Origin of the sequence: Amycolatopsis methanolica 239, assembly GCF_000739085.1 — a bacterium.
Lineage (GTDB): Bacteria > Actinomycetota > Actinomycetes > Mycobacteriales > Pseudonocardiaceae > Amycolatopsis_E > Amycolatopsis_E methanolica.
Genome location: NZ_CP009110.1, coordinates 54,277 through 108,714, shown reverse-complemented (window position 1 = coordinate 108,714; position 54,438 = coordinate 54,277). Strand labels below are relative to the sequence as shown.

59 protein-coding genes, 1 tRNA gene and 2 pseudogenes (2 of these 62 cut by a window edge) are annotated in these 54,438 nt (G+C 71.7%); 25 read left to right on the top strand and 37 right to left on the bottom strand.

Going from position 1 to position 54,438, the window contains the following annotated elements:
* A protein-coding gene (locus AMETH_RS00580) for a UDP-glucose dehydrogenase family protein (RefSeq protein ID WP_081617641.1) crosses the window boundary here: on the bottom strand, positions 1 to 617 show its start. Its footprint begins 706 nt before the window's first position; 617 of the gene's 1,323 nt are visible here — the first part of the coding sequence; the start codon lies at positions 615 to 617; its stop codon lies beyond the left edge, outside the window.
* Positions 618 to 775: 158 nt separating this feature from the next.
* On the opposite strand from AMETH_RS00580, the gene AMETH_RS00575 reads away from it, so the two are divergent.
* Positions 776 to 1,534 (top strand): SDR family NAD(P)-dependent oxidoreductase, encoded by a 759-nt coding sequence (locus tag AMETH_RS00575; RefSeq protein WP_017986072.1) that lies wholly within the window; start codon positions 776 to 778, stop codon positions 1,532 to 1,534.
* On the opposite strand, the gene AMETH_RS00570 is transcribed toward AMETH_RS00575, so the two are convergent.
* Complete coding sequence (locus tag AMETH_RS00570; RefSeq protein WP_017986071.1) at positions 1,531 to 2,670, bottom strand: erythromycin esterase family protein; 1,140 nt, start codon at positions 2,668 to 2,670, stop codon at positions 1,531 to 1,533. The genes AMETH_RS00575 and AMETH_RS00570 overlap by 4 nt on opposite strands.
* Before the next feature lie 82 nt (positions 2,671 to 2,752).
* Between AMETH_RS00570 and AMETH_RS00565 the strand changes: the two genes are divergently transcribed.
* On the top strand, positions 2,753 to 3,454 hold the full coding sequence (locus AMETH_RS00565; RefSeq protein ID WP_017986070.1) for a TioE family transcriptional regulator: 702 nt from the start codon (positions 2,753 to 2,755) through the stop codon (positions 3,452 to 3,454).
* A 518-nt stretch (positions 3,455 to 3,972) separates the two neighbouring features.
* On the opposite strand, the gene AMETH_RS00560 is transcribed toward AMETH_RS00565, so the two are convergent.
* Positions 3,973 to 5,607, bottom strand: a complete 1,635-nt coding sequence (locus AMETH_RS00560; RefSeq protein WP_017986068.1) for a TM0106 family RecB-like putative nuclease — start codon at positions 5,605 to 5,607, stop codon at positions 3,973 to 3,975.
* A 103-nt stretch (positions 5,608 to 5,710) separates the two neighbouring features.
* Here AMETH_RS00560 and AMETH_RS00555 point away from each other — a divergent pair, with 103 nt between their 5' ends.
* A complete protein-coding gene (locus AMETH_RS00555; protein WP_017986067.1) occupies positions 5,711 to 6,175 on the top strand; it encodes a DUF6474 family protein in 465 nt (154 codons plus the stop codon).
* On the opposite strand, the gene AMETH_RS00550 is transcribed toward AMETH_RS00555, so the two are convergent.
* Genes AMETH_RS00550 through AMETH_RS00535 form a run of 4 tightly spaced genes read right to left on the bottom strand, consistent with a single transcriptional unit; the run spans position 6,176 to position 9,738 of the window.
* Positions 6,176 to 7,138, bottom strand: coding sequence for a glycine betaine ABC transporter substrate-binding protein (locus AMETH_RS00550; protein ID WP_017986066.1), 963 nt, complete (start codon positions 7,136 to 7,138; stop codon positions 6,176 to 6,178).
* Positions 7,135 to 7,911 carry an ABC transporter permease gene (locus AMETH_RS00545; RefSeq protein WP_017986065.1) on the bottom strand — a complete coding sequence of 259 codons (777 nt, stop codon included), beginning with the start codon at positions 7,909 to 7,911 and terminating at the stop codon, positions 7,135 to 7,137. The genes AMETH_RS00550 and AMETH_RS00545 overlap by 4 nt, the downstream gene beginning before the upstream one ends.
* Positions 7,908 to 9,053 carry a betaine/proline/choline family ABC transporter ATP-binding protein gene (locus tag AMETH_RS00540; RefSeq protein ID WP_017986064.1) on the bottom strand — a complete coding sequence of 382 codons (1,146 nt, stop codon included), beginning with the start codon at positions 9,051 to 9,053 and terminating at the stop codon, positions 7,908 to 7,910. Before AMETH_RS00540 ends, AMETH_RS00545 begins: the two co-directional genes overlap by 4 nt.
* 37 nt (positions 9,054 to 9,090) lie before the next feature.
* Positions 9,091 to 9,738, bottom strand: coding sequence for an ABC transporter permease (locus tag AMETH_RS00535; RefSeq protein WP_017986063.1), 648 nt, complete (start codon positions 9,736 to 9,738; stop codon positions 9,091 to 9,093).
* Between the two features lie 189 nt (positions 9,739 to 9,927).
* Between AMETH_RS00535 and AMETH_RS00530 the strand changes: the two genes are divergently transcribed.
* The 4 genes from AMETH_RS00530 to AMETH_RS00515 are packed head-to-tail and all read left to right on the top strand — an operon-like array spanning position 9,928 to position 12,797.
* Entirely contained in the window at positions 9,928 to 10,482 is a 555-nt protein-coding gene (locus AMETH_RS00530; RefSeq protein WP_400983402.1) for a hypothetical protein, read from the top strand.
* 25 nt (positions 10,483 to 10,507) lie between these two features.
* A complete protein-coding gene (locus tag AMETH_RS00525) occupies positions 10,508 to 11,242 on the top strand; it encodes a YcnI family copper-binding membrane protein (protein WP_017986061.1) in 735 nt (244 codons plus the stop codon).
* On the top strand, positions 11,242 to 11,775 hold the full coding sequence (locus AMETH_RS00520) for a copper resistance CopC family protein (protein WP_017986060.1): 534 nt from the start codon (positions 11,242 to 11,244) through the stop codon (positions 11,773 to 11,775). Before AMETH_RS00525 ends, AMETH_RS00520 begins: the two co-directional genes overlap by 1 nt.
* On the top strand, positions 11,772 to 12,797 hold the full coding sequence (locus AMETH_RS00515) for a copper resistance D family protein (RefSeq protein ID WP_017986059.1): 1,026 nt from the start codon (positions 11,772 to 11,774) through the stop codon (positions 12,795 to 12,797). The genes AMETH_RS00520 and AMETH_RS00515 overlap by 4 nt, the downstream gene beginning before the upstream one ends.
* Positions 12,798 to 12,951: 154 nt before the next feature.
* On the opposite strand, the gene AMETH_RS00510 is transcribed toward AMETH_RS00515, so the two are convergent.
* Complete coding sequence (locus tag AMETH_RS00510; RefSeq protein WP_017986058.1) at positions 12,952 to 13,860, bottom strand: phosphotransferase family protein; 909 nt, start codon at positions 13,858 to 13,860, stop codon at positions 12,952 to 12,954.
* A gap of 4 nt (positions 13,861 to 13,864) precedes the next feature.
* Positions 13,865 to 15,247, bottom strand: a complete 1,383-nt coding sequence (locus tag AMETH_RS00505) for a helix-turn-helix domain-containing protein (RefSeq protein WP_017986057.1) — start codon at positions 15,245 to 15,247, stop codon at positions 13,865 to 13,867.
* Positions 15,248 to 15,542: 295 nt separating this feature from the next.
* Between AMETH_RS00505 and AMETH_RS00500 the strand changes: the two genes are divergently transcribed.
* Together AMETH_RS00500 and AMETH_RS00495 are read left to right on the top strand one after the other, a co-directional pair.
* A complete protein-coding gene (locus tag AMETH_RS00500; protein WP_410468222.1) occupies positions 15,543 to 15,848 on the top strand; it encodes a hypothetical protein in 306 nt (101 codons plus the stop codon).
* A gap of 13 nt (positions 15,849 to 15,861) precedes the next feature.
* Entirely contained in the window at positions 15,862 to 16,260 is a 399-nt protein-coding gene (locus AMETH_RS00495; protein WP_017986055.1) for a hypothetical protein, read from the top strand.
* Positions 16,261 to 16,510: 250 nt separating this feature from the next.
* Here AMETH_RS00495 and AMETH_RS00490 read toward each other — a convergent pair whose 3' ends face one another.
* Both AMETH_RS00490 and AMETH_RS00485 read right to left on the bottom strand, forming a co-directional pair.
* The gene (locus AMETH_RS00490) at positions 16,511 to 17,758 is read right to left on the bottom strand and encodes an MFS transporter (RefSeq protein WP_017986054.1); all 1,248 of its coding nucleotides are present in this window, start codon (positions 17,756 to 17,758) and stop codon (positions 16,511 to 16,513) included.
* Entirely contained in the window at positions 17,755 to 19,029 is a 1,275-nt protein-coding gene (locus AMETH_RS00485) for a GH1 family beta-glucosidase (protein ID WP_017986053.1), read from the bottom strand. The genes AMETH_RS00490 and AMETH_RS00485 overlap by 4 nt, the downstream gene beginning before the upstream one ends.
* 121 nt (positions 19,030 to 19,150) lie before the next feature.
* Between AMETH_RS00485 and AMETH_RS00480 the strand changes: the two genes are divergently transcribed.
* Positions 19,151 to 19,777 carry a TetR/AcrR family transcriptional regulator gene (locus AMETH_RS00480; protein ID WP_017986052.1) on the top strand — a complete coding sequence of 209 codons (627 nt, stop codon included), beginning with the start codon at positions 19,151 to 19,153 and terminating at the stop codon, positions 19,775 to 19,777.
* A 318-nt stretch (positions 19,778 to 20,095) separates the two neighbouring features.
* Here AMETH_RS00480 and AMETH_RS42860 read toward each other — a convergent pair.
* Both AMETH_RS42860 and AMETH_RS38925 read right to left on the bottom strand, forming a co-directional pair.
* Positions 20,096 to 20,626 (bottom strand): annotated as a pseudogene (locus AMETH_RS42860) (NAD-dependent epimerase/dehydratase family protein); the annotation flags it as partial.
* A 75-nt stretch (positions 20,627 to 20,701) separates the two neighbouring features.
* Complete coding sequence (locus tag AMETH_RS38925) at positions 20,702 to 20,932, bottom strand: hypothetical protein (protein ID WP_209436838.1); 231 nt, start codon at positions 20,930 to 20,932, stop codon at positions 20,702 to 20,704.
* A gap of 40 nt (positions 20,933 to 20,972) precedes the next feature.
* On the opposite strand from AMETH_RS38925, the gene AMETH_RS38920 reads away from it, so the two are divergent.
* Positions 20,973 to 21,131, top strand: coding sequence for a hypothetical protein (locus tag AMETH_RS38920; protein WP_017986047.1), 159 nt, complete (start codon positions 20,973 to 20,975; stop codon positions 21,129 to 21,131).
* 32 nt (positions 21,132 to 21,163) lie between these two features.
* On the opposite strand, the gene AMETH_RS00465 is transcribed toward AMETH_RS38920, so the two are convergent.
* The gene (locus tag AMETH_RS00465) at positions 21,164 to 22,351 is read right to left on the bottom strand and encodes an amino acid deaminase/aldolase (protein WP_017986046.1); all 1,188 of its coding nucleotides are present in this window, start codon (positions 22,349 to 22,351) and stop codon (positions 21,164 to 21,166) included.
* A gap of 85 nt (positions 22,352 to 22,436) precedes the next feature.
* Here AMETH_RS00465 and AMETH_RS00460 point away from each other — a divergent pair, with 85 nt between their 5' ends.
* A complete protein-coding gene (locus AMETH_RS00460) occupies positions 22,437 to 23,744 on the top strand; it encodes a D-arabinono-1,4-lactone oxidase (protein ID WP_017986045.1) in 1,308 nt (435 codons plus the stop codon).
* Here the strand turns inward: AMETH_RS00460 and AMETH_RS37635 are convergent.
* From AMETH_RS37635 to AMETH_RS38915, 5 genes are all read right to left on the bottom strand, one after another.
* On the bottom strand, positions 23,741 to 23,908 hold the full coding sequence (locus tag AMETH_RS37635) for a hypothetical protein (RefSeq protein WP_017986044.1): 168 nt from the start codon (positions 23,906 to 23,908) through the stop codon (positions 23,741 to 23,743). The two genes, AMETH_RS00460 and AMETH_RS37635, sit on opposite strands and share 4 nt — an antisense overlap.
* Before the next feature lie 20 nt (positions 23,909 to 23,928).
* On the bottom strand, positions 23,929 to 24,183 hold the full coding sequence (locus tag AMETH_RS00455) for a hypothetical protein (RefSeq protein ID WP_017986043.1): 255 nt from the start codon (positions 24,181 to 24,183) through the stop codon (positions 23,929 to 23,931).
* Between the two features lie 166 nt (positions 24,184 to 24,349).
* Complete coding sequence (locus tag AMETH_RS00450) at positions 24,350 to 25,000, bottom strand: SDR family oxidoreductase (protein ID WP_017986042.1); 651 nt, start codon at positions 24,998 to 25,000, stop codon at positions 24,350 to 24,352.
* A 21-nt stretch (positions 25,001 to 25,021) separates the two neighbouring features.
* Positions 25,022 to 25,657: a hypothetical protein gene (locus AMETH_RS00445; protein ID WP_026153672.1), complete on the bottom strand. Its 636-nt coding sequence runs from the start codon at positions 25,655 to 25,657 to the stop codon at positions 25,022 to 25,024.
* Between the two features lie 277 nt (positions 25,658 to 25,934).
* A complete protein-coding gene (locus tag AMETH_RS38915) occupies positions 25,935 to 27,680 on the bottom strand; it encodes a serine/threonine-protein kinase (RefSeq protein ID WP_051079478.1) in 1,746 nt (581 codons plus the stop codon).
* Between the two features lie 98 nt (positions 27,681 to 27,778).
* On the opposite strand from AMETH_RS38915, the gene AMETH_RS00435 reads away from it, so the two are divergent.
* Positions 27,779 to 28,849 (top strand): HpcH/HpaI aldolase/citrate lyase family protein, encoded by a 1,071-nt coding sequence (locus AMETH_RS00435; protein ID WP_017986040.1) that lies wholly within the window; start codon positions 27,779 to 27,781, stop codon positions 28,847 to 28,849.
* Positions 28,846 to 29,715 (top strand): HpcH/HpaI aldolase/citrate lyase family protein, encoded by an 870-nt coding sequence (locus tag AMETH_RS00430; RefSeq protein ID WP_038531777.1) that lies wholly within the window; start codon positions 28,846 to 28,848, stop codon positions 29,713 to 29,715. Before AMETH_RS00435 ends, AMETH_RS00430 begins: the two co-directional genes overlap by 4 nt.
* A 179-nt stretch (positions 29,716 to 29,894) precedes the next feature.
* On the opposite strand, the gene AMETH_RS00425 is transcribed toward AMETH_RS00430, so the two are convergent.
* The 9 genes from AMETH_RS00425 to AMETH_RS00385 are packed head-to-tail and all read right to left on the bottom strand — an operon-like array spanning position 29,895 to position 39,999.
* The gene (locus AMETH_RS00425) at positions 29,895 to 31,610 is read right to left on the bottom strand and encodes a hypothetical protein (RefSeq protein ID WP_038531775.1); all 1,716 of its coding nucleotides are present in this window, start codon (positions 31,608 to 31,610) and stop codon (positions 29,895 to 29,897) included.
* Between the two features lie 30 nt (positions 31,611 to 31,640).
* A complete protein-coding gene (locus AMETH_RS00420) occupies positions 31,641 to 33,017 on the bottom strand; it encodes an amidase (RefSeq protein ID WP_017986037.1) in 1,377 nt (458 codons plus the stop codon).
* Positions 33,018 to 33,027: 10 nt separating this feature from the next.
* Complete coding sequence (locus AMETH_RS00415; protein WP_017986036.1) at positions 33,028 to 33,792, bottom strand: SDR family NAD(P)-dependent oxidoreductase; 765 nt, start codon at positions 33,790 to 33,792, stop codon at positions 33,028 to 33,030.
* Positions 33,789 to 35,228: an aldehyde dehydrogenase family protein gene (locus tag AMETH_RS00410; RefSeq protein WP_017986035.1), complete on the bottom strand. Its 1,440-nt coding sequence runs from the start codon at positions 35,226 to 35,228 to the stop codon at positions 33,789 to 33,791. The genes AMETH_RS00415 and AMETH_RS00410 overlap by 4 nt, the downstream gene beginning before the upstream one ends.
* Positions 35,228 to 35,992, bottom strand: coding sequence for an ABC transporter ATP-binding protein (locus AMETH_RS00405; RefSeq protein WP_017986034.1), 765 nt, complete (start codon positions 35,990 to 35,992; stop codon positions 35,228 to 35,230). Before AMETH_RS00405 ends, AMETH_RS00410 begins: the two co-directional genes overlap by 1 nt.
* Entirely contained in the window at positions 35,989 to 36,759 is a 771-nt protein-coding gene (locus AMETH_RS00400; RefSeq protein ID WP_017986033.1) for an ATP-binding cassette domain-containing protein, read from the bottom strand. Before AMETH_RS00400 ends, AMETH_RS00405 begins: the two co-directional genes overlap by 4 nt.
* Positions 36,756 to 37,574: an ABC transporter permease gene (locus tag AMETH_RS00395; protein ID WP_017986032.1), complete on the bottom strand. Its 819-nt coding sequence runs from the start codon at positions 37,572 to 37,574 to the stop codon at positions 36,756 to 36,758. The genes AMETH_RS00400 and AMETH_RS00395 overlap by 4 nt, the downstream gene beginning before the upstream one ends.
* Positions 37,571 to 38,518, bottom strand: coding sequence for an ABC transporter permease (locus AMETH_RS00390; protein ID WP_017986031.1), 948 nt, complete (start codon positions 38,516 to 38,518; stop codon positions 37,571 to 37,573). The genes AMETH_RS00395 and AMETH_RS00390 overlap by 4 nt, the downstream gene beginning before the upstream one ends.
* Positions 38,518 to 39,999 carry an ABC transporter substrate-binding protein gene (locus tag AMETH_RS00385; protein WP_026153671.1) on the bottom strand — a complete coding sequence of 494 codons (1,482 nt, stop codon included), beginning with the start codon at positions 39,997 to 39,999 and terminating at the stop codon, positions 38,518 to 38,520. Before AMETH_RS00385 ends, AMETH_RS00390 begins: the two co-directional genes overlap by 1 nt.
* 75 nt (positions 40,000 to 40,074) lie before the next feature.
* Between AMETH_RS00385 and AMETH_RS00380 the strand changes: the two genes are divergently transcribed.
* The gene (locus AMETH_RS00380) at positions 40,075 to 40,815 is read left to right on the top strand and encodes a FadR/GntR family transcriptional regulator (protein WP_026153670.1); all 741 of its coding nucleotides are present in this window, start codon (positions 40,075 to 40,077) and stop codon (positions 40,813 to 40,815) included.
* Between the two features lie 44 nt (positions 40,816 to 40,859).
* The gene (locus AMETH_RS00375) at positions 40,860 to 41,711 is read left to right on the top strand and encodes a class I SAM-dependent methyltransferase (RefSeq protein WP_017986028.1); all 852 of its coding nucleotides are present in this window, start codon (positions 40,860 to 40,862) and stop codon (positions 41,709 to 41,711) included.
* On the opposite strand, the gene AMETH_RS00370 is transcribed toward AMETH_RS00375, so the two are convergent.
* Together AMETH_RS00370 and AMETH_RS00365 are read right to left on the bottom strand one after the other, a co-directional pair.
* On the bottom strand, positions 41,708 to 42,196 hold the full coding sequence (locus AMETH_RS00370; RefSeq protein WP_017986027.1) for an SRPBCC family protein: 489 nt from the start codon (positions 42,194 to 42,196) through the stop codon (positions 41,708 to 41,710). The genes AMETH_RS00375 and AMETH_RS00370 overlap by 4 nt on opposite strands.
* Positions 42,193 to 42,543: an ArsR/SmtB family transcription factor gene (locus AMETH_RS00365; RefSeq protein WP_017986026.1), complete on the bottom strand. Its 351-nt coding sequence runs from the start codon at positions 42,541 to 42,543 to the stop codon at positions 42,193 to 42,195. Before AMETH_RS00365 ends, AMETH_RS00370 begins: the two co-directional genes overlap by 4 nt.
* Before the next feature lie 73 nt (positions 42,544 to 42,616).
* Between AMETH_RS00365 and AMETH_RS00360 the strand changes: the two genes are divergently transcribed.
* Positions 42,617 to 43,639, top strand: coding sequence for a patatin-like phospholipase family protein (locus tag AMETH_RS00360; protein ID WP_017986025.1), 1,023 nt, complete (start codon positions 42,617 to 42,619; stop codon positions 43,637 to 43,639).
* Here AMETH_RS00360 and AMETH_RS00355 read toward each other — a convergent pair.
* Positions 43,636 to 44,859: a macrolide family glycosyltransferase gene (locus tag AMETH_RS00355; protein ID WP_410468244.1), complete on the bottom strand. Its 1,224-nt coding sequence runs from the start codon at positions 44,857 to 44,859 to the stop codon at positions 43,636 to 43,638. The genes AMETH_RS00360 and AMETH_RS00355 overlap by 4 nt on opposite strands.
* A 27-nt stretch (positions 44,860 to 44,886) precedes the next feature.
* Between AMETH_RS00355 and AMETH_RS00350 the strand changes: the two genes are divergently transcribed.
* Complete coding sequence (locus tag AMETH_RS00350) at positions 44,887 to 45,309, top strand: PPOX class F420-dependent oxidoreductase (protein ID WP_017986023.1); 423 nt, start codon at positions 44,887 to 44,889, stop codon at positions 45,307 to 45,309.
* Here the strand turns inward: AMETH_RS00350 and AMETH_RS00345 are convergent.
* On the bottom strand, positions 45,294 to 46,343 hold the full coding sequence (locus AMETH_RS00345; RefSeq protein ID WP_017986022.1) for a trans-sulfuration enzyme family protein: 1,050 nt from the start codon (positions 46,341 to 46,343) through the stop codon (positions 45,294 to 45,296). The genes AMETH_RS00350 and AMETH_RS00345 overlap by 16 nt on opposite strands.
* 85 nt (positions 46,344 to 46,428) lie before the next feature.
* On the opposite strand from AMETH_RS00345, the gene AMETH_RS00340 reads away from it, so the two are divergent.
* Positions 46,429 to 46,803 (top strand): FKBP-type peptidyl-prolyl cis-trans isomerase, encoded by a 375-nt coding sequence (locus AMETH_RS00340; protein WP_017986021.1) that lies wholly within the window; start codon positions 46,429 to 46,431, stop codon positions 46,801 to 46,803.
* On the opposite strand, the gene AMETH_RS39530 is transcribed toward AMETH_RS00340, so the two are convergent.
* Both AMETH_RS39530 and AMETH_RS39525 read right to left on the bottom strand, forming a co-directional pair.
* Complete coding sequence (locus AMETH_RS39530; RefSeq protein ID WP_017986020.1) at positions 46,796 to 47,302, bottom strand: LysR substrate-binding domain-containing protein; 507 nt, start codon at positions 47,300 to 47,302, stop codon at positions 46,796 to 46,798. The genes AMETH_RS00340 and AMETH_RS39530 overlap by 8 nt on opposite strands.
* A 247-nt stretch (positions 47,303 to 47,549) precedes the next feature.
* Positions 47,550 to 47,678 (bottom strand): annotated as a pseudogene (locus AMETH_RS39525) (helix-turn-helix domain-containing protein); the annotation flags it as partial.
* A gap of 73 nt (positions 47,679 to 47,751) precedes the next feature.
* Between AMETH_RS39525 and AMETH_RS00330 the strand changes: the two are divergent.
* The 3 genes from AMETH_RS00330 to AMETH_RS35420 all read left to right on the top strand — a co-directional run bounded on the left by AMETH_RS00330 (position 47,752) and on the right by AMETH_RS35420 (position 50,020).
* Complete coding sequence (locus tag AMETH_RS00330) at positions 47,752 to 48,651, top strand: serine/threonine dehydratase (RefSeq protein ID WP_017986018.1); 900 nt, start codon at positions 47,752 to 47,754, stop codon at positions 48,649 to 48,651.
* 232 nt (positions 48,652 to 48,883) lie between these two features.
* A complete protein-coding gene (locus AMETH_RS35430) occupies positions 48,884 to 49,177 on the top strand; it encodes a hypothetical protein (protein ID WP_017986017.1) in 294 nt (97 codons plus the stop codon).
* A 519-nt stretch (positions 49,178 to 49,696) separates the two neighbouring features.
* Complete coding sequence (locus AMETH_RS35420; RefSeq protein WP_017986015.1) at positions 49,697 to 50,020, top strand: hypothetical protein; 324 nt, start codon at positions 49,697 to 49,699, stop codon at positions 50,018 to 50,020.
* A gap of 300 nt (positions 50,021 to 50,320) precedes the next feature.
* Here the strand turns inward: AMETH_RS35420 and AMETH_RS00320 are convergent, their stop codons facing one another.
* The 3 genes from AMETH_RS00320 to AMETH_RS00305 all read right to left on the bottom strand — a co-directional run bounded on the left by AMETH_RS00320 (position 50,321) and on the right by AMETH_RS00305 (position 52,310).
* Positions 50,321 to 51,163: a hypothetical protein gene (locus AMETH_RS00320; RefSeq protein WP_017986014.1), complete on the bottom strand. Its 843-nt coding sequence runs from the start codon at positions 51,161 to 51,163 to the stop codon at positions 50,321 to 50,323.
* Between the two features lie 23 nt (positions 51,164 to 51,186).
* Positions 51,187 to 51,783, bottom strand: a complete 597-nt coding sequence (locus AMETH_RS00315) for a hypothetical protein (RefSeq protein ID WP_156131582.1) — start codon at positions 51,781 to 51,783, stop codon at positions 51,187 to 51,189.
* Between the two features lie 444 nt (positions 51,784 to 52,227).
* Positions 52,228 to 52,310: transfer RNA gene (locus AMETH_RS00305), tRNA-Leu, on the bottom strand.
* Positions 52,311 to 52,441: 131 nt separating this feature from the next.
* Here AMETH_RS00305 and AMETH_RS00300 point away from each other — a divergent pair.
* From AMETH_RS00300 to AMETH_RS00290, 3 genes are all read left to right on the top strand, one after another.
* Positions 52,442 to 53,659: a DUF3662 and FHA domain-containing protein gene (locus AMETH_RS00300; RefSeq protein WP_026153667.1), complete on the top strand. Its 1,218-nt coding sequence runs from the start codon at positions 52,442 to 52,444 to the stop codon at positions 53,657 to 53,659.
* Between the two features lie 124 nt (positions 53,660 to 53,783).
* Positions 53,784 to 54,251, top strand: coding sequence for an FHA domain-containing protein FhaB/FipA (locus tag AMETH_RS00295; protein WP_026153666.1), 468 nt, complete (start codon positions 53,784 to 53,786; stop codon positions 54,249 to 54,251).
* Positions 54,248 to 54,438: the 5' end (the start) of a PP2C family protein-serine/threonine phosphatase gene (locus tag AMETH_RS00290; protein WP_017986008.1), read on the top strand. The gene runs 1,135 nt beyond the window's last position; the window shows 191 of its 1,326 coding nt (coding positions 1–191); its start codon is at positions 54,248 to 54,250; its stop codon lies beyond the right edge, outside the window. Before AMETH_RS00295 ends, AMETH_RS00290 begins: the two co-directional genes overlap by 4 nt.

The following is a 54,438-nucleotide window of genomic DNA, read 5'->3' as shown; positions in this document are numbered from 1 at the left end:
TTGGCCGCGTACTTGACCAGTTCCGCGCTGGCGGCGTCGGTGATCACGTTCGGCGCGGACAGGTCGCGGTAGAGGTCGGCGATGCGGCGCGCGGCGGCGTCGTCGTCGGAGCCGACGACGATCCGGTCCGGGTGCATGAAGTCGGCGACCGCGGTGCCCTCGCGCAGGAACTCGGGGTTCGCGACCACCGGCACATCGTCGCGGCCGAGCAGGGCGCGGATGCGCTGCGCGGTGCCGACCGGGACGGTCGACTTGGTGACCACCGCGCAGCCGGCGGGCAGGACGTCGGCGATCTCGGCGATCACCGCTTCGACGGCGCGGAGGTCGGCGGCGCCGCCCGCGCCCATCGGCGTCGGCACGCACAGGTAGACGGCGTCCGCGCCGGCCACCGCGGCGCGGGCCCCGACGACGAACCGCAGCCTTCTCGCGGCGAGCCCGCGCGTGACCAGTTCCTCCAGGCCGGGCTCCAGGATGTCCACCCGTCCCGCGGCGAGCCGGGCCACCTTGACGTCGTCCACGTCCACGCAGGTCACCTGGTGTCCGAGGGCGGCGAGGCAGGCCCCTGTGGTCAGTCCGACGTATCCGGTGCCGATCACGACGATGCGAGCTCCGCTCATGCTGCCGACGGTGACAGCCGCAGTTGACCGCAGTCCTAACGGAAGTCGTCCGCGCCGGATACGTCGCGCGACGGGTGAGGAGGGCCACGCCGGGCGCGGGCAAACGAGCGTTAACCTCGTGTGCAGAGCAGAGTGGCCGGCCACGGAAGGAACCGTTCATGCAGATCAAGGACACCGCCGCGATCGTCACAGGTGGTGCGTCGGGGCTCGGTGGCGCGACGGCGAAGGCGCTCGCCGAGCGGGGCGCGCACGTGTTCGCGCTGGACCTCGCCGCCGGGATCGAGAAGGCGGAGAAGGTCGAGGGCATCACCTACGTCGAGGCCGATGTGACCGACGGTGACCAGGTCGCGGCCGCGGTGGAGCAGGCCGCCGGCGGATCGGTGCCGCTGCGGGTCGTGGTGAACTGCGCCGGAATCGGGCCGTCCGCGCGGATCCTGTCCAAGAAGGGCAGGCACGACCTCAACCTGTTCCGCAAGGTCGTCGAGGTCAACCTGATCGGCACCTTCAACGTGACGACCCTGGCCGCCGAGGCGATCGCCAAGACCGACCCCATCGAGGACGGCGCCCGGGGTGTCGTCATCAACACCGCGTCGGTCGCCGCCTTCGACGGGCAGATCGGGCAGGTCGCCTACTCGGCGTCGAAGGGCGGTGTCGCCGGGATGACCCTGCCCGCGGCGCGTGACCTGGCCTCGCACGGCATCCGGGTCATGACGATCGCGCCGGGCATCATCGACACCCCGATGCTGGCCACGGTCTCCGACGAGTTCCGGGCCGGTCTGGCGGCGGGAGTGCCGTTCCCGAAGCGCCTCGGCCGGCCCGACGAGTACGCGCAGCTCGCGGTGGACATCGTGGAGCACGACTACCTCAACGGCGAGGTCATCCGCATGGACGGCTCGCTGCGGATGGCGCCGCGCTAAGCACGCAGCACCAGGGCCTGGGTGTCGGTGCCGGCGGTGACGTGCAGGATCGCGTCGGCGCCGTCGACCGTGGCCTGGTCCAGCGGGAAGTAGCCCTGCATCGGGTTGGTGTCGGTGCGCGTCTCCGCGGCAGCGAGTTCGCGCGCCGGCACCAGACCCCACGTGTCGCCGCGGCTCTGCAACCGGCCCTCGAACGTCTCCGGCCCGGGTTCGCCGAGGTCGATCGCCTTGCTGCTGCCCAGGCTGCCGACGATCAGCCGGTACCGCTCGCCCACCAGCGACGAGACGATGGCGCCCGCGCTGGACCAGTTCATGTCCATCGGGCCCAGCCGCATGTGGCTCTCGTTGCGCTGCAGGTGCCGGTTCTGACCAAACACCAGGACCGGGCCGCGCTCGGCGTCCCGGATGTCGAGCAGGTTCTGGGCCATCATCGCGTCGCGGAACGCGCTCATCCGGGTCCAGCGTGCGCTGTCGTCAACCGGCTCCGCGGCCTGGCGATGGTACCGCAGCAGGCCGAGGCCCGCGGTGAGGTGGATCCGCGCCCGGTCCCACTCGGCGCGTGAGGTCGCCGCGATCAGCATCGGCGCGCCGGCGTGGAGGGTGACCAGCATGTCGTCGGCGATCACGCGGAGCCGGTCCGCCTCGGGCGTCGCGCCGGGCGATTCAGCCGCCTTCAGGACCGCCTCCGTGCGGTTCCACCGTTCCTCGTCGCCGGCGAGAGCCGCGATGTCGTGGTCGAGACCCAGGTAGTCCCGTGCGTACTCGAGGTAGGTGCGTGGGCTGGGCGCGTTCATCATCTCGGTGGAGACGTCGAAGCCGTGGAAGGCGAGCGGGCGCTCGGCGGTCTCGTTGTACTCGCGCATCCAGGCCACCAGCCGCCGGTTGTTGTCGAGCTCGCCGAAGCGGTGCGAGAAGCCCTCACGCATCACCGTGTCCAGGTCGCCGACGCCGTGCTGGACGTAGTCGTTCACCGCGAGCGCGGCGACGCGGTCGGTCTCCAGTGCGATCGCGGTGACCGCACCGGCCAGCTCGGCGAACAGTTCGTTGCGGATGCGGGCGAAGGCCGATTCCAGGTGGGCGGGCTCGCCGAAGGCCAGGAAGTCGACCTCGGGGGTGAGGAGTTCTCGAATGTCCATGAGCCTCAATCGTATCGTTGAAAGAACGGTTGAGACTTTCGCTGGGATTTCTCTGGTGGAGGTGCGCTAAAGTCTCCAACCGGTGGTCACGTTGAAACCGGCCGACCTCGCGCGCGAGCACGGCATCTCGCCCCAGGCGGTGCGCAACTACGAGCGCGACGGCTTCCTCCCGCGCGCCGACCGAACGCCCAGCGGCTACCGGGTCTACACGGAGGTGCACGCCGCGGCGCTGCGGGCGTTCCTGGCGCTGGTGCGGGCTCACGGGCACACGATCGCCGGGCAGATCATGAACGCGCTCCACGAGGGCAGGCTCGACCACGCGCTGACGCTCGTCGACCGCGGGCACGCCCAGCTGTTGCGTGACCGCGAGACGCTGGACTCGGTGCGCAAGGCGGTCGGGCACCTGACCGAAGCCCCGTCCGTTGCGGACGGGCCGGCGCGGACGATCGGCGAACTCGCGCGGAGGCTCCGCGTCACGCCCGCGACGCTGCGCAAGTGGGAGGAGGCGGGCATCATCTCGCCCACCCGCGATCCGGTCACCGGGTATCGCCTCTACCACGCCGCGGACGTGCGGGACGCGGAACTGGCGCACCTCCTCCGGCGCGGCGGCTACCTGCTGGAACACGTCGCGGAGGTGGTGCGGCAGATCCGCACGGCAGGCGGAACTGAGGCGCTGGCCGACGCGCTGTCGGCGTGGCAGGGGAAGCTGACCGCGCAGGGGGTGGCGATGCTGGACGCCGCCACGCACCTGAGCGCCTACGTCCGGGCGGTCGAGGCCGGCTGACCGGGGTGGCGCAGCGGGGATGGCGCGGCGCGGGCAGGTGGGCACGCAAGCTGCGGTGGGTGCGGCGCAGCCGCAGGCAGGCCCGCAAAGCGAGGCCGGGACGACCCCCGGCCCAGGCAGGCAAGCCCACAAGCCGAGACCGGCATGGCGCAACCCAGGCCGACAGGCCAACGAGCTCAGGCCGGGATGGCACAACCCGGCCAGGTAAGCCCACAAACCGAGGCCGGAACGGCGCAACTCCAGCAAGGCAGGCCACAAGCCGAGACCGCGACGGCGCAGCCCAGGCAGACCCCGCGAGTCAAGATCCGGTTCGCACGGCGGAGATGGCGCAGCCCAGGCCTGCAAACCGAGGCCGGATAACGCCGGCCCAGGCAGACATGCCCACGCGCCACGTCAACCGCCTCCCGCGCAGGTGCGCGGTCAGCGGCGCCGCAGCGACCCGCTGGCGGATCACCGCCAAGAGAAGCGCCAGGGGAAGCACCACCACCAGGCGGTGGCGCCTACAGGTCGCCCATCACCTACAGGTCGCCCATGAAGGGGATGCCGTTCGCCGTCGTGGTCATCCACTCGCGCAGGGCGCGTGTGGCTCGCACGTCGTCCTCGTTGTAGCGCAGCAGTCGTTCGCGCTGGGTGAGGTCCGGCTCGCCGCCGTCCATGCCGACCGCCTGGCGGTACCAGCGCATCGACGCCTCGCCGCCAGCTTCCGGGTCGCGCCAGGTGAAGCCGGCCACCGGGGCGACCACCTTCAGCCCCTTGCCGCGGGAGCACAGGAACTGGTCGGACACGCTGCGGAACAGGTCCACCCACTCGTCGGAGTCCACAAAGGACTGGACTTCCGTTTTGGCAGGCATGCCGGGGTAGTCGCCGAACCGCTCGACCGAGCCGAAGAGCCAGCGATTCTCGGCCATCGCGTTGTAGCAGTAGGCCCGGAACGTGAGGCCGGCCGCGCGGGTGCGCTCGCGGACGTCACGCAGCCAGGTCCAGAACTCCGTGAACGACCGCGCCTCGTCCCCGGTGGGCAGCGGCTGCCACGTCACGAACGCTCGGTAGCCCTGCTCGACCCCGATGTCCGCGCCGCTGAGCAGACAGCCCCACAGGTAGGCGCCGGACTCGCCGAAGGACTCCATGTCGATGTCGACCTCGACGTCCGCGCGCGCCACCTCGACCTCGCGGACGCGGCGCACCATCGTGAGGTCCGCGAGCCACGCCCTGGCCAGCGCGACGGCGTCGGCGAACGGCCCGGACGTCCAGATGATCGGCGGCTCGTCGTCCGGGTCGAGCGCGGCGAGCTTGTCCACTGTGGAGACCCCGGCGCGGCGCAGCTCCATCGCGTCCTCACCGCGGACGACCAGGCTCACGTCCCGCATCGCGGTCAGCTCGACCTCGCACGTCGGCCACCACGGGCAGGTGCGGCACTCCAGCACGCGGGACGGCTCGGCCAGCGCGGGGCCACCGGAGCGCGCGGCCTCGGCGATCGCCAGCCGGTCGGCGAAGCGCGTGTCGTACTCGGTCAGCGCCGTGCGGCCGTTCGGCCAGGTGGCGGCGGACAGGTCGTGCCACAACACCACGTCGGCGTCCAGACCGATGACACCGCCGACCAGCCGGTCCGCCGCCATGCCGTGCGCCTCCAGCATGCGACGCAGGTGGGCCAGCCGCATCTGGTCGCGCGGGTGCGAGCGGACCCGGCGCGCCGGGTCGGGGATCGCGTGACGCGGGTCGAGGTCGTGCGGCGGCGTGGTGACCGCGCCCGCGCCCGGGTCGGTGATGCGGTGGCGCACCACCAGCACCGGCAGGTACCCGCCCTCGGCGCGGACCAGCAGCTCGGACCCGCCGCGGCGGTGGCCCGCGCGGTCGGCGGGCAGCAGCGCGCCCCAGATGTAGTCGGCGCCCTGCGCCATCGCCTGCTGCGTCGCGGCGGCCCGCTCCGGCGGCGGCAGCTCCCGGTCGACGACCACCCAGCTCGCGCCCGGGGTGGCCGCGATCAGCCGGTCGCGGATCTCGGCGCGGTGCGCGGCCGCGTCGGCGATCCGCTGCTCGGCCGACGGGTCCGGCGGGGCCAGCGGCACCTCGCGCATCGCCGGGTCGTGTTCGAGGTGCACACGACGACGGCAACGGCTCACCGCGCCGGCCTCGAGCAGCACCTCAGGTTCCATGACACCCACTTTAGAGAGGACCACCGACAGTTCCGCGCCGAGTGTGACCGGCGCATTACGTGTCGGACATGCTCCGGCTTGTGCGTGCCGCTACATTCAGCCCATGGCTCGCAAGAAGACCAAGACGCCGGCCGAGACGGGCATCACGCCGAAGAAGGCCAAGAACGCGGTCGCCGTGGCGAAGATCGTGGTGCCCGCGGTGGCGCCCGCGCTGGCACCGCTCGCGGTCAAGGCGGCGAGTGCGGTCCGCGACGCCTACGACCACTACCAGGCGCGGCGCCTCGGCGTGCCGATCGACCAGCTGTCGGAGTTCACCGGCCGCGGCGCGCACCTGCTGGCCCGCATCGCCGGCACGTCCGAGGCGCTGGCCGAGGTGCGCAAGGCCGAACGCGCGAGCGACGACGACGTCCGCTTCGCGAAGGACTCGCAGGCGACGCTCGAACAGCTGACGGCCGCGGTCCGGGCCGCCGAGCGCATGCCCGGCACGCGCCGCAAGGCCGCGCACCAGGCGGTGGCAGCCGAGCTGGAGCGGATCGAAGGCCAGCTGCTCAAGCGCCTCGGCGTATAGCTACTGGATGAAGCCCTTCGCGACCATCCAGTCGCGGGCGACCTCACCGGCGTCGCGGCCGTCGACGTCGACCTGCTTGCACAGCTCGATCATCTGCTGGTTGTCCAGCGCCTTCGCGACGGGTTCCAGCACCCCGCGCACCGCCGGGTGCGCGTCCAGGAACTCCTGCTTCATCGTGACCGCCGCGTTGTACTGCGGGAAGAACCGCTTGTCGTCGGTCAGGACGCGGAGGTTCAGGCCCGCGATGCGGCCGTCCGTGGTGAAGATCTCGCCGAAGTTGCAGGTGCCGCTGGCCACCGCGGAGTAGATCGCGCCCGTGCCGAAGGTCTTCACTTCCGTGGTCGGGAAGCCGTAGGTCTTCTGCACGCCCGGCATCCCGTCCTGGCGGCTCGCGAACTCCGTCTCCACGCAGAAGATGGCCTGTTCCGGGTGCTGCTTCAGGAACTCCGTCATGTCCGAATTGGACCGCAGGTTGTGCTGCTGGGCGTAGGCCTCCGTGGTGGCGAACGCGTACGTGTCGTTCACCGGCGAGTAGTCCAGCCAGGTGATGCCGAACTGCGCCTCGTCGGCCGCCTTCGCCGCGTCGAACTGGGCCTTCTCGTCCGGGATCGGCTCGGTGTTGCCCTGGTAGGAGATCCACGCGGTGCCGGTGTACTCCCACGAGATGTCGATCTGCCCGTTGATCAGCGCCTGCCGCGCGGAGTTCGACCCGCTGATGTTCGTCAGGTCGGTGATGTGCGCCCCGGCGGCCGACAACGCCAGCTCGGCCATGTAGCCCAGGATGATGTTCTCGGTGAAGTCCTTCGACCCCACCGCGATGTCCACGCCCTCCAGGCTCGGCACCGGCCGGATCGTCCCGGGCTTCACCTCGTACGGCAGCGCCGCGTTGACGTCCAGGCCACACGCGGTGAGCGAGGTCGTCAGCAGCGCGGCTCCGAAAATCGCCTTCCAGCGGTGCTTCACGCCAGCCCCCTCGGTCCGAAGACGCGTTCCATGACCGCGCCCAGCCAGTCGATCAGCAGTGCCAGGCCGACCGCCAGGATCGCGCCGGTGACCAGCACCGGGACGCGGTTGAGCTTGTACCCGGTGTCGATCAGTTCGCCGAGCCCGCCGCCGTTGACGAAGAACGCCAGCGTCGCCGTGCCGACCGCCAGCACCAGCGACGTCCGCAGCCCGGCCAGGATCAGCGGCACGGCCAGCGGCAGCTCGATCCGGAACAGCACCGCGCGGCCGGACATGCCGATGCCGCGGCCCGCGTCGATCAGCGCCGGGTCGACCGAGTTGATGCCGACGATCGTGTTCCGCAGCACCGGGAGCAGCGAGTAGAACGCGATCGGCAGCACCGCGACCCAGAACCCGTCCCACTGCGTCCACAGGAAGAACAACACGATCACGCCGAGCGCGGGCGCGGCCTGCCCGATGTTCGCGATCGTCAGGAACACGGGCGCGACCGGCCGCGCCCAGGAGCGGGTGAGCACCGCGCCGAGCGGCACCGCGACGCCGACCACGATGACCGCGACGGCGACCGTGATCAGCAGGTGCTGCCACGTCGCCTCCAGCAGCCGGGCGGCGTTCAGGTTCTGCGCCTCGATGGCGTCGTTGTCCCGCAGCAGCGCCCACGCCACGACCGCGGCGACGACCACCACGACCACCGCGGGCTGCACCAGCAGCCGCGCCCGTTCCGCGCGGCGGGAGCCGGATTCGGTGGTGAACCCCTTGTCGACGGTCGTGGTCACGCCGGTCCCCCGTCGTCGGAGTGCTCCTCGCGCAACCGCTGGATGGTGCCCATCACCGTGTCCAGCTCGATCATCCCGGCGTACTCGCCGCGCGCCCCGGTGACCGGCACGCCGCCGCCCTCGACGAGCATCGCCTCCAGCGCGTCCTGCAGCGTCGACTGCAGGCTCACGTAGTCGCCGATCGGCTTGCCGACCCCCTCCAGCGAGGTCGCGCTGCCCAGGTCGCGGACGTGCACCCAGCGGACCGGGCGGCGGCGGCGGTCGAGCACCAGCGCGTACGTGCGGCGCTGCTCGGTCATCTGCCGCCGCAGCTCGGCGGGCGAATCGCCGATCGTCGCGGTCACCGTGTCCTGCTTCAGCTCGACGTCGCGCACGCGCAGCAGGGTGAGCTGCTTGAGCGAGGCGCCCGCGCCGACGAACCCGGCGACCGTGTCGTCGGCCGGGTTGGCCAGGATTGCGTCCGGGGTGTCGTACTGCAGGATCTTCGACTGGTTGCCGAGCACCGCGATCTTGTCGCCGAGCTTCACGGCCTCGTCGAAGTCGTGGGTCACGAACACGATCGTCTTGCCCAGTTCGGACTGCAGCCGCAGCAGCTCGTCCTGCAGGTTGCCGCGGGTGATGGGGTCGACCGCGCCGAACGGCTCGTCCATCAGCAGCACCGGCGGGTCGGCGGCGAGCGCGCGGGCCACGCCGACACGCTGCTGCTGGCCGCCGGAGAGCTGGCGCGGGAACCGGTCGTGGAACTGGGCCGGGTCGAGCCCGACCAGGTCGAGCATCTCGTCGACGCGGTCGGCGATCTTCTTCTTGTCCCAGCCGAGCAGTCCGGGCACGACCGCCACGTTCTGCGCGACCGTGAAGTGCGGGAACAGCCCGGCCTGCTGGATCGCGTAGCCCACCTTGCGGCGCAGGCGGTCCGGGTTGAGGCTCAGCGCGTCCTCACCGCCGATGGTGATCCGGCCGGACGTCGGCTCGATCAGCCGGTTGATCATCCGCATCGTGGTCGTCTTGCCGCAGCCGGACGGGCCGACCAGGATCACGATCTTGCCCGCCGGGATCGTCATGGTGACGTCGTCGACCGCGGGCTGGCGCGAGCCGGGGTAGCGCTTGGTGACGTGCTCCAGCTGGATCTCGACGCCGGACACCGCGCCGGATTCCGCCTGTGCGGGAGATTCGATGGTTTCAGACACGGACACCCCTGGGAACGGTGAAGCGGGAGATCAGGACGTAGATGCCGTCGAGGATCAGCGCGAGGACGACCACGCCGATCGTGCCGGTGAGGGCCTGGTTCATGGAGTTGGTGCTGCCCGCGTTGGTCAGCCCGGCGAACACCTCCGACCCCAGCCCGGGCCCCTTGGCGTAGGCGGCGATCACCGCGATGCCCATCAGCATCTGGGTCGCGACGCGCATGCCGGCCAGGATCGCGGGCCAGGCCAGGCGCAGCTCGACGCGCGTGAGCACACCGAACCGGCTCATCCCGATGCCCTTGGCGGCGTCGGTGACGGCGGGGTCGACCCCGCTCAGCCCGACGATGGTGTTCCGCACGATCGGCAGCAGCGCGTACAGCACGAGCGGGATCACGCTGGGCGCGACGCCGAGCCCGACGACCGGGATCAGCAGGCCGATCAGCGCGAACGACGGGATGGTGAGGACCGTGCTGGCCAGCGCTGTGGCCAGGGCCGATCCGATGGGGCTGCGGTAGACCGCGACGCCGATCAGCACACCTATGACGGCGGCGATGATCGTGCACTGCACCACGGCGCTCACATGGAGCCAGGCCTGCAGCCCGAGCCTGCTCCACCGATCGGCCACGTACTCGAACAGGTTCATCCCCGGTGGCCGCCTCCTCCCGGTTCGGTCGTTCACTCGTCCGGCCTACCCACCGTTGCCGAAAAACATGAAAGTCTCAACTACCGACACTGGGTTACGGTCGGATGAGCCCCGGTTTCCGGATCTCTCCCAGCGTTCACCACCCGGGATGGCGTCGCATGATCATCACCGGTCTCATACCCTGGATCGGTGAGCAAGCGACCCCAGCGACACGGAGCGTCCCGCACCGTGCGCGGCGTCCTGCTCGCGCTCACCTCCGGCGGACTTGCCGTCAGCGCGCACGCGCTCGCCCACGGCGGCCTGCCGGACACCGCGCTGACGCTGCTGCTCGTCCTGCTCGTCGGCTGGACCGGCACCGCGCTGGCCGACCGCACCCGCGGCCCGGCCGGTGTGCTCACCGTCCTCGGCGCGGCCCAGCTGCTGATGCACGTCGTGCTCGACGAGCTGATGCCGCACGCCACGGCCATGCCCGGCGCGATGTTCGCCGCCCACGCGGGCGCGACCGTCGTGACCGGACTGCTGCTGGCGCACGCCGAAGCGCTGCTGGACGTCGCCGCCGCGCGGTTGTCGCTGCTGCTCCCGGTCCTCTTCGGACCGCTCCCGCCACCGGTCCCGCTGCCCGCCGCGCCCGCTCCGGCGCCCGGCGTGCCGCAGGTGCAGGTGTTGTTGAGCCGGATGCACGCGCGGCGCGGCCCGCCCGCGCGCCCGGCGCACCACACCCTTCACCTCAGCGCAGCGCGCTGACCCACTTCACTTCTTCAGGAGCATCATGACGAACAACGCCGTCATCCGGCGCGGGCTCGTGCTGGCCGGCACCGTCGGGATCGCGGGTCTGCTGGGCGCGGGCGTCGCGTCCGCGCACGTCACGGCCAACGTCCTCGGCTCGGAGCCGCAGCAGGGCGGGTACGGGGCGATCACCTTCCGCGTGCCGAACGAGGAGGAGAACGCCGCCACCGTCAAAGTGGAGATCGACTTCAAGCCGGAGTACGCGATCAGCTCGGTGCGGTACCAGCCGATCCCGGGCTGGACCGCGGAGGTCACCAAGACCCCGCTGCCGGCGCCGGTCAAGAACGGCAAGGGCCTCGACGTCACCGAGGCGGTCACGAAGATCGTCTTCACCGCTCAGCCGGGCACCAAGATCGGCCCCGGCGAGACCCAGTACCAGGACTTCGGCATCACCGCGGGCTCGCTGCCCGCGGTCGACGAACTGGTCCTGCCCGCGATCCAGACCTACGACAACGGCGCGGTCGTGGCGTGGGACCAGGTCCAGGCGGCCGGCGCGGCGGAGCCGGAGCACCCGGCGCCCACCGTGTCGCTGGCCGCGGCTTCGACCTCGGGTGACTCGCACCACGCGAAGACCGCCGCCGCGCAGGCCGCGGCGGAAGAGTCCGCCTCGACCGACGACACGGCCCGCTGGCTCGGCGGCGCCGGACTGGTCGTCGGCGCGCTCGGACTCGGTGTCGGCGCCGGGGCGGTCCTGCGCTCCCGGCAGGCGTCGAAGTAGTGCGCCGCCTGCTCGTCACGGTCGCCACCGCACTGGTCGCACTGGTCGTCACCGCCACCCCGGCGCTGGCGCACAACGTGCTCGTTTCGTCCGACCCGGCCAAGGACGCCGTGCTCGCGACCGGGCCGTCGAAGATCACGCTGACCTTCGACGCGCCGGTGCAGGGCGGCAACGTCAACCAGGTCTCGGTCACCGGCCCCGGCGGCACCCAGTGGGCGGAGGGCGACGTGCAGATCAGCAGCAACGTCGTCACCGTCGGCGTGCGGCCGCTCGGCCCGGCCGGGCAGTACACCGTCGGGTTCCGGATCCTGTCCGCCGACGGGCACCCGGTGACCGGCGAGGTGCCGTTCACCCTCACCACGGCGGGCAACGGCACCCCGGCCACGGCCAGCGCCGCGACCGGGGCCGACACGGCCGCGCCCGCCGCGCAGTCCGGCGGCGGGGTTCCGGTGTGGGTGTGGATCCTCGGCGCGGTGGTCCTGCTGGCCATCGGGCTGACGCTGGCTCTGCGGATGGGCAGGGAAAAGGCATGACCACGGCGGCCGGGGCCACCTCGCAAGTCCGTTACCAGGCGATCGTCGCGATCGTCACCGCGGCGCTGGCCGGCGCGCTGATCGGCGTCGCGCTGACGGCCACCGCGCCGGTGCCCGGGGTGGCGGAGGTCAGCGAGGTGGTCTCGGCCGCCATCCCGATCGTCCGTGTGCTGCTCGACCTGGCCGCGGTGACGACGATCGGGCTCGCCCTGCTGTCCGTGCTGGTCGGGTACGACCGGCCGAAGCTGACCGAGCCGATCATGCGCCGCGCCCGTCCGATCGCGCTGGCCGCGTCGCTGGTGTGGACGACGACCGCGCTGGTCACGCTCGTCCTGCAGACCGCCGAGTACCGGCCGCAGGTGCCGACCGTGAGCTTCGCCGACATCTGGGACTACGTGGTGCAGGTCGGCGCGGGCAAGGCGCTGCTCGTCGTCGCCGTGCTCGCGCTGGTCCAGGTCGGGCTCGGGGTGCTGACGCTGCGGCACGGCGAGAAGGTGCCTGCCGAGGTGCGCGTCGGGCTCGGCCTGTTCGCCCTGCTGCCGCTGCCGGTGACCGGGCACGCGGCGAACTGGGACTATCACGACTACACGATGATCTCGATGGAGCTGCACGTCATGGGCGCGGTCGCGTGGACCGGCGGCCTCGGCGCGATGGTCGTGCTGCTCGCGGCGAACCGGACGCTGCTCGCGCACGCGCTGCCGCGGTTCTCCAAGCTGGCCACGCTGTGCCTGGTCCTGGTGTCGGCGACCGGGCTGTTCAACGCGGTCGTGGAGATCCTGCTCAACCCGACGATCAGCCTGTTCACCGCGTTGTTCACCACGCCGTACGGGCAGCTCGTGGTGCTCAAGATGATGTGCGCGGCGGGGATCGCCGTGCTCGGGGCGATGGTCCGGTGGAAGCTGATGCCGCGGATCGTCCGGCACGAGCGGACCGCGCTCGCGACGTGGGCGACCCTCGAGCTGACCGCCATGGGGCTCGCGTTCGGCTTCGCGGTGGTGCTCACCCGCGCCCCGGTCAGCTAACCGTCAGTAGCTGCAAGTTGCACGCGTGGGGAAGGATTAATCCACCCGGGGTGACTAGCCGGGCCGAAATTCCCACCGCCCGCACAGGGAACCGGACATACGACGAGCGGTCTTCTGCGGTCGGTAAATGTCCCCGATTTTCCCACGATGTGGACTAGCGGTAGCGGGCCCACTCCGTGCCGGCACGGCCCGCGCGCAGGTCGCCCAGCCGCCGCCGCAGCTCGCCGCGCACGTGCGGGTGGCTGCGCAAAATCGGGAGCACGCTCGTCACGAGCTTGAGCTCGCGGGCGGCCCGCAGCACCGCGAACCCGTCCCAGGCGGTGACGTCGAAGCCGTAGACGTCGGCGAGCATGCGGTACCGGCCCGCAGGGTCCCCGAACCGCTCGCGACCGACGGCCAGCGGCGTGAGGTCCCATTCCGGCGGGCCGAAGCACGCGGAGTCGAAGTCGCACAGCACCGGTCCGTCCGGGCCGACGATCACGTTGCCCGGGTGCGCGTCGCCGTGGATCAGGCTCCGTTCCAGCGGGAACTCCAGCTCGCCGAGCGCGGCTTCGACCTCGGCGCTCCGGCGCAGCAGGAACCGGCGGTCGTCCGGGTCGAGCTCCTCGGCGTCGGCCACGCGGGCCCGCACGTCCGCCAGCGGCGCCCACTCGCCGACACCGTCCGGCGCGGGCAGGGCGTGCACCCGGCGCAGCAGTCTGCCCAGGTCGGCGGCGTTCGCGCGGCGCTCGCCCGGCGGCACCCGGACCCACGCGGTGACGACGTGCTCGCCGACGTGGATCGGCTGGCCGACGCCGGGCAGCAGGCGGATCGCAGGCACGTCGTTGGCCTCGAAGTGCCGTGCGACCTCGACGACCTTGGCGACCCGGTGCCGCAGCGCACGCGACCCGACGATGCGCATCACGACCGGCGCGCCGGCCAGCTCGTAGACCGCGTTGTTGGTGAACCGCAGCAGCCGGGCGCCACGGTGGTCCAGACCCAGCAGGGCGCACGCCTCGGCCAGCACGGCGGCCAGTTTCTCCTTGGTGAACCGGCCGTCCAGCTCGTCCGCGACGGTGCGCATCTTCCTATGCCGCGAAGAACGAACTGATGCGTTCGTCGAGGTCGCGGGCGTCCGGGTTGTTGCGGCGCTTGGCCGCTTCTTCCTGCATCGGCATCATGCGGTCCTTCACCCGGGCCGACTTGAGGCCGTCCGCCGACTCCAGCGCCAGGCGGCCGATGCGTGCGCCGTGGTCGATGTCGCCGTCGATGAGGTGGTTGGTGGCCAGCGCGGCCTGGTTGAACACCTTGCTGCGCTGCATGTCCTCGCCGTAGGCCTCGATCGCCCTGGTCAGCGCCGGGATCGCGTACTGCGTGTGCTTCGTGTCGACGCCGCGCGCCAGTACCGTGTGGACGGTGCCGATCATCGCGTAGACGTCGGTCTCGTTGAAGAACTTGACCCAGTCCTCGGCCTCGGCCACGTTGGCGCGGGCGAACTCGTCCTTCGCCAGGCCGAGCAGCTTGAGCGACTGGTCCTCGTTGCCCATCATCGCGTAGGCCCACGCCTGGTTGGCCGCCAGCACGGAGATCGCCAGCTCGGAGCCGGATTCCTGCGCCGCGATCTGTCCCAGCTGGAACAGCTTGAGCGCGTCGTTGGGCGCCTCCTGGTGCAGGTAGACCCGGCCCATCCGGTACAGGATGTTGGCCACCAGGTGGTCGTTGTTGCCCTGCTTGGCCAGCTCCAGCGCGTTGGCGAAGTGCCCGCGCGCGGAGTCCATCAGTCCACTGTCGAACGACGTCCAACCGGCCAGGCTGTGCAGGTCGGCCAGCGCCACGAACAGGCGCGAGCGGACCGGGGTGGCCGCGGAGGAGTCGAGCATCTGCTGCCCCCAGGACAGCTGCGCGACCACGGCGTCGCGGCAGAAACCGCCGCCGTACTGGTAGTCGAGCGCGCGCAGCGCTCTGGTCGCAGCCTCGACCTGGCGCACGTCGGTCATCCCGATGTGGCCGGGTGCCGGCGTCCTCGCGGGGCTCGCCGCCCATGCCCTCGGCGACGATCCCAGGATGGCCGCCCCCATCGTGACCTGGGCGGCGTGCGCGAGGAAGTTCCGCCGCTTCACGGACTCGTCCTCCTCAGCCTGCTGCTCGTCGGCTGCGCCGACGACCTGAATCTCGGTGGCCTCGTCGTAGGCGAGGCCCATGTATCCACGGGGGACACCCAGTCCGTCGGCGATCCGGGCGAGCACGTCGTAGGCCATCACCTGGCGGCCTTTGAGGATCTCCGAGACCTCCGACTGGGACTGGCCGGTGAGCGCGGCGATCTGGCGTTGGGAGATGCCCTCCTTGCGCAGATTCCGGTACACGGCACTGATGTTGCGGGCGGCCAGGGCCTCCCTCATCTCCCGCTTCTCCCAGGCATCCGAGCTGATCGGGTGTCCCTGGCGGGCATCAGTGTTGTCACCGGCGTCCATTGCGCCCCCTCACCATCCTGTCGGGCGTCGATTCGCAGCGTAGGCACACCCATTGAACCCTGGGAAACGTCGTTGCGGGAGCCCTGATCGGTCGGGGTGAACTCCGGCGACCGTTCACCGGCCCGCCCGCGCCGGTCGCCGCTGTGACCGCGGTTCGCCTTCTCTTCGGCTGCGGTTCATCGCAATCTAGTTCTCGGGTTCGGCGTGACCGAGCGGATACGCCCCGCGATCACGCAGAGCTACGACGAACACGGACAGCAAGCCCGAAGCAGAGCGGAGAGACGCGGTGGAGTTCATGAACTCGATCTCGGCACCACGCGCCCAGGTCCACCGGCGGCCCTTCGCCCCGGTCGCGAGCCGGTCGGCGATGCCGGCGCCGGACCCGCGTGCCGCGCAGCTGCGCCGTTACGAGGGTGGTCAGCTGGTGTGGCGGGTGCAGTGCGGCGACATGATCAACCGCGACCGCTGCGTCACCGTGCTCGTCCAGGACAACCAGGTGGTCCTCGTCGGACCGCCCGGGGAAACGGCCCGCCTCACCGCGGGTCAGCTCGGCCAGCTCCAGGCGGCGTTGAACGAAGCCGCCAAGCTGGCGGAAAGGTGACGGTGAGAATTCCGTGGATCAGATCCTTGGGCAGGTCCTCCGCAACGCGGTTTGGGAGCGCCTCGACATGCTCGCCGATCTCGCCACCAGGGCGGACGCTCAGTCCCTGGTCTCAGTGGCCCGGTCGGAACTGCCGCGGCTGACCGAGGGCTGGCGTGCGATGCTGACCGCTCACGAGCCCGATGAGCGGGGTGACTGCCCCACCTGCTCCACCCGGTGGCACCGCTGCAAGGCGCCGTGCTCGGTGTGGCAGGTCGCGCATGAGCACCTCGTCGCGGGCGGTCTCGCCCCCCAGCAGGACCTGCGTCGCCCGTCGCGCCGCAAGCCGAAGGTCCCGGCCCAGACACGCGGTACGACGCCCGGTGAGGCAACCGGTCGGCACGCGCTGATACCGCAGGTCGCGCACCACTGACCACTCGGCGATTAATCGAAAAAAACTCGGTCACAACCCCTGGTGGAACACCCCCGTCACCGCTATGTTGTCGATCATGGTTGAGGACGCGAAGTTGCAGATCGCACCTTGACCGCCCCGCCCTCGTGGCCCCGAGAACTCCGCGGACCGGTGCCGTTGCACTCCCCTCCCCCGACCGGCACCGGCCCGCGGGCCCAAAGGTACGGAGCTGAAGGGCTCCTCCGAACCCCGGAGGAGCCCTTCAGTGATTTCAGCGCACCGAGCGGACGCCGAGGATGAACGCCCCGGCCGCGAGCGTCGCGACCGCCGACGCGGCGAACAGTCCCGGGTAGCCGCCCAGCTCGGCCAGGATGACGGTGGCGGAGACCGGCGCGATCACCTGTGGCAGCGCGTTGGCGATGTTGATGACGCCCAGGTCCTTTGCGCGGTCCTGCGCGGCGGGCAGCACCTCGGTGAGGATGGCCAGCGCCACCGCCCAGTACGCGCCGAACCCGATCCCGAGCAGCGGGGACGCCGCCAGCGCGGCAGGCCAGGTCTGCCACAGCACCAGCACCACCGCCGCCGCGGCCATCACCACCGCCGCGCCCACCACGAACGGCTTGCGGCGGCCGGTCCGGTCGGACAGCGGGCCGACCACGAGGCCGCCGATCACCAGCGCGACGCCGTAGAGGCCCATCATGATCAGCAGGCCGGTGTCCGGGTCCGGGTGGTGCACCGCGTCCTTGAGGAAGAACAGCAGGAAGAACGTGCCCAGCGCGTTGCCGAGGTTGATCAGGAAGTGGCAGCCCCAGGCCCACGCGAAGTCCGGGTGCCGCCGCGGCGAAACCCACAGCTCGCGCAGGACCGCGCGGAACCCGGTCGCCGGGCGCCAGTCCCGCGGCAGGGCGATGTCCCTGGTGCGCAGCACGAACGCCGCCGCGCCGAGCACCACCACCGCGGCGCAGGCGAGGTAGCCGCCGGGCAGGCTGGTGACCAGGACCGTCACCAGCACGGCGCCGAGAACGGTGCCGAGCATCTGGCTGATGCCGACGAGGCCGCCGATCCGCGCCCGTTGGCCGACCGGGACCCGGTCCGGCACCGCCGAGGTGAGCGTTGCGAGCATGCCGCCGAGCCCGGCCTGCACCAGGCACCAGCCGACGACCATGATCGCCACGTTCGGCGCCAGCGCCAGCACCACCAGGCCGAGCGCGCCGCACAGCGCGCCCGCGAGCGTCCACGGGTGCCGCCGACCGAAACGGGAGCGCGTGCGGTCCGAGGCCAGCCCGACCAGCGGGTTGGTGAGCAGCGCGACCACCGCGCCGGCCCCGGTGACGATGCCGAACACCAGCTCCTTGTCCGCGGCGTCCAGGCGTTCGGCCTGCTCCGGCAGCAGCACCTGGATCGGGGCGTAGATCCCCAGCCACAGCCCGATGTTCGCGCCGAAGAGCAGGCTGATCCAGCCGGCCCGGACCGGGACGTCGGGCTCGGCGAGCGCGTCGGGCGTCCGCGTTCCGGTCATGCGCGCACCAGCTTCCGGTACCAGTGGAAGGAGTCCTTGGGAGTCCGGCGCTGCGTTTCGTAGTCGACGTGCACCAGGCCGAACCGCGGCGCGTACCCCTTGGACCATTCGAAATTGTCGAGCAACGACCAAACGAAATACCCACGGACTTCAACTCCCGCCGTTATCGCGGCGGCGACGGACCGCAGGTGCGCGTCCAGGAAGTCGATGCGCTCCTGATCGTGAACGCCGTCGAAGCTCGCGCCGTTCTCGGTCAGGTAGACCGGCGGCAGCCTTTCGCCGTAGCGGTCGCGCAGGCCGACCAGCAGCTCGTGCAGCGCGGCCGGCACGATCGGGGAGTCGTTGGTGGTGCGCGGAAAACCCTCGATCGGGCGAAGTTCGAACGGCAGCGGACTGCCCTCGCCGGGCGCCGCCGCGCCCTGCGGCTCGTAATAGTTGACGCCGTAGAAATCCAGCGGTTGTGCGATGTTCACCAGGTCATCGGCGTATCCGGCGGGAAGGTGCGGTTCGATTTCCGCGGGATAACCGCCGAGCAGCACCGGGTCCGAAAAGGCTCTGTTGAGCAACGCGTCCAGCCGGCGGGCCGCGTCATGATCGGCTTCGGCGTTTGAAGTGGGCCAAACTGGACAATGATGGTTGGCGGTGCCGATGTTCGACGCACCCGCGGCCCGCAGAGCCTGGACCGCGAGGCCGTGGGCGAGGTGTTGGTGGTGTGCGGTGGGGAGGGCGTCCAAGAGCAGTGTTCGGCCGGGCGCGTACTCGCCGATCGCGTACCCGAACATCGTCGTCACCATCGGCTCGTTGAGGGGGATCCACATCCGCACGCGATCAGCGAAGCGCTCGCCGAGGACCGAGGCGTACTCGGCGAACCGGTATGCCTTCTCCCGGTTCAGCCAGCCGCCGTCGTCCTCCAGCGGTTGCGGGGTGTCCCAGTGGTAGACCGTCGCCACCGGCGCGATGTCCGCTTCGCAGAGCGCGTCGATCAGCCGGTCGTAGAAGGCCAGGCCCGCTGCGTTCGGCGCGCCGGACCCCGTCGGCTGGATCCGCGGCCAGGCGAAGGAGAAGCGGTAGGCGCCGACACCCAGCTCGGTCAGCAGCGCGACGTCCTCCGGCCAGCGGTGGTAGTGGTCGCACGCGACGTCGGCCCGCCCAGGAGCGAAGGTGTCCCACACCGACGGCCCGCGCCCGTCTTCGCTGGTCGCGCCCTCGATCTGGAAGGCCGAAGTGGACACGCCCCACAGGAAACCGGACGGGAAGGCGAGGTTCTCCACGAGCGACGTCCCTCCATCGGGGCTAACGTGAAAAGTTCTCAAATGCTAGCCCTTCCCTCGACCGGGGGGAAGCGGTCCGGCGCGCTAAAGTCCCTGTTCAGAGCACCAGAAGGAGCACAACGTGTCGGAGACCCAGGCGACGACGACCCCGCTTCGCCGGCAGCCCGTCCAGCAGCGCAGCGCGAAGCGGGTCGAGCAGATGCTGGACGCGAGCGCCGAGCTCATCGACGAGGTCGGTTATGACGCGTTGACCACCACCCTCATCGCGAAGCGCGCGGGGGTCGCCGTCGGGTCGCTGTACCAGTTTTTCCCCGACAAGCGGGCGGTCGTGCGGGCGCTGACGCAACGCAACCTCGACCGGTTCGTGCAGGCCGTGAGCGAACGGCTGAGCCGCGAGGACCCGCGGCACTGGTGGGACGTCGTCGACTCGGTGCTGGACATCTACCTGGAGATGCACCGGACCGTGCCGGGCTTCTCGAAGGTCCACTTCGGCGACGTGGTGGACCGGCAGCTGCTCGACGACAGCCGGGACAACAACCGGGTCATCGCGGACTCGCTCGCCGACCTCGTCGGGAAGTACATCGACCTGAACACGCCGCGCCTGTCGCTGGCGATGACGGTCGCGATCGAGGCCGCGGACGGGCTGCTGAAGCTGGCCTTCCACCACGACCCCGAGGGCGACGCGGAGATCGTGGGCGAGACCAAGCACCTCATCAAGCAGTACCTGGCCTCGCGCCTCGGGGAGTAGCTCAGTTCTCGAAGTAGTGGCCCGCGTCGAGGTCGGCGAGCAGGCCGGGATGCTCCGGCTTCCAGTCCAGCAGCCGCTGGGTGTGCTCGCTGGACGCCGCGTTGTCCATCGCCGCGAAGCTGGCCAGAAGCCGAAGTGCTCCTCCGCCTGCTTGGCCGGGATGCTCTCCGTTGGCAACCCCAGGTGGCGGCCGATGGCCTCGGCGATCTGCCGGAACAGGACGCCCTCGTCCCCCACGGCGTGCAGCCGCGAACCGGCAGGGGCCTTCTCCATCGCCAGGCGGTAGAGCCGCGCGGCGTCCAGCGTGTGCACGGCGGGCCAGCGGTTGACGCCGTCGCCGAGGTAGCCGGACCGGCCCGCCTTTCGCGCGGCGGCGATCAGGACCGGGACGAAGCCGTGCTTGTCCAGTGAGCTGTGCACGGTCGGCGGGAGCCGGACCACCGACGTCCGGATCCCGCGGTCGGCGAACCCGATGAGCTCGTTCTCCGCGTCGATCCGGTAGCCGCCGGGCATCACGTCCTCCTCGGTGGCGGCGCGGTCCAGCCCGGGTCCCGCGACCATCGCGGTGCCCGAGGTCCCGACCAGCGGCTTGCCGGTGCCGGCCAGCACCTCGCCGAACGCCCGCACGACGGCCAGGTCGGTGTCGCCCGCGCCCGCAAAGTCCCCGGCAGTCATGGCTTCGTGGTCGAAGGCGAGGTGGATGACGCCATCCGCTTCGGCTGCCGCCTCCCGCAGGCCGTCCAGGTCCCGCAGGTCGCCCCGCCACACCTGCGCGCCGGCGGCGGACAGCTTCGCGGCCGAGGCCTCCGACCGCGTTAGGCCGACCACCTCGTGACCGGCCGAAAGCAGCTCCGGAACGACCGCTGAACCGACGTGCCCCGACGCGCCCGTGACGAAAAACGCATGGAATCCTCCTCAGTGATGTCACTTGGTGACATCAACAAGCGGAAGGTGCTGTTCGGCGGTCAGGACGCGCTGGTCAAGGTCCTCGCGGAGGGGATCACCGCCGCGCCCGATCCGGTCCAACCGCTGGCGGCGATCGGCGCGGCTCTCGAAGCCACCGCGGTGTTCTTCGGGCCGGAGCGGCTGAAGTGGGCGCAGGAACGGCAGGCCGTCATCGACGCCAACCGAGCTGCGGGAGCGCGAGCTGCTCAAGCTCGCCACCGCCTTCCGGGACGCTCTGCGAGAACGCGGCGTGCCGGAACCCGGCGCGAGCCTCGCCGCCGAGATCGGGAGCCTCGCCTTCCGGACCGCGTTCACCCGCTGGATCGCCCCGGCCAACCAGCTGGGCTTCGCCGAACTGACCCGGCGGACGCTCGACGAACTGCGGCAGGCGGCGGCGACACTCGCCTGAGTTGTCCACAGGGTTGTGGACATGTGGACAAGTCAGCCGAAGTTCTGGTGTTCGCCCCGGTAGGTAGGCACGGTGCGCTCCACCCGGCCGTCCACCACGACGTGGTAGGCGTCGAACCGCTCGGCGAGTTCGCCCGCCTTCGCGTGCCGCATCCACACCCGGTCGCCGACCCGCAGATCGCGGGCCGCCTTGCCGGTCACGGGAGTCTGCACCTCGCCGGCGCCTTCGAACGGCAGCAGCCGCAACCCTTCCGGCAGGTACGGGGACGGCAGCCGGCTCGCCGAAGCCGGGCCGGAGGCGACGAAACCGCCGGAGTAGAGCGTGGCGATGCGGCGCGACGGCTTGTGGACGACCGGGAGTGCGAACAAGACCGCGGGCTGCGGGCGGAAGCGGGTGTAGCCGTCGAACAGGGTCGAGCCGATCAGCCCGGACCCGGCCGCGACCTCGGTGACCACCCGGTCGGCTCGGGTCAGCTCGATGCTGCCGCTGCCGCCGCCGTTGACGAACTCCAGGTCGGTGACCTCCCGCACCGCCTCCACCGCGGCCGTGCGACGGCGGGACAGCTCGGCCGACGACCGGCACTGCATCCAGCGCACGGCGAGGTCGTTGACGCGGCTGCCGGTGGCGTCGCCCAGCCCGGCGATCTGGCCCTCGTAGGCCATCAGCCCGGTCAGGCGGAAGCCTTGGCGCGCCACGATCTTCCGCGCAAGCGCCGCGGCCTGCTTCGCGGTGAAGACCGGCGAGCGGCGGGTCCCGACGTGCACGAACGGCAGCGGCCGCCAGGACGCGTCGAGTTCCAGGCACACCCGGATCTCCGGGTGGTCGTGGCCCAGCGCGGCGTCCACGAGGTCCAGGTGCTCGGCCGAATCGACCACGATCGTGATCGTGGCGCGGGCCCGCTCGTCGGCCGCGAGTGCGCGCAGCGCGCCGAAATCGGCTGTCGGATAGGCGACCAGGATGTCGTCGCTCGTGCCCAGGCCGGCGTGCCACAGGGCTTCGGCCAGCGAGTAGCACATCAACCCGGCGAACCCGGGCGTCGCGAGCGCGCGCTCGATCAGGTAGCGGCAGCGCACGGACTTGCTCACCAGGCGGATCGGCAAGCCCGCGGCGCGCTCCACCAGATCGGCGGCGTTGGCGTCGAACGCGGCCAGGTCGACGAGGGCGAGCGGCGGATCGAGATCCTTCGTCACCGTGTCGTACGTGGTCGCGGAGGTCGTCATGCTAGGACCGTACGTCAGAAAAACTTGAAACGCGAATACCTTTCACTTACGGTTTCGTCACTCGACACGGACGGGTGAGCACTTCATGAGCCGGTGGCAGAACTGGGCGGGGACCGCGAGCGCGGACCCGCAGCGCATCCACACCCCGCGCAGCGCGGCCGAGATCGCGGAGGTCGTCACCCGCGTCGCGGTGCACGGCCGCCGCGTCCGCGCGTGGGGCAGCGGGCACTCGTTCACGCCGATCGCGGTGGCCGACTCGGACGCGATCGACCTCCGCGGCTGGACCGGGATCGCCGCGGTCGACGCCGGGAGCCACCGCGTCACGGTGCGGTCGGGCACCACCATCCGGCAGCTCAACGCCGAGCTGGACGGACTGGGCCTGGCGCTGACCAACCTCGGGGACATCGACGCGCAGACGATCGCGGGCGCGGTGTCGACCGGCACGCACGGCACTGGTGCGCGGCTCGGCGGGCTGGCCACGCAGATCGTGCAGCTGGAACTGGTGCTCGCCGACGGTTCGGTGGTCACGTGCTCGGCCGACCGGCAGCCGGACCTGTTCGCCGCCGCCCGCGTCGGGCTCGGCGCGGTCGGCGTGATCACGCACGTGACGCTGCAGTGCGAACCGGCGTTCGCGCTCGCCGCGCAGGAGCGGCCGGAGCCGCTGGAGCAGGTGCTGGAGGGGTTCGACACCTTCGCGGCCGAGAACGACCACTTCGAGTTCTACTGGTTCCCGTACGGGAAGAACGCGCTGGTCAAGCGCAACAACCGGCTGCCGGCCGGCGAAACGCCGCGGCCGTTAAGCCGGGCCCGGGAGTTCTTCGACTACGAGATCATGGAGAACATCGCGTTCGGCACGCTGTGCCGCATCGGCCGCGCGGTGCCGCGACTGGTCCAGCCGCTCGGCCGGTTCGCGTCGGCGGCGTTGTCGGCACGCGAGTACTCGGACACCTCGCACCGGGTTTTCGTGACCCACCGCGGGGTGCGGTTCGTGGAGTCGGAGTACGCCGTTCCACGTGAATCACTGCACGAGGTCCTGTGCGAGCTGCGGGCGCTGGTGCCGCGGCTGGAGAACCCGGTGGCGTTCCCGGTGGAGGTGCGCGTCGCGGCGGCGGACGACATCTGGATGTCCACGGCGCAGGGCCGCGACTCCGCCTACATCGCCGTGCACCAGTTCGTCGGCATGCCCTACCGCGAGTACTTCGCCGGCTTCGAGTCGATCGTCGGGGCCGTCGGCGGGCGCCCGCACTGGGGCAAGATGCACACCCTGGACGCCGCAGCGCTGCGCGAGCGCTACCCGCACTTCGACGACTTCGTGAAGGTGGCGCAACGCTGCGACCCGGCCGGGGTGTTCCGGAACTCCTATGTGGACCGGGTGCTCGGCCCGTTGCCCTAGGCGGCCCGTCGGTCGTGCCAGTAGCGGTGAATCCACAGTGGATCGCCCGGCGGCTGCGGCCCGAACTCGGCGAGCAGGTCGCGGGTGGCGGTCAGCTGCTGTGGTGAAGCCGGCGCCTCGACGGTGCGGGCGAGTTCGACCGCGGCGTCGAGGGCCTGGACCACCGGAGCGGCTTCCGGCTGGTTCAGCAGCCGGACCGCGGCGATCGCCGCTGGCAGCGGTTGCCCGCGCAGGAGTTGTTGCGGCAGAACGACGACGGCGGTCCGGGGATGGGCCGGTCCGCCGCGTGCGGTCCGATCATCGACTCGGCCGTGAACAGCACGAGCTGCGTGTTCGGCGAGACCAGCGCGACGCCGTTGGGGAACACGGGTTCGGTAAACCACCGCTCGTTCTGACGCCGCAACGCTTCGGCGCCCATCGCCGCGACCCGGTACCCCATCGCGTCCCCGAGCGCGGCCGAAAAGACCGCGCCGAGGAACCGGCTCTCGATGCCCCGCTGCCCGCGGAGCCGCTGTCCCGTCCCGATGCCAGTCCGACATCTTGCGCGACCGGCGGCGGGCCTCGTCCGCGGGCCAGCCCGCGATCTCGATGCTCTCCTGAGTCATCTACAAGCGGGTGATCGCTTCGTCGACGGGCGTGTCGCCGGTCACCAGTTCCAGCGTGCGGCGGAACGAGCGGGGCTCCTCGAAGAGCGCGACCAGCACCGCGGCGACGTCCTCGCGCGGGATTTCGCCGTAGTCGACTTTGTCGGCCAGGTGGACCTCGCCGATCGCGGGCTCGTCGGTGAGGCGGCCGGGGCGCAGGATGGTCCAGTCCAGGTCGCGGGCGCGCAGGTCGTCCTCGGCGGCCTTCTTCGCGCGCAGGTACGCCGCGAACACCTCGTCGGTGCCGGGGCGGGCCGGGCGGTCGACGCCGATCGAGCCGATCTGGATGTGCCGCCGGACGCCGGCGCGCTCCGCGGCGTCGGCGAACAGCCGCGCGGCGCCGAGGTCCACCGTCTCCTTGCGGGCCGCGCCGCTGCCGGGGCCCGCGCCGGCGGCGAACACCGCGACGTCCGCGCCCTTCAGCACGTCGGCGACCTCGTCGACCGCGGCGGACTCCAGGTCGAGCACGACCGGCTCGGCGCTGAGGTCGCGCAGGGCGGAGGCCTGCTCGACGTTGCGGATTATGCCAACGGCCTCGTCCCCGGTGCCGGCCAGCAGCCGCTCCAGGTGACGCGCGATCTTCCCGTGCCCTCCGGCGATGACGACTCGCATGGAACTGACTCTAGGCCGGGGTCAGGCCACCGGCAGGTCGTAGGAGGCGAGGAGCTGCTCGTAGACCATTTCGTTGATCCAGCGGGACACCGCGTCCTCGGGGAGGAGGATGCGCTCGCGGCGCACGTCGATGTCCAAGTCGACCCGGGCGTCCTCGTCGGCGGTGACCACGCCCACGCCGTAGGAACGGGCGCGCGGCAGGCAGTTGTCCAGGTAGTCGCGGCTCAGCACGGCCGACGTCGGCAGCACCACGGCCGCCTCGCCGTAGCGGCTGAACGGCACGGCGGACGCCATCCCGGTGCGCCAGTGCCGGGCGACAGCGAGGACGCCGACGATCTCCGCGGCCGGGGCCGGGGCGGTCGGCGCGAACTCCGGCCACGTCCAGGTGGCGACGGTCGCGCGGTCGGTCACCGGGGCGACGCCCATCGCGATCCGCTCGGCGTGGGTGGCGGTGCGCAGCTTGGCGACGACGCACACGCGGCGGCCGAGCATCGTGACCTCGGGGAGCACGACACCCTTCCAGCCCAGCTGGGCGGCGGCGTCGCGGGCCAGCACGCTGACGCTGGCGGGCAACTCGACGGGCGGCACCACGCGGGTGGGGAACGATCGTCCGCCGGCCACCACCGAGTTTCCGGTGTGCCCTGGTGTAACCGCCACGATCCGCCTCCTCTTACCGCTGATTCCCTACCCGCACCTCGTGAAAAGAGGCACATGGAAAGAGGTACCAGGGGTGGGCCGGTTGATCGGTGGACAATGGGAGCGCCTGCGATCGGCGGCGCTCAACGGTCGGTGACCGGTCGATGAGCGGTGTCGGGACTTCAGCCCGACACTGCTTCCGAATGGGTGACGGACCGCTGAACGACCCGACGCCCAGCGCTTCCGTACCGCCGAACGGAGCAATTCCATTCACGTTCCACTGTGGACAACGTACGGATCAGGGCAGGAGTTCCCGGCCCAGCGGTGTCATCAGGTCGGCCACCTCCGAGTAGGGAACCACGACCTCGTGGAACCCACACGCCATCGGATAGTTCCGCGCGTCGGTGGCGAGCCAGAACACCACTCCGTCTGGCCGGAATCCCAGCTGGAGCGCGGGCGCGTCGAGGATCCCCCACGGCTGCAGGTCCTGCGGCGCGAGCGGGGTGCGCTCGCCGAACGGTTCGCCGCCGTCGCAGTAGCCGCCCGGTGAGCGGGCGAGGATCCGCGCCTCCAGCACGCTCATCGCGTTCTGGTCGGCCGCGATGCCGTCGAGGACGTCCCCGGCGGTGATCACCTGCCCGGTCGACAGGTCGACGTTCAGCCACAGGATGGCGTAGCCGCCGTGGTTGCCGAACTGGCTCGACTGCACCATCAGGTCGTACCGCACGGACACGATCCGCTCGTCCTGCCTGCCGATGGTGACCTTGTTCTCGATCACCGGGTCCTCCGTCGGGTCGACGATCCCGGAGCGGACGTAGGCGGTGAAGTCGTCGAGCGGTTTCGCGAGCGCGGCGTTGACCCGGTCCTGCACCGCGGGGTCCCGCATCCCGCTCATCGCGGCGTACTGCGCGTCGACGTGGAACCCGGCGCCGGGTTCGGTGCGGGTCAGCAGGCTGACCTGGACCGCCGCCTGCTGCTCGGCGGGTGGCGCCGCGGCGACCGGCGGGAGGGTTTCGCCGTTGCCGATCACCGCGATCGTGCCGATCACCGCGCCGATGCCGACCGCGACGGCGACCAGCGTGGCGCCGATCTTCGCGCCGAGACCGATGCCGGTGCCGACCGCCGCCAGCCCGCCCGCCGCGGCTCCCGGCGCGGCCGCGGTCCCGGCGCCGAGCAGCGCCAGCGGCGACAACGCCAGCAACGCCCCGGCCCGCTGGGCCAGCCTGCCCAGGCCGCGCTGCTCCCAGTCCGGGCCGTACCCGGCGACCGCGGCGGTCTCCAGTTCGGCGACGAACTCGGCCGCCGCGGACGGCCGCCGGTCCGCCTCCTTCGCCATGCCGCGCGCGATCAGCCCGCGCACCGGCGCCGGAACCGCGTCGAGCGGCACCGGCGCGTTCTCGTGCAGGTCCCGGAGCTCGTCGGTGGTCGTGCCCTGGTACGGCTGCCGCCCGGCGATGCTCTGGAAGAACACGCAGGTCGCCGCGTACACGTCGGTCGCCGGGGCGGCGGGCCCGCCGCGCCACTGCTCGGGCGCCATGTACGCCGGGGTGCCCGCGGGCACGCCGGGCCGCCCGGCCAGCACGGCGATGCCGAAGTCGACCAGCTTGCTCTCCCGACCGGGCCCGACCAGCACGTTCGCCGGTTTGTAGTCGCGGTGCACGACCCCGGCCCGGTGCGCGTCGGCCAGCCCGAGCAGCGAGCCCTTCAGCACCGCGAGCGCCGACTCGGGCGGCAGCACGCCGTCGTGGCCGAGGACCTCACGCAGCGAGACGCCGTGAACGGCCTCCATCACGATCGCCGCGCCGTGCGGGCTCTCGTGGAACTCGTAGAGCCGGGCGACGTGCGGCGACCGGATGCGGCTCAGCAGCTGCGCCTCGTGCCGGAACGCGGTCAGCCGCGCCGGGTCGCCGAGGTGCTTCCCGAACAGGTACTTGATCGCCACCGGGGTGCCGGACGGGTCGTGCCTGGCCAGCACGACCTCGCCGAACCCGCCTTCGCCCAGCAACCCGACTTCGGTGAAGCCCGGCACCGCCCAGTTCCGCATTCGCACCTCACTCCGAGGTGAGCTTCGCCGCAGCGGTTCCCCTGGTTTCGTGGTTAGGGTTACTCATCGGTTACAACGGCTGTGCCAAGGGAGGACGGATGCGCTCGCCGAAGGACTTCTTCGCGCCCCTCGCCGTGGGGGCGCCCGACCCCGTCCGCGAGATCCCCGCGCTGCCGTCGCGGATGATCCACTTCTTCGACCCCAGCAACGCGAAGATGGCGGCGAAGGTCCCCGACCTGGCCAAGAAGGTCGACGTGCTGCTCGGCAACCTCGAGGACGCGGTGCGCGCGGACCGCAAGGAGGCCGCGCGCCAGGGCCTGGTGGAGATCGCGAAGGCCACCGACTTCGGCTCGACGCAGCTGTGGACGCGGATCAACAGCCTCGACTCGCCGTGGGTGCTGGACGACCTGATCACGCTGGTCACGGAGATCGGCGACAAACTCGACGTGATCATGGTGCCGAAGGTCGAGGGCGCGCAGGACATCCACTACGTCGACCGGTTGCTGGCCCAGCTGGAAGCGCGGGCAGGTCTGCGCAGGCCGCTGCTGGTGCACGCGATCCTGGAGACCGCGAGCGGGGTCGCGAACGTCGAGGAGATCGCCGGCGCGAGCCCGCGCATGCAGGGCATTTCGCTGGGCCCGGCCGACCTCGCCGCGAGTCGCCGCATGAAGACGACCCGCGTCGGCGGCGGGCACCCCGGCTACCTGGTGCGGACCGACCCGGTCGGCGAGGACTTGCACGAAGGCCGCACCACCTACCAGCAGGACCTGTGGCACTACACGGTCGCGCGGATGGTCGATGCCTGCGCGATGCACGGGATCCTGCCGTACTACGGGCCGTTCGGGGACATCCGGGACGTGGTGGCCTGCGAGGACCAGTTCCGCAACGCGTTCCTGCTCGGCTGTGTCGGCACCTGGACGCTGCACCCGGTGCAGGTGGACATCGCGAAGCGGGTGTTCTCGCCGGAGCCGAAGGACGTCGCGTGGGCGCGGAAGGTGATCGCGGCGATGGGGGACGGCACCGGCGCGGTCATGATCGACGGGAAGATGCAGGACGACGCCTCGGTCAAGCAGTGCCGGGTGGTCGCGGAGCTGGCGGACAAGCTGGCCGAGCGCGACCCGGAGCTGAAGCAGGCGTACGACGAGGCGACGAAGGAAGCGCTGGCATGAGTGGAGTGAAGCCGCGGCGTTCGGTGCTGTACATGCCGGGCGCGAACGAGCGGGCGCTGGAGAAGGCGAAGACCCTGCCCGCGGACGCGCTGATCCTGGACCTGGAGGACGCGGTCGCACCGGACGCGAAGGAGGCGGCGCGGGAGCGGGTGTGCGCGGCGGCGGCGTCGGGCGACTACGGCAGCCGCGAGGTGACCATCCGGGTCAACGGACTGGACACCGAGTGGCACGACGCGGACCTCCGGGCGGCGGCCCAGGCGGGCCCGGCCGCCGTGGTCGTGCCGAAGGTCAACTCGGCGGCCGAGGTGCACAACATCGAGCGCGCGCTGGAGCTCGGCGGGGCGCCCGATTCGACGAAGATCTGGGCGATGGTCGAAACCCCGGTCGCGATGCTGCACGCGGAGGAGATCGCGTCGGCGAGCGAGCGTCTGACGGTGCTCGTGATGGGGACGAATGACCTGGCCAAGGAGCTGCACGCGGAGTTCGTCCGCGGCCGGGCCCCGCTCCTGGGTGGACTGTCGCTGTGCCTGCTCGCCGCACGGGCGACGGGCAAGGTCATCCTGGACGGCGTCTACAACGACGTGAAGGACCTGGCCGGGTTCGAGGCGGAGTGCCTGCAGGGACGCCAGTTCGGGTTCGACGGCAAGACCCTCATTCATCCTGGCCAGATCGAGCCGTGCAACCGGGTGTTCGCACCGTCGGACGACGAGGTCGCACAGGCGCGGAAGATCATCGCCGCATTCGAGGAGGCGAAGTCCGAGGGACGCGGCGTGGTGACCGTGGACGGGCGGATGATCGAGAACCTGCACGTGGAGAACGCGCAGCGAATCCTCGCACTGGCAGAGGCAATCGCCGGAAAGCTCTAGCCAACAAGAAAACCGCCACCCGGCAACGAAAAGCAAGCGACTACCCCAACCAGACCTCCCCCGCCCCCGATTCACAGCCGATCTTTAGTCACAATCAGGCATCGGGGGCGGGGGTGGTCGAAGGTGACCTATCGGCGCCGTGAGGCGCATTCCGCCCGCAGGGCGGGCTCTTCGGGCGTTCAAAACGGTTCGTCGTGGAGCCAGTCCAGCGCTTTGCGCGCCGCATTCGATACAGCGCGGTCGGGGTGCGCCACGACGACCGATTCGAGCACCTCGCGTGCGCTCGGGTGGCCGCAGATCGTCGCGCCTGCCAGGAACAGCAGTTGGTCCGGTCGGGGTTGTGAGGCGAAGTCGGCGAGGGCCTTTTCCCGGCCTTCCGTCCGGATGTCCGCGGCCAGTAGGTCCACCTTGCTGTACGTGCGCTCGCGGCCGGCGACCTCACTGCGGTCGATCAGGCCCGCGTCGAACAGCCACGTCGTCGCGGCTGGGCCGGCTGCCGAGTGGTCGCGCAGGGAGGCGATCGCCGCGACGCCGTCGCCGCCGAGGCGCGCCAGCAGGCGGAACGTCAGCATCAGGTGCTCGAAGTCGTCCGTCCGGCGGGCCAGCGCCGACAGCTCGGCGATCGCGCGTTCCGGGTCCCGCGCGCGCAGCCACGTCGCCGAGCCCTCGTCGAGTACCTGCGGGTCCAGCGGCGCCAGGCGCGCGAACAGGACCTCCGCCGTCTCGGTCGCGAGATCGTCCACCGTCAGCACCGGCTCGCCCTCGGCGAGCCGCAGTTCGTAGGCCGCCTGCACACCGAGCGGCAGCAGCTGCACGACCTGCCGCTCCTCCTCGGGCACCTCGTCGAGGTAGTCCACCCCCGCGAAGTCCAGCAGGTCCTCGACGTGTTCCTCGCCCGCGGGGAAGATCTCCACCAGCCCGTACTCGGCCAGCCGGGCCACCACCCGCAGGATCGTGCCGCCGTCACCGCCCAGCATCTCCACCAGCATCGGGATCGTGGCAGGCTCCGAAGCCAGTTCGGTGACCATCTCGGCCGCGACCGGGTTGCCCAGGATCGACGCCACCGCCGCCCGCCACAGCTCGACCGGGTCGGCCAGCCGCCGCGCCGCCTTCTTCACCGGCACCAGCCGTCCGCGGTAGACCCGGACCACCCCGGCCCGCTTGGCCATCGCGACGAACTCGGCAGGCGCGCTGATCTCCGCCAGGTCCCGGCCGTCGCCGATCCACTCGACGAACCGGCGCAGCTGCGGCACCACCGCCGTGACCTCGGCCTCCGCCGCCAGCCGCTCGGGCGACGCGAGCGGGAACACCGGGGACGGCGCGGCCGCCTCCGCGTCCGGGTCCCCCTGGTAGTGGCGGTAGGCCAGGTCGTGCAGCAACGTCTGGTCGACCTCGACCTCACCCCGCCGCACCCGGTCGATGAACGCCTGCGCGGCGACCTCGTTCAGCGGGTCGATGCCGTGCTCGGCCATAGCCACGGCCCAGAACTTGGCCAGCCCGAAGTTCGAGGGCTCGTTCATCGCCGTGTCGAACCGGTCGGCGATCGCGGTCAGGTACGTGCGCAGCACGGCGGGCTGCTCGCTGCGCTCGTCCAGCAGGTCGGCGTCGTCGAAGAAGTCCATCAGCGCTTCGACCGTGGACAGCACGGCCGAGGAGTGCGGGTCGAGCAGCACGACCTTGCGCGGGAACCACACCAGCAGCGCGTTGCGGAGGATGTCACGCGTCCAGCGGCCGAGCAGGCCGTCCCGTTCGAAGCGGAAGTCCAGCATGGCCCCGGCGACCACCGGGTCCACCACCCGTTGCCGCATCTGCGACCAGGCGTCCAGCTCGACGAGCAGCCGCTGCCGGGCGTCGATGAACTCTTCCTCGTCCGCTCCGGTGTACACCATCCGCATGGATCCGATCGTCCCCCAGATGGCGCGTCTTCACACCCCCGGCGACCGCTGCGGGCCGCGAATTCCTTCAAATGCTGCAGCCAGCTGCAGCACACCGAGGTCGTCGAAGCGCCGTCCGGCGATCTGCAGCCCGACCGGCTGTCCCCCACTCGTATAACCGCAGTTCAACGACACCGCGGGCTGGCCGGACATGTTGTAGGGCACGGTGAACGCGATGTGCTCGAACGGCCGGTCCGGGTCGTTCGTGGGCGACGCCCACTCCGCGGGCGGGGCGGAAACCGGGCAGGTCGGCGACAGGACGAAGTCGTACGGCTCACCGGCGCGCAGCGCGGCGACGCTGATCGCGTCCATCTGGGCGAACCCGCGGTACGCCGCGACACCGGAAACCTCCCCGCCGCCCTGCGCCCAGGCGGCGATGTACGGCAGCACCAACGCCTGCCGTTCCGGTGGCAGCGCGCTGATGTCGCACCACGCCCGCACGCGCCAGAAGTCGTCCAGCCCGTCCAGCATTTCCCTGGTCAGGAAGGGTTCGACCGGTTCGACGATCGCGCCGGCGGCCTCGAACCGGCGGGCCGCGTCGAGCACCGCGGCTCGCACGTCGTCCTCGACCGGCAGCCCGACCCCGGCGTCCAGCTGCAGCCCGAGGCGCAGTCCGGTGACGTCGAGTTCCAATTGTGACCAGGCGATTTCCGCCGAGGGCAGGCTCAGGTGGTCCCGGCTGTCCGGCGCGGACACCACACCCATCAGCAACGCCGCATCCGCCACCGTCCGCGTCAGGGGCCCGGCGACCCGGCCGGGGAACGGCGGGTGCACCGGCACCCGCCCGAAGCTCGGCTTCAGACCGACCAGCCCGCACCACCCGGCGGGCAGCCGGATCGAGCCGCCGATGTCGGTGCCGACGTGCAGCGGCCCGTACCCGGCGGCGGCCGCGGCGGCGGCGCCCGCGCTCGACCCGCCGGGCGTCCGCGAGCGGTCCCACGGGTTGCGGCTTGCCGGGTGGAAGCTGGACAACCCCGAGGTCAGCATCCCGTAGTCGGGCATCGTGGTCTTGCCGAGCAGCACCGCGCCCGCCTCGCGGACGCGGGCGGCGGCGGGCGCGTCGGCCGGTGCCGGGACCAGTTCGGTGGCCGCGGTGCCCAGCGGCACCGGCGTGCCCTTGGTCGCGATGTTCTCCTTCAGCGTGAGCGGCACGCCGTCGAGTGGCCCCGCCTCCCCCGCGAGCCACCGCTGTTCGGACGCCTTGGCCGCGTCCCGCGCCTGCGACGGGTCGTGGGCGTAGAGCGCGTGCAGGGACGGTTCCAGCGCGTCGATGCGGGTCAGCACCGCCTCGGTGACCTCGACCGGGGACAACGTCCCGGCGTGGTAGGCGGCGAGCAGTTCAGTCGCGGTCAGATCGGTCAGCTCCACGGGTCCCTCCTCATTCCGGTGGTGTGTAGCGGCCGTCCACCGCGGTCCAGCCGCCGTCGACGGCCAGCACCGCCCCGGTGACGAAGCTCGCCGCGTCGGAGGCCAGGTAGACGACGGCACCGGCCAGCTCGGACGCCTTGGCCCAGCGGCCGAGCGCGCTCTTGCCCGCATACGCGGCGTACCAGTCGGGGCTGGCCTTGATCTGTTCGGTCAGCGGCGTCTCGACCACGCCGGGCGCGATCGCGTTGACCCGCACCCCGGACGGGCCGAACTCGGCGGCGGCGGTGCGGAACAGCTGGACGAGCCCCGCCTTGGTCGCCGCGTACGGCCCCTGGCCGGGTTCGACGGTGGTGCCGCGGATCGAGGAGAACCCGATGATGCTGCCCCGCCCGCGCTCGACCATGCCGGCGCCGAAGGCCCGGACGACGTCGAAGGTCGCGCCGAGGTTGAGCGCGACGACCCGGTCGAACTCCTCGCGCCGGTAGTCGAGCAGGCGTTTGCGCACGTTGGTCGCCGCGGTCAGGACGACGACGTCGAGCGCGCCCAGCTCGCCTGCCGCCCGCTCGACCGCGGACGAGTCGAGCACGTCGATCTCGTAGGACTCGCCGCGGATCTCGTGCGCGGTCTCCGCCGCGGCGGCGGCATCGCGGTCCGCGCAGATCACCTCCGCGCCGTGCGCGGCGAGGGCGAGCGCAGCCTCGCGGCCGATACCGCTGCCCGCGCCGAGCACCACGGCCCGCTTCCCGTCGAGCCGGAACAGCTTCTCGTAGTTCACGCCCTGATCACCGCCATCCGCGTCACGGTCAGTTCGTCGATCGCGAACCGCGGCCCCTCGCGCCCGATGCCGGAGTCCTTCACGCCGCCGTAGGGCATGGTGTCCGACCGGAACCCGGGCACCTCGTTCACCACCACCCCGCCGACCTCCAGCTCGTCGATCGCCCGCATCGCGGTGCGCAGCGAGCGCGTGAACACGCTCGCGTGCAGCCCGTACCGCGAGTCGCTGACCTGCATGAACGCCGTTTCCACGTCGGGCACCCGGCGCAGGCACACCACCGGACCGAAGATCTCCTCGTCCCAGCAGTCCACGCCGTCGGGCACGTCGGTCAGCACGGTCGGCCGGATGATCCCGTCCACCGCCTCGCCGCCGGTGGCCACGTGCGCGCCCGCGGCGACCGCCGCCGAGATCCAGTCGAGCACGCGACGGGTGGACCGTTCGTCGATCAGCGCCGACACCCGGGTCTGCTCGTCCCGCGGGTCGCCGGTGACGACCTCGGGCAGCCGGGCCAGCAGGCGTTCGGTGAACTCGTCCGCCACCGCGTCGACGACCAGCAGCCGCTGCACGGAGATGCACGCCTGCCCGGACGCGTAGAACCCGCCGCGCAGCACCGCGTCCACGGCCCCGTCGAGGTCCGCGTCCTCGGCGACCACCAGCGCCGAGTTCGAGCCCAGTTCCAGCAGGGTCTTCCGCGGCGCCGCGTCCTTCGCGATGCGGTGCCCGACGGCAGCCGAGCCGGTGAACGACACCGCGCCGATCCGTGGGTCGGTGACCAGCGCCGATCCGACCTCGGCGTCACCGGTGACCAGCTGGACCATCGGCAGCGGCGCGCCGACGCCAGCCGCCGCCTCGCGTACGAGGTGCACCAGCCACAGCGTCGACAGCGGCGTCTGCGGCGCCGGTTTCACGATCACCGGGCACCCCGCCGCGATGGCCGGCGCGATCTTGTGCGAGGCGAGCAGCAGCGGGTAGTTGAACCCGGCGATGCCGACGACCACGCCGATCGGCTTGCGCACCCAGAACCCGGTGAGCCCCTCGCCTGCGGGCAGCAGGTCCAGCGGCACGGTCTCGCCGTGCAGCCGGGCGACCTCCTCGGCCGCGGCCTGCCACGTCACCAGCGTCCGGGCGACCTCGACGCGGCAGTCGACGAGCGGCTTGCCGGTCTCCACGACCAGCAGCCCTTCCAGCTCGTCGCGCCACTCCAGCAGCGACCGGTGCACGCCCAGCAGCACCTCGCGGCGCACGTGCGAGGGCAGCTTCGCCACCTCCCGCGCGACGAGCACCGCCTCGTTGACCGCGAGGTGCGCCAGGTCGGGCGTGCCGACCGGCGCCCGCGCGACCACGCAGCCGTCGTAGGGGAACCTGATTTCCATCGTGTCCGGTGTGGACACCCAGTCGGCCCCGATCGGCAGTCCGTCGGGATAGGGGTCGAACATCATCGTCCTCCCTGCAGCCTGGCCAGTTCCGCACGCAGGTTCGGGGCCGCCGCGACGAGCTCCCGCGTGTAGGGATGTCGCGGATCGCCGTAGACCTGTTCCACCGCGCCCAGCTCGACGAGCTCCCCGGACCGCATCACGGCGACCGTGTCGCAGACCCGGCGTACCACGGCGAGGTCGTGCGAAACGAACACCAGCGTCAGCTCGAAGCGCTCGGTCAGCTCGGCGAGGAGGTCGAGGATCTGTTTGCGCACCGACACGTCCAGCGCGCTGACCGGCTCGTCCGCGATCAGCACCCGCGGGTGCGGCGCGAGCGCGCGGGCGATCGAGATCCGCTGCCGCTGCCCGCCGGAGAACTGGTGCGGGTAGCGGCTCGCCGCGTCCGCCGGCAGCCCGACCGCGGTCAGCAGTTCCGCGACGCGGTCCGGATCGCGTCGGCCCAGTGGCTCGGAAATGATGTCCCGCACGCGCATCCGCGGGTCCAGCGAGCCCATCGGGTCCTGGAACACCACCTGCACCGCGCGGCGCAGGAAACCCAGCTTCCGCTCGGGCAGGCCGTCGATCCGCCTGCCGTCGAAGGAGACCTCGCCGGAGGTGGGCCGGTCCAGTCCGGCCAGCAGGCGCACCAGGGTGGACTTGCCGGAGCCGGATTCGCCGACGATGCCGAAGCGCTGCCCGCCCGCGACGGTGAACGACACCCCGCGCAGCGCGTGCACCTCGCGTGGCCGCCGGTAGTGGCGGTGGACGTCTCGCAGTTCGATCACGCCGCCTCCAGGTCCGACGCGGCCAGCAGCTTCTTCGTGTAGTCGTGCCGCGGCCGGGTGAGGACATCCGAAGTGGACCCTTCCTCGACGATCCGGCCGTCGAACATGACCAGCACCCGCGTGCACACCCTGGCCACCACCGCGAGGTCGTGCGTGATGAACAGCAGCGCCGTCTCCCGCTCGGCGACCCCGGTCAGGATCAGGTCGAGCACCTGCGCCTGCACCGTGACGTCCAGCGCCGTGGTCGGCTCGTCGCAGATCAGCAGTGCCGGGTCGTTGGCCAGCGCGATCGCCAGCACCACCCGCTGCCGCTGGCCGCCGGAGAGCTGGTGCGGGTAGGCGCGGGCGAGCTGCTCCGGATCGGGCAGCTTCACGGCGTCCAGCAACGCCACCGCGGCTTCGTGGGCCGCTCGCCGCGACTTGCGGGTGTGCAGCCGGATCGCCTCGGCGACCTGGCGACCGACGCGCATCAGCGGGTTCAGCGCGGTCATCGGCTCCTGGAACACCATCGCCAGGTCCCGCCCCCGCCGCCGCGACAGCTCGCGCTCGGGCGCGCCCAGCAGCTCGGTGCCGGTCAGCTTCGCCGACCCGCTCGCCCGCAACCCCTCCGGCAGCAGGCCCATCACCGCGGACGCGGTCAGCGACTTGCCGGACCCGGACTCGCCGATCAGCCCGACCCGCTCACCGGCGCCGACCGCGAACGACACCTCGCGCACCAGCGGTTGCGCACCGGCATGCACGGACAGTTCCGACACTTCGAGGGTCATCGCCGCTCCAGCCGGGGGTCGAGGCGGTCACGCAGACCGTCGCCGAGCAGGTTGAACCCGAGCACCGCGATCGCGATCGCGAGACCCGGCACCAGCGCGAGCCGCGGCTGCACCGTCAGCAGTTCCTGGGACTCCTGCAGCATGCGCCCCCAGGACGGTGTCGGCGGACGCGTGCCGAACCCGAGGAACGACAGCGCCGCCTCGGCCAGCACCGCGATGCCGAATGACACCGAGCACTGCACGATCACCAGCCCGCCGATGTTCGGCAGCACGTGCCGCCGCGCGATGAAGAACCGCGACCGGCCCGCCGAACGGGCCGCCAGCACGTACTCCGTGCTCATCACCTGCAACGTGCCGGAGCGGGCCACCCGTGCGAACGACGGGATGGTCGCGACGCCGATCGCGATCATCGCGGTGACCGTGCTGGCGCCGTAGACCGCGCCGAGCATGATCGCCAGCAGCAGCGCCGGGAACGCGAGCACCAGGTCGTTGACCCGCATAACGAACTCGCCGAGCCACCGCATCGACATCCCGGCCAGGATGCCCAGCGGCGTCCCGACCAGCGCGGCGACGCCGACCGCGATCACGCCGACGTACAGCGTGGTGCGCGCGCCGACGAGGATCTGGCTGAACACGTCCCGGCCGAACTTGTCGGTGCCGAACCAGTGCTCGGCGGTCGGCCCGAGCAGCCGGGCGGTCGATTCGACCTTCAGCGGATCGTGCGGCGTCCACACGAACGACACCAGCGCCGCCAGCACCACGAGCCCGACCAGTACCGCGCCGGCGATCAACGCCGGCGATGTCCGCCCCTTCACCGCGCCGTCCTCAGCCGGGGGTCGATCACCACGTACAGCAGATCGACCACGAAGTTGACCACCAGCACCGCGACCACCAGCACGAGCACGATGCCCTGCACCGCCAGCAGGTCGCGCGCGGACACCGAGTCCAGCAGCATGCTGCCCAGACCGGGCAGCACGAACACCCGCTCCACCACGACCGCGCCGATCAGCAGCGTCGTCAGCTGGAGCCCGAGCACGGTCACCACCGGCACGGCGGCGTTGCGCATGCCGTGCCGCATCAGCGCCGGGTACGGGCGCAGGCCCTTCGAGCGGGCGGTGCGCAGGTAGTCCTGGCCGAGCGTGTCCAGCACCGCCGAACGCACGTACCGGGTGAGCACCGCGCCCTGCACGAGACCGAGCGACAGGGCGGGCAGGATCAGGCCGCGCACGAACTCGCCCGCGTCCTGGTTCGGTGGCGTCCACCCGCCCGACGGCAGCCACCGCAGCTGCACCGCGAACACCTGGACCAGCAGGATCCCGGCGAGGAAGGCAGGCACCGCGACACCCACCTGCGACAGGCCGGAGATGGCCGTGCCACCGAAGCGCCGGTGCCACACCGCGGCCAGCGCGCCGAACGGCACCGCGAGCACGACCGCGACCAGCATCCCCGAGCCCACCAGCCACAACGTCACGCCGAGCCGGTCCACCAGCTGCGGCCCGATCGCCTCGCCGGTGACGTAGGAGCGGCCGAAGTCGCCCTGCAGCACCCCGCCCATCCAGCTCAGGTACTGCTCGACCAGCGGCCGGTCGAGCCCGAAGTCGGCGCGGGTGCGGGCGAGCAGCTCCGGGGTGGCGTTGATGCCGAGCGCGACCTGCGCCGGATCGCCGGGCAGCACCGCCATGAACGCGAACACCACGATGGAGGCGACCAGCACGCTGACCACCAGGATCGCCACGCGGCGCGGGATCGCGGCGGCCATCAGCCCAGCCCCGTCAGGTCGAAGGACTCGCTGACCTGGTTGGCGGCGAGCCCGGTCACCTTCTTCTTCGCCACCACGACGTTCGGGTACAGGAACAGCCAATCGGCCGCCGCGTCCGCGGTGATGGTGCGGGCGGCCTCGCGCATGTCCGCGACCTGCTGCTCCGGCGTGCCCGCGTCCGCGTCCGAGATGAGCTGCTTGACCCGCGGGTTGTCGTATCCCCAGTAGTACTTGGGGTTGCCGAAGGTCGTGATGTCGCGGGCCTCGACGTGCTGGACGATCGAGGCGTCGAAGTCGTGGTCGGTGAAGACCTGCTTGAGCCACACGGCCGGGAAGTCCAGCGGCTCGATCGTGACACGCACGCCGATGTCGGCCAGATCGGAGGCGACGACCTGCGCGGCGGCCGTCGCGTACGGCAGGTTCGCGACGCGCAGCCGGATCGACAGGTTCGTCTGCCCGGCTTCGGCCAGCAGCGTCTTCGCCTGCACCTGGTCGTGCGGGTAGTAGCCGGCGAGGTCCTCGTACCAGGGATCGGTGGGCGGGACCATGCTGCCGAGCACCGTGCCGCGACCCGCCCACGCGGTGTCCAGCAAGGCCTTCCGGTCGATGGCCAGGGTGAGGGCGCGGCGGACGCGCACGTCGTTGAACGGGGCTTTGGCGCCGTTGAAGGAGAGCACGACCTCGCCGTTCGTGGTGCCCTGCAGGACGGTGAAGCGGTTGTCGTTCTCGAACTGCGGGATCGAGTCCGGCGCGGTGATCTGCGCGATGACGTCGATGCCGTTGCTGAGCAGCGCGTTGTTCAACGCGGTCGGATCCTTGATGTACTTGAGGATCACGGTCCGGTAGACCGGTTTCCGGCCCCAGTAGGCCGGGTTGGCGGCCAGCACGATCGAATCGCCGCGCCGCCGGGACTGCACCTCGTACGGCCCGGTGCCGACGGGCTTGCCCGCCAGGTCGGCGACCCCGGTGGGGCTGAACATCGCGCCGACGCGGCCGGTCATGTCGAACAGCCAGCCGTTGCTGGGTTTCTTCAGCACCACGCGGGCGTGCAGCGGGTCGACCACCTCGACGTGGTCCACGACGTCCATCTTGGACTTGATGGAGATCGTCCAGTCGGTCTTGACGCGGTCGATGGAGAACTTCACGTCGTCGGCGGTGAACGGTGCGCCGTTGCTGAACGTCACGCCGGGCTGGAGCCGGAAGTCGTAGGTGCGCCGGTCCTCGCTCACGGTCCAGGACCGGGCGAGCAACGGCACGATCTTGCCGCTGCCGTCAAGCTTCACCAGGCCCTCGTAGACGTTGTAGAGCAGGGCCTGCGGGATGGCCGTGCCGTCGGTTCGGGTGAAGTCGAAGTTCGCCGGCTCGGCGGTGAACCCGACGGCGAGCGTGTCCGGGCCGGAGCTGACCGAGGCCGTGGATCCGGCGGAACAGGCCGAAACCACCAGCAGGAGCGCCAATGCCGCGGAAATTCGGACTTTCATCCTCACCCCGAGTCAGTATGCTGGTCCGACCAGTAGCCTAGGTTTGCACCACACGGGGTGAAGGTCAAGACGACGATGGAGTTCGAGCCGGTCAGCCCGGTCCGCGCCTACGAGCGGATCGTGGAACAGATCGAGCAGGCCGTGCTCACCGGCCGGCTCCGGCCGGGCGAGCGGCTGCCCGGGGAACGCGAGCTGATGACCCAGTTCGGGGTCAGCCGTTCCACGATCCGCGAGGCGCTGCGGGTCCTGCAGGCCGGCGAGGTGATCCGCTCGCGCCCGGGCGATCCACGCGGGCCGGAAGTCCTGCCCGCGTCGCCGGCGAGCCTGCAGAAGTCGCTGGACCGGCTGGCGCGCGCGGAAACGCTGGGGCTGGCGGAGCTGTTGCAGTTCCGGATGATCCTGGAGGGCTCGGCGTACCGGCTGGCCGCGGAGCTGCGCACCGAGGAGGACCTGTCCGAGCTGCGCGCGGCGCTGGCGGCGATGACGGAGAGCCTGGACGACTACGCGACGTTCAGCCGCGCCGACGTCGCCTTCCACGACGTGGTCGCGCGGGCCGGGCGGAACACGCTGATCGTGGTGTGCGGCAAGGTCGTGCGCGGGGTGGTGCTGGACCTGATCGCGGGCAAGCTGGCGAACTCGACCGACCGGCAGGCGCTGATGGCGGCGTCGGTCGCGCACCACAAGGAAGTGCTGCGCGCGGTGGAGGACGGCGACGGCCCGCTGGCGGCCCGGCTGGCGCGGCGCGCCCTGTTCGACTACTACGCCGAGTACGTCGGCGCGGACGAGCGGGTTGTGCTGGAACACCTGCTGGACTGAAAATCCGTGGTAGCCGCGCCCGGGTGATCGTTACGGTCCGGGGCATGGCGTACGAACACCCGCTGGCCTACGCACTCGGACTGGAAGGCCGGGCGCTGCTGCGTTCCTTCCGCGGCGAGCACGACCGCGCGTTCGTCGCGGAGCGCCTCGCCGAGATCCGGCGGCTGCTCGCGGAGTCCCCGGACGGGGTGGAGGTCGCGCACGTCGACCAGGTCGAGGGTGACGGCCTGTGGGCGCCGACCTACGACGCCCCGAACCCGGCGTTCGACTTCGACGAGCCGTTCGTGCGCGAGGTCGCCTGCCGGCTGTCCCCGGGCGTGGCGCTGGACGCTGCGTGCGGAACGGGCCGGGTGGCCGAGGTGCTCGCGGAGTGCGGCCACCGGGTGGTGGGCGTCGACTCGTCGCCCGGGATGCTCGAACTGGCCGGGAAACGCTTGCCGGACGGGGAGTCCCACGTCGGAAGCCTCACCGCGCTGCCGTCCGGGCCGGTCGATCTGGTGACCTGCTCGCTCGCGTTGACGCACGTGCCGGACCTGGGCCCGGTATTCGCGGAGTTCGCGCGCGTGCTGCGCCCTGGCGGGCGCGTGGTGGTCGCCGACGTGCACCCGGAACAGGTGGCGCGCGGGCACGTCCCGGCGGTGCGCCGCGCGGACGGCGCGCCCGGCCGGGTGCGCTCGCACTGCCACCGCACCGGCGACTACCTGCGGGCCGCGTTCGCCGCCCGGCTCGAACCGGCGCGGTGCGAGGAACCGGTGGCGCAGGCGCGGGAGATCCCGGCGGCCGAGCCGGGCCCGTGGGAGACGTGGCCGTGGTCGCTGGCCGGACTGGCGCCGGCGGCCTGCGCGGCCGCCGGCGCCGGTGTCCCGTCGATGATCCTCTGGGAGTTCCGGAACTAGTCCTCGGCCAGCAGGGCGTCGATCTGGCCCTCGGCGAGCTTCATACCTTCCTCCATGCCCATTTCGATCAGCTTTTCCAGCTGCTCCAGGCTTTCGAAGGAGTTCACGGTGGTCATCCGGGTGCCGCTGCCGTTCGCCTCCAGCGTGACCGCGCAGTGGATGACCGGCATCTCGGTGTTCCGCTCGCCCTTGTCGTCGGCGAAACCGTCGTCGAACTCCAGCCGGCGCGGGGCCTCGATCGCGGTGATCTCCCACCAGCCGTTGGATTTCGTGCCGTCCGGGCCGGTCATGAAGTAGCTGGAGCGGCCACCGGCCTTGAAATCGTGCTGCTCGAAGGTGGCGGGCCAGGTCGGCGGGCCCCACCACCGCTCGAGCTTGCGCGGGTCCTCCCACACGCGCCAGACCCGCTCCGGCGCGGCGTCGTACTCCGCGACGATCGTGAGGGTGAGGGCCTCGGTGTCCTTGTGCGAGCTGATGACCGTCATTCGTCCTCCTCGGACAGGATGTCGCCGATCGCGTCGGCACGGTGGCGCCAGATCTGTTCGTATTCGTCGAGCAGGCGGGCCGCCTTGTGCAGGACCTCGGGATTGCCGTGCACGAGCTGCTCCCTCCCGCTCCGCTGTTTGACGACCAGCGACGCCCGCGCGAGCACCGCGACGTGCTTCTGCACGGCGGCGAAACTCATGTCGTACCTGCGGGCGAGCTGCGAGATCGACTCCTCCTGGCGGAGCACCCTGGTGACGATGTCGCGCCGGGTGGCGTCCGCGAGTGCGTGGAAGATGCGATCGATCTCCGCGTCGTCGAGATGACTTACAACCACATGGTTGTACATTAGTGCCGCCGCGGCCGTCTGACAAGAGGTGACTCCTTGCTCCCGGCGGGACACCCGTAGTACACCCATCCGTATGACTGGGGTCGGGCTCTGCCTGTCCGGTGGCGGCTACCGCGCGATGCTGTTCCACCTGGGCGCGTTGTGGCGCATCAACGAACTGGGCCAGCTGCCCGAACTGACGCGGATCTCCAGCGTCTCCGGCGGCTCGATCACCGCCGGCGCGCTCGCCGCCGCGTGGCCGCGGCTGGAGTTCACCGGCGGGGTGGCGGCGAACTTCACCGACGAGGTCGTGCGGCCGGTCCGCGCGCTCGCCGGCCGGACCCTCGACGTGCCGGTGATCCTGCGCGGGTTGGTGACACCCGGCCACAGCACCGGGGAAGCCCTCGCGGCGGCGTACCGGAAGCACCTGTTCGGCGACCTCCTGCTGCCGGATCTGCCCGCGCACGGCCCGCACTTCGTGTTCACGGCGACCGACCTGCAGGACGGCGACCAGTGGTGGTTCTACCGGGAACGGCAGCAGGACCCGCCCGTGCAGCTCGCGACTGCGGTCGCAGCGTCGTCGGCGTTCCCGCCGTTCCTGTCGCCGGTCGTGCTGACCACGCCGGTGCCGGGCGAGGACCGGCGCATCGAGCTGAGCGACGCGGGCGTGTTCGACAACCTCGGGCTGGACCCGGTGATCGGGCACTGCGACACGGTGCTCGTCAGCGACGCCGGCAAGCGCATGGACAAGCTGCGGTCGGTGTCCCGGAACTGGCCGGGTCAGCTGCTGCGCACGCTCGACATCATGGACAACCAGGTCCGCGCGCTGCGCACGTCCTCGCTGATCAAGTCCTATGTGGATGGCGCCTTCGCGGGCGCCTACTGGGGCAGCTACAGCGACATCGACAACTTCGAGCTCGACGACGCGCTCCCCGCGCCGCTCAGCCGGACCCGCGCGCTCGCCGAGTCACCCACCCGGCTGCGGCGCACCCCGGCCGTCGTGCAGGAGCGGCTGATCAACTGGGGCTACGCCATCTGCGACGCCGGGATGCGCCGGTGGGTCGACCCGAAGGCCAAGCCACCGGCCGACTTCCCATACCCAGCCGCGGGTATCTAGGGAAGCAGCTCTTCGACGAGGTCGGCCGCCCGCGTCGAGCCGCCCTCGGCGCGGGTCTCGTCCCGCAGCCCCGCCGACGTGCGAGCGACGTCGGGGTCGGCGACGAGTTCGAGCAGGGTGCTCCGCAGCGATTCGGCCGTCGCGTCCGCGGTGTCGATCCGCCGCGCCACGCCGAGTTCGACCAGGCGATCAGCGTTCATGAACTGCTCGGCAGCCTGCGGCACCGCGATCATCGGCACGCCCGCGTGCAGTCCTTCGGCGCTGCTGCCCATCCCGGCGTGCGTGACGAACGCGTCGGCCTGCGCCAGGATCGCAGGCTGCGGCACCCAGGACCGGACCTCGACGTTGGCCGGGACCTCCCCGAGCTCGGCCGGGTCGACGTACTTGCCGATCTGCAGCACCACGTGCCAGCCGGGCAGGTTCCCGAACGCGGCGAGGCATTCCCGGTAGAACGCGGCCTGGCGCGTGTAGGCCGAGCCGAGGGAAACCAGCAGGACCTTCCCCGCGTCCGCGGGCCGCGTCCACCCGCCCAAGGACGCACGGTCGCCGAGGCACGGGCCCACGAACGTCACGCTGTCATCGACCCGGTCGGCGTTCGGCTGCATCGCGCGGGGGATCAACGCCAGCGCGCGCGGCGACCGGCCGGAGAACGCGTCGCTGTCCAAAGTGGTCGCCCCGCACGACGCGAGCCATTCGGCGAACTTCGCCCGGTGCGCGTCGGCGCCGGGCAGCGCCCACAACTGCGCGGCGACCTCATCCTCGTAGCCCTTCCAGGCCACGAAGGTCGGCGACAACTGCACGAACGGGCGCCCCTGCGACTCGGCGAGGGCACGCGCGCCGTACGCGCCGATGTCGTAGAGGTAGAGGTCCGCCGGGTCCGCGTCGTAGACGGCGCGCAGCTGCGGGAGCGCCTGGATCGCGTCGTCGAGGAACAGGTCCATCGCGGCGATCGGGTCGGCGGGCCAGGCGTTGTCGGCCACCGGCAGCGTCGAGGTGCACGGCACCAGTTCGGCGCCGGTCGGTTCGATCAGGTGGGCGACGGCCGGGTCGTTGGCGTAGGTGACGCGGTGGCCGCGCGCGGCCAGCTCGCGGATCACTTCGAGGCCGGGCAGAACGTGGCTGACGGCCGGGACCCCGACCATGGCGATGTGCTTACTCATGTCAGGCGCGACCCTAACGGGCTCGCGCCGGGCGGGCACCCGCATTTCCTTGACCTCCAGTTATCTGGAGGTTCTAGCGTGAATGCCATGATCTTCACCGAACGCGAGCGCGCGTACCTGGCCGGCCAGCGGCTCGGCCGCATGGGCACCGTCGACGCCAACGGGCGCCCGCAGGTCCGGCCGCTGGGCTTCCGGCTCAACGACGACGGCACGATCGACATCGGCGGCCCCGACCTCAGCAAGAGCCAGAAGTGGCGCAACCTCGAACGCAACCCCGAGGTGTCGTTCGTCGTCGACGACATCACCCCGGACGAGCCGGGCGCCGTCAAACCCGGCTGGGGACGGGGCGTCGAGGTCCGCGGCACGGCCGAACTTCTCACCGGCGTCGAGCCGCCGTCGTTCGGGCGCGGCTTCTTCAGCGACGAGCTGATCCGGATCCACCCGCGCGTCGTGCACGCCTGGCACCTGGACCCGGACCAGCTGACGCGGCGGGCTCAGGTCAGCGCCTGAGCCAGGTCCCGCCAGAGGTCCTCCGGGTCCTCCAGGCCGACGCTGAACCGCACCAAACCGGCAGGCACGTGTGCGTCGCCAGGCCACATCGCGCGGCGCTCGACGATGCTCTCCACCCCGCCGAGGCTGGTGGCGTGCCGGATCAGCCGTAGCGACGCGCACAGGCGGTCGGCGGCGTCCGCGTCGGCCAGGTCGAAGGCGATCATCGTGCCCTGGCCGGGGTAACGCACCTTCGTCACCGCCGGGTGCTCACCGAGCCGCTCCGCCAGCAGCGCCGCGGTGCGGGACTGCTCGGCCAGCCGGACCGGCAGCGTCCGCAGCCCGCGCAACGCGAGCCACGCCTCCAGCGCGCCTGGCGTTGCGCCGTTGCGGGTGCGGGCGTCGCGCAGCTCCGCGGCCACGCCCTCGTCCGCCGCGATCGTCAGCCCGAGCAGCAGGTCGCTGTGCCCGCCGATCAGCTTGGTCGCGCTGTGCACGACGATGTCCGCGCCCAGCGACAGCGGCTGCTGGCCGAGCGGCGTGGCGAACGTGTTGTCCACGACGACCCGCGCGCGGTGGCCCGTCAGCTCGGCGATGTCGATCAGGTCCAGGGTCGGGTTGGTCGGCGACTCGACCCACACCACGTCGGCCTCACGGGCGGCGGCCAGCCAGCCCTCCCGGTCGGACGGCTCGATGCGGCGCACCTTCAGCCGCCCCTTGTCCGCGGCGTGGTCGAGCAGCCCGCGGGTGCCCGCGTAGCTGTAGACCGGCACTGCGACCTCGGCGCCGACGTCCAGCAGGTCCAGCACCGCGGCCGCGGTGGCGATGCCGGAGGCGAACGCCGTCGCGTGCCCGCCTTCGAGCGCGCCCACGGCTTCTTCGAGCGCGGCCCAGGTCGGCGTGCCGTCCTCCCGCGCGTACCGGAAGCCCGCGCCAGCCAGGTAGGTGCTCGCCGGCACCAGCGGGGTGTTCAGCGGCTCCCCGGGTTCGTCCGGCCGTCCGGCGGCCACCGCGCGGCTGCGCGGGGTGAGGTCGTCGAGGTTCACGCTGCTCATTACAACAGCCGACCCCGAACTGGGCGTGCGACCCCCGGAGCCGCTGGGTACCGTGCAGCGACCGCAAACACAGGGAGGAACACGCATGGCACTCGAACGCCCCGAGGTCGACAAGCCGACCGGGCCGCCCCCGGCCGAGCTGGAGGTCACCGACCTCACCGTCGGCGACGGCCCCCAAGCCGCAGCGGGCAACGTCGTGTCCGTGCACTACGTCGGCGTCTCGCACTCGACCGGCGCGGAGTTCGACGCGTCCTGGAACCGGGGCGAGCCGCTGCGCTTCCCGCTCGGCGCCGGGCACGTCATCCCGGGCTGGGACCAGGGCGTGCAGGGCATGAAGGTCGGCGGGCGCCGACGTCTGGTCATCCCGCCGCACCTGGCCTACGGCGACCGCGGCGCGGGCAACGTCATCAAGCCGGGCGAGACGCTCGTCTTCGTGGTGGACCTGGTCGACGTCAGCTGAGCCGGGACGCCACCCGCGCCAGCAGGCCGGCCACGGCCTCGACGTGTGCGGCCGGCCGGGGCCGGTGCACCGCGTACACCTCGCGGTCCAGCGCGCTCCCGGCCAGGTCGCGCACCACGATCCCGTCGGCGCCACGCACCACGCTCGCCGGCACCAGCGCCGCGCCCAGCCCGGCCCGGACCAGCGCCAGGATCGCCGCGTAGTCCCGGGTCTCGTAGGCGATCCGCGGCTCCACCCCGTCCTTGGCGGCCAGCAGGTCCAGGCACGGGCGGTCGGCCGAGATCCAGTCGTCGTCGGCGAGGTCGACCAGCTTCACCTCGGGCTTGCGTGCCGCCGGGTGGCGGGCGGGCAGCACCAGCCGCAGCCGGTCGGCGAGCAGGGGCACCCGCGTCAGCCCGCGTGACGGCGGCAGCTGCCGCCCCGGGTAGCGGTGGGTGATCAACAGGTCGAGCTCGCCCGAGACGACCAGGTCGTAGCCGTCCGGCGGCTCCAGGTCCACCAGCCGCAGCCGGGTCGCCGGGTACGCGCGCCGGAACTCCCCCCACCACCTGCGGCAACAGCACCTGCCCCGCGGTCGCGAAGGTGCCCACCGTCAACGCGGCGGGCGGCTGGTCGCGCAGGGCCGCAAGCGTTTGCTCCGCCTCCCGCAGCTCCCCGGCGATCGCCTCGCCGTGCCGGACCAGCAGCCGTCCGGCCTCGGTGAGGACCGTGCCGGTCGCGCGGCGCTCCAGCAGCGTGCAGCCCGCCTCGCGTTCGAGCCGGGCCAGCTGCTGGGACAGCGCGGAGGCGGTGAAGCCCATGTTCCGCGCCGCGGTGGCGATGGACCCGGCGTGGGCGACCTCGACCAGGACGCGCAGCCGTTCGGCGACGAGCATGCCGTAAGTATCGCTAATGCCGGGCAACGGGAAAGCGCTGGCGGCTTACGGCCGTGCTGCGCACAGTGGACTCATGACAAGCACGGTCGTCCCCGACGTCACCGCCGCCGCGGAGCGCATCCGCCCGTACGTCCGCCACACCCCGGTGCTGCGTGCCGAGGTCGACGGCCGCCCGCTCGTGCTGAAGCTCGAGCACCTGCAGCGCACCGGCTCGTTCAAGCTGCGCGGCGCGCTGAACGCCCTGCTCGCCGGGGAGCGGCCGGAGCAGGTCGTCACGGCGTCCGGCGGCAACCACGGCATCGGCGTCGCGACGGCCGCGGCGATCCTCGGCCTGCCCGCGACCGTGTTCGTACCGGACGGTGTGCCGGCTAGCAAGGCGCGCCGGATCGAGGCGGCCGGCGCCCGGCTGGTGCGGGCGGGCACGCGGTACTCCGACGCGGCGGCGGCCGCCCGCGAAGACGCACAGGCGCCGGGCACGCGGTACGTCGAGGCCTACAACGACCCGGTGGTGGTCGCCGGCCAGGGCACAGTGGCGGCGGAGATCGTCGCCGACGCGCCCGAGGTGGACGCGATCGCGGTGGCCGTCGGCGGTGGCGGCCTCGCGGCCGGGGTGGCACTCGGCTCCGGCGGGCGGCTGACGGTCGCGGTCGAGCCGGAGCGGTGCTCCTGCCTGCACCAGGCGCTCGCGGCTGGGCACCCGGTGGAGGCGGAGGTGGACTCGGTCGCCGCGTCGGCGCTGGGCGCGACCCGCGTCGGGGAGGTCCCGTTCGAGGTGCTGTCCGGGCCGGGCGTGCGGTCGCTGGTCGTCGGCGAGGCGGAGATCCTGGCGGCGCGGGACCGGCTGTGGGACGAGTTCCGGCTGGCCGTCGAACCGGCGGCCGCGGTGCCGTTCGCCGCGTGGCTGGCCGGCGCGGTGCCCGGTGAAGCGCCGTGCGTCCTGCTCTGCGGCGCCAACGCGGACTGGACGCCGTGACTACCGTGGGTCCATGCCGGACCCATCCTGGTGAGCATCGCCACCGCCGCTGCGACGAAGGCCGTGCAGGGCCTGTACGAGCTGATCAAACGGCGGTTCGCCGACGACCCGTATGCGAGGCGTGGAGCCAGCGCGGCGACGGCGCGAACAACCAGATCTCCGGCACGGTCCACGGCAACGTCGTCCAGGCGCGGGACATCCAGGGGAACATCAGCTTCTAAGATCAGCCGTCGTGTCGGTCGACTGGAGCACGGTGCGCACCGAACGCACGGTGCTGGCGATCGTGCACAACACCACGGCGGCGACGCGCCTGTTCGACATCCTGCCGCTGTTCGCCACCGATCCACGGGTGCAGACGATCTTCACCTGCCCCGGGTCGACCGCCTTCACCAACGGCACCCACGAATACCTGGCCAGGGCGGGCATCGACGTCCTGCCCTGGGCCGAGGCCCTCGACCGCCCCGCCGACCTCGCGATCGCCGCGAGCTACGGAGGCGACCTGCACGAGGTCAAGGCGCCGTTGTAGCCCGTGCCGCACGGCACGGGCTACAACAAGTACCTCGACTCGGAGGGCCGCGCTGGGGTGTTCGGCCTGTCCGCGGACTGGCTGACGCACGAAGGCCGCGTGGTGCCGTCCGTGATCGTGCTGTCGTCGCGGGCGACCCGTGTTTCGACCGGATGCTGGCGAGCCTGCCGCTGCGCGAGGCGTACCGGCAGGCCCTCGGCGTCGACACCGGCGCGAAGCTGATCGTGGTCTCGACGACCTGGGACGGGCAGTCCCTGCTCGGCAACGACCTGCGGCTCGCGCACCGGCTCGCCACCAGCCTGGACATGGACTCCTACCGGATCGCGGTGGCGCCGCACCCCAACATCTCCGCGCACCACTCGCCGTGGCAGGCGCGGATGTGGCTCGACGAGTGCCACCGCGCCGGGGTCCTCGTCCTGCCCGACGAGCGGTTCTGGTGCCAGGCGCTGGTCGCCGCCGACCTCGCCCCTCGGCGACCACGGATCGGTCAGCTTCTACTCGGCGGCGCTGGGCACGCCTGTGATCCTCGTCTCGGCACCCGCCGATGCGGTCGCGCCGGATTCGCCGATCGCGCGCCTGCTCGCCGTGGCGCCGCGGCTGGCCGAAGATCCAGTCCGCCAGATCGAGGAGGTCATCGCCGGGCACGACCCCCTCAGCACGGCCGCGATCACCTCGTGCACCACCTCACCGCCGGGCTCGGCAGGCACGGTGCTGTCCGAGACGATCTACCGCCACCTCGGCCTGGAGCCCGTTCCCGCGGACCCGCGGGTGCTCCCGGTGCCGGAGATCGAGGTCCCCGGAACCACGGGCCCACCTGGCCCGGGTCGAGTTCCGCGGCGGTGAGGCGGTCGTGACGCGGTTCCCCGCGGACTCCCTGCACGAACCCCGGCACGCGCCGGGCGGGACCCACCTCGTCGTGGACGTGCGCGAGGCCAGCGCGCGGCTGCTCGACTTCGCCGACATCGTGGTGCACCACCGGCCACCGGACGCGGAGGCGTGGATCTCGGCGCAGTTGCGGTCCCTGCCCGGCTGCGCGCTGGCTCTCGCGCGCGGGGACAACGGCTGGCTCGTGGGGACGGACGACGGCGGCCTCATCCGGCTCGACGACCTCACCGCTCCCGCGGAGGCCTTCGCGTCGGCGCTCTACCACCTGGCCGTCGCCGTCCCGGGGTCGCTCCGCGTGCGGGTGGGTGGACGCACGCACCAGGCGCGGGTCACGGTGCTCAGGTCAGCTCGGAGAGCCGCGGCCGTCGCCGCCTCACGCGGGAAGCCGAACCGGCTGAAGATCCGCTCGACTTCGCGCAGGTCAGGAGCGGGATCAGCACCCGAGGCCAGTGCGACGTCGGCGAGCGCAAGCCGCGCCTCACCACGCTCGCGGTGGTGCCCGGTGGCGCTCGCCACGCGGTCGAGCAGCTCCCTGGCTTCGGCCGGACGACCCGCCGCGGTCAGCTTCCGGCCGCGCCAGAGATCGGTCTTGAGGACGTTGCCCGCCTCCTCCCGCGCCGTGAAGTAGGCGTGCGCGAGGTCGAGCAGCGGCAGCGCCTCGTCCGGCTCCAGCACCTTGGCCAGGTGCATCCGGGCCAGCGCCAGGCCGCGCTCGTCGGCGATGCCCGAGGCCAGGGCCAGGTTCTCCCGCAGGACGGCGGCCGCTCGTGGATCGCGCTCGTCGAGGAGCACCAGGCCGAGCCCTTCCAGCGCCGTGGCCTCCGCCTCGGGCGATCCGGCCTCCCGAGTGGCGTCCAGGGCGGCACGCAGCACGTCCGCGCCGGTCTCGTGCCCGCCGCGCTGGCGGTGGGCGAACCCCAGCTGGGTCCGGAGCACGGAAGTCAGCAGCGGGGCGCGATGCGCCTCGCCGACCGTCGCGTACAGGTTCGGGTGCTCCTCCTCCAGCCAGCTCAGGGCGGTCGCGCGGTCGGTGAACAACCGCGGGTCGCCGAGGAGCCGGTTCCAGATCCGGCCCGGGCTGACCGCTCGGGCCGCGGACACCGCGTGCGACCATTAGTAGTCGATCAACGCGCCCAGCACCGGCCTGCGAGCCGGGTGCGCGCGTGGTCGCGCACCAGCCCGAGCATGCGGACGCGGTCCTCGTCGGCGCGGGTGGCGAGCCGGGCGCGGATCAGGCGCACACCGTCGCGGGCGTCGTCCAGCGGTCCCCGAGCGCCGCGGCGACCGCGCCGGAACCGGGGTGCGCGCCGAGCACCCGCTGGGGTCAGGTCGTCCATCCGCTCGTAGGCGGCGTCCAGCACGGCCCGCACGGACAGCTCGTGATCGCGGGACAGCTCGTGCAGGACCCGCTCGCGCCGCGCGAGCCGCCTGGCGAGCCGGGCCGCAGGCCGGTCCGGTTCGGCGTCGGCGAGCATCGTGCCCACCACGCACAGCGCGATGGCCGGCCCGCCGCACACCTCGACCAGCTCACCGACGGCCTCGGGCTCGGCGGCGACCAGGTCGGCGCCCGCGATCCGGGTGAGCAGCTCCCGGGAGGCTTCGGCGTTCATCGGCTCGATGTCGCCCACCTCGGGCGCGGTGTGCACCCGCAGCGCGCCCAGCTCACGGGCCTCGGTGGTCAGCACCGCGGAGTCGCCCTCGTCCGGCACGAGTCGCGCCACAGCGCGGAAAGGCCGTCCAGGCTGTGCGGCAGGTCCCCGGCGTGGAACCCGCCGGTGGCGAGAAGCAGCGTCCGCGGCCGGTGAGCAGCCGGTCGCTGTCGCTGAGCCCGCCGCCGAGGCGGACGAAGAACGGCCCCGCCACCGGGGTAGTCGGCCGCGTGCCGGTGGTGGACCCACTGCACGGCCAGGTCCGTGCGCCCGGATCCGGGCGGGCCCTTCACCACGACCACGATCGGGCGCCCCGTTCGCCGCGCGAAGATCTCGTCCAGCCGCCCCGCCGCGTCCACGTTCAGGTGGCCCCTTCTACGCGCATCGATGCCACGGAAACATCCTCGTGGCGGCACGGAGGGTCACTTCGCGGGAACGCTCCTCACCGCGCCGGGGTGAGATACGTCGTGCAACGAAAAAACCCGGGCTCTGGGATCCAGAGCCCGGGTCATCGGGTGGGCGAGGAGGGAGTTGAACCCTCACGTCCTTTCGGACACACGGACCTGAACCGTGCGCGTCTGCCATTCCGCCACTCGCCCGAGTTGCCTGCGACAGCGAAGAGAACTCTAGCAGGCCGTTTCGGGGCCCTTCACCGGGGGTCGTGTCGAAGGGCGCGGATCCCGATAGGATCGATGCGAAAGCACATGGTGCGAAGGAGGGCGTGGGTTCCGTGGGTCGGGTTGAACGCTTCGATCGACGCCTGGAATCCCTGGTGGGAAACACCTTCGCACGCATGTTCGGCGGCAACGTCGTCACGCAAGAGGTGGCGCAGGCCCTGGAACGCGAAGGCGAGGACAACGTTCGTGAGCTGGCCGGTGGCAGGCTGCTCGCCCCCAACCACTACATCGTGTCGCTGGGGCCGACTGACTACGACCGGATGGCCGGCGATGAGTTGCGCGTCACCCGGGTGCTCACGGAAGCCGTCAAGGAGCACCTCGCCGAACACGGTTGGGACACCTATGGTGACGTCGTAGTTTCGCTCGAGCGCAACGACGCGCTGCATACTGGACAATTCAAGACCCGTTCATCCGTCGACCCCGACGTCAGCGCGCGTAACGTCGCGGGTGCAGGACGGTCAGCACGACCCAGCAACGCAGGAGACCCAGCAATGAGCCAGCCCCCCGGCTACGGCCAAGGCCAATACGACCAGGGTGACCCGTACGGCCAGCAGGGCCAGTACGGCTACGGACAGCAGGGACAGCCCGGTTATGACCAGGGTGGCTATGGCCAGCCGGGTTACGACCAGGGTTACGGCCAGCAGCCCGGGTACGACCAGGGCGGCTACGGCGGTGGCCAGCCCGGGTACGACCAGGGCGGCGGCTACGGTGGCCAGCCGGGTTACGACCAGGGCTACGGCCAGCAGCCCGGCTACGACCAGGGCTACGGCCAGCCGCAGGGCGGGTACGACCAGGGCTACGGCCAGCAGCCCGGCTACGACCAGGGCTACGGCCAGCCGCAGGGTGGCTACGACCAGGGCTACGGGCAGCAGCCCGGCTACGGCACCCCGCCCGGTGGCTACGGGCCGCCGCAGGGCGCTCCGGACCCGTACGCGCAGCAGGGCTACGCTCCGCCGCCCGCCGCGCCGGGCGCGGGCCGCCAGGTGCAGGCCGTCCTGCAGCTCGACGACGGCTCGAACCGGAACTACACCCTCAAGCAGGGCGGCAACGTCATCGGCCGCGGCCAGGACGCCGACTTCCGCCTGCCGGACACCGGTGTCTCCCGCCGCCACCTGGAGATCACCTGGGACGGCCAGAGCGCGACGCTCGCCGACATCGGCTCCACGAACGGCACCACGGTCAACGGCACCCCGGTGCAGACGTGGCAGCTCGCGGACGGTGACGTGATCCGGGTCGGCCACTCCTCGCTGGTGTTCCGCACGCAGGGCTGACACGCGCGCCGGTAACCTGCGCCTGACCGGGTTCGCACCCGAAATCCCGTGTCCCGCAGAATGACCCCTGCGGGACGCCGCGGCGCACGCGTGCCACGGTCGGGAGAACAGAAGGCGGAGACACGTGCCGGAGCTGGTCGTTCAACTCACCAGAGTAGGCTTTCTCGTGCTGCTCTGGCTGTTCGTGCTGGCTGCCCTTCGGGTGGTGCGCTCGGACCTGTACGCGGCGTCGGGCCTGAAGGTCGCGATGCCCGGGTTGCGCCGCGCCAAGGAGCAGAAGAAGCCGCGGGGCAACGCCAAGACGCCCCGCCAGCTGCTCGTCACCCACGGGGCGCTGGCCGGCACCCGGATCACCCTCGACGGCAGGCCGATCACGCTCGGCCGGGCCGACGACTCCACCCTGGTGCTGGACGACGACTACGCCTCGACCCGGCACGCCCGGCTGTCGCTGCGCGGTACGGACTGGTACGTGGAAGATCTGGGATCGACCAACGGGACTTACCTGGACCGGGCTAAGGTCACTGCACCCCTCCGAGTTCCACTCGGTGTCCCCATCCGGATCGGCAAGACGGTGATCGAGCTTCGCCCATGACACTCGTTCTTCGCTACGCGGCCCGCAGCGACCGTGGCCTGGTGCGGTCCAGCAACCAGGACTCGGTGTACGCGGGCCCCCGCCTGCTCGCACTCGCCGACGGCATGGGTGGCCATGCCGCGGGTGAGGTGGCCAGCAAGGTCGTGATCGCCTCGCTCGCCCCGCTCGACGACGACGAGCCCGGCGA

Excerpts from the sequence above, each read along its gene's own strand:
- AMETH_RS00575 (WP_017986072.1), top strand. The coding sequence starts at position 776 with ATGCAGATCAAGGACACCGCCGCGATCGTCACAGGTGGTGCGTCGGGG.
- AMETH_RS00570 (WP_017986071.1), bottom strand. The coding sequence starts at position 2,670 with ATGGACATTCGAGAACTCCTCACCCCCGAGGTCGACTTCCTGGCCTTC.
- AMETH_RS00560 (WP_017986068.1), bottom strand. The coding sequence starts at position 5,607 with ATGGAACCTGAGGTGCTGCTCGAGGCCGGCGCGGTGAGCCGTTGCCGT.
- AMETH_RS00555 (WP_017986067.1), top strand. The coding sequence starts at position 5,711 with ATGGCTCGCAAGAAGACCAAGACGCCGGCCGAGACGGGCATCACGCCG.
- AMETH_RS00535 (WP_017986063.1), bottom strand. The coding sequence starts at position 9,738 with ATGAACCTGTTCGAGTACGTGGCCGATCGGTGGAGCAGGCTCGGGCTG.
- AMETH_RS00525 (WP_017986061.1), top strand. The coding sequence starts at position 10,508 with ATGACGAACAACGCCGTCATCCGGCGCGGGCTCGTGCTGGCCGGCACC.
- AMETH_RS00515 (WP_017986059.1), top strand. The coding sequence starts at position 11,772 with ATGACCACGGCGGCCGGGGCCACCTCGCAAGTCCGTTACCAGGCGATC.
- AMETH_RS00510 (WP_017986058.1), bottom strand. The coding sequence starts at position 13,860 with ATGCGCACCGTCGCGGACGAGCTGGACGGCCGGTTCACCAAGGAGAAA.
- AMETH_RS00505 (WP_017986057.1), bottom strand. The coding sequence starts at position 15,247 with ATGGACGCCGGTGACAACACTGATGCCCGCCAGGGACACCCGATCAGC.
- AMETH_RS00500 (WP_410468222.1), top strand. The coding sequence starts at position 15,543 with ATGAACTCGATCTCGGCACCACGCGCCCAGGTCCACCGGCGGCCCTTC.
- AMETH_RS00490 (WP_017986054.1), bottom strand. The coding sequence starts at position 17,758 with ATGACCGGAACGCGGACGCCCGACGCGCTCGCCGAGCCCGACGTCCCG.
- AMETH_RS00465 (WP_017986046.1), bottom strand. The coding sequence starts at position 22,351 with ATGACGACCTCCGCGACCACGTACGACACGGTGACGAAGGATCTCGAT.
- AMETH_RS00460 (WP_017986045.1), top strand. The coding sequence starts at position 22,437 with ATGAGCCGGTGGCAGAACTGGGCGGGGACCGCGAGCGCGGACCCGCAG.
- AMETH_RS00455 (WP_017986043.1), bottom strand. The coding sequence starts at position 24,183 with ATGGGGTACCGGGTCGCGGCGATGGGCGCCGAAGCGTTGCGGCGTCAG.
- AMETH_RS00450 (WP_017986042.1), bottom strand. The coding sequence starts at position 25,000 with ATGCGAGTCGTCATCGCCGGAGGGCACGGGAAGATCGCGCGTCACCTG.
- AMETH_RS38915 (WP_051079478.1), bottom strand. The coding sequence starts at position 27,680 with ATGCGGAACTGGGCGGTGCCGGGCTTCACCGAAGTCGGGTTGCTGGGC.
- AMETH_RS00435 (WP_017986040.1), top strand. The coding sequence starts at position 27,779 with ATGCGCTCGCCGAAGGACTTCTTCGCGCCCCTCGCCGTGGGGGCGCCC.
- AMETH_RS00430 (WP_038531777.1), top strand. The coding sequence starts at position 28,846 with ATGAGTGGAGTGAAGCCGCGGCGTTCGGTGCTGTACATGCCGGGCGCG.
- AMETH_RS00425 (WP_038531775.1), bottom strand. The coding sequence starts at position 31,610 with ATGCGGATGGTGTACACCGGAGCGGACGAGGAAGAGTTCATCGACGCC.
- AMETH_RS00410 (WP_017986035.1), bottom strand. The coding sequence starts at position 35,228 with ATGTTCGACCCCTATCCCGACGGACTGCCGATCGGGGCCGACTGGGTG.
- AMETH_RS00400 (WP_017986033.1), bottom strand. The coding sequence starts at position 36,759 with ATGACCCTCGAAGTGTCGGAACTGTCCGTGCATGCCGGTGCGCAACCG.
- AMETH_RS00390 (WP_017986031.1), bottom strand. The coding sequence starts at position 38,518 with ATGGCCGCCGCGATCCCGCGCCGCGTGGCGATCCTGGTGGTCAGCGTG.
- AMETH_RS00385 (WP_026153671.1), bottom strand. The coding sequence starts at position 39,999 with ATGAAAGTCCGAATTTCCGCGGCATTGGCGCTCCTGCTGGTGGTTTCG.
- AMETH_RS00380 (WP_026153670.1), top strand. The coding sequence starts at position 40,075 with ATGGAGTTCGAGCCGGTCAGCCCGGTCCGCGCCTACGAGCGGATCGTG.
- AMETH_RS00375 (WP_017986028.1), top strand. The coding sequence starts at position 40,860 with ATGGCGTACGAACACCCGCTGGCCTACGCACTCGGACTGGAAGGCCGG.
- AMETH_RS00370 (WP_017986027.1), bottom strand. The coding sequence starts at position 42,196 with ATGACGGTCATCAGCTCGCACAAGGACACCGAGGCCCTCACCCTCACG.
- AMETH_RS00365 (WP_017986026.1), bottom strand. The coding sequence starts at position 42,543 with ATGTACAACCATGTGGTTGTAAGTCATCTCGACGACGCGGAGATCGAT.
- AMETH_RS00360 (WP_017986025.1), top strand. The coding sequence starts at position 42,617 with ATGACTGGGGTCGGGCTCTGCCTGTCCGGTGGCGGCTACCGCGCGATG.
- AMETH_RS00350 (WP_017986023.1), top strand. The coding sequence starts at position 44,887 with ATGATCTTCACCGAACGCGAGCGCGCGTACCTGGCCGGCCAGCGGCTC.
- AMETH_RS00345 (WP_017986022.1), bottom strand. The coding sequence starts at position 46,343 with ATGAGCAGCGTGAACCTCGACGACCTCACCCCGCGCAGCCGCGCGGTG.
- AMETH_RS00340 (WP_017986021.1), top strand. The coding sequence starts at position 46,429 with ATGGCACTCGAACGCCCCGAGGTCGACAAGCCGACCGGGCCGCCCCCG.
- AMETH_RS00330 (WP_017986018.1), top strand. The coding sequence starts at position 47,752 with ATGACAAGCACGGTCGTCCCCGACGTCACCGCCGCCGCGGAGCGCATC.